A 56,021-nucleotide genomic window follows, 5' to 3' on the forward strand; every position below is an offset into this window, starting at 1 on the left:
CCGTACCGATCGAGCCCAGTATCGCCATGCCCAGCGCGCCGCCGAACTCCGCGCCCGTCTCGAGGAGGGAGGACGCGGCGCCCGCCCTGTCCACCGGGGCCGCGCTCAGGCCGAGGTCCATCATCTGGGACATCACGACGACGATCCCGGCCGCCAGGACACCCGCCCCGGCCAGCACCAGCCACAGTGAGTCCGTGCCGACCAGGGCCAGGAGCCCGTATCCGCAGGCCGCCGTGAGGAAGCCGCCGGCCACCACATGGGCGCGCTGCACGCCCCGCTGGACCAGGGCGCTGGCGATTGGTGCGGCGACGCCGACCAGGACCGTCGGCAGCAGGCCCCAGAGCGCGGCCTCCAGGGAGCTCTTGCCGAGCACCGATTGGAGGTACTGCGTGGTGAAGTACGCCGAGCCCATCATCGCGAACGCCGAGAGCAGGTTCAGGAAGACGGCCGGGCCGAAGCCCCGACCCCGGAACAGCGCGGGGGAGATGAGCGGTGAGGCTGTCGTGCGCTGGCGCCGGCCGAAGATGTACGCGAAGAACAGGCCGACGGCGACCGAGAGGACGTACTCGGTGTGCCAGCCCTCCGACGGGATCTCCTTCAGGCCGTAGACCACGGGGAGGACGGCCGCCATCGACAGGGGGACGCTGAGGAGATCGAAGCGGCCGGGGTTGGGATTCTTCGACTCCGGGAGCAGTACCGGGCCCAGGACCAGCAGCAACGCCATCGCGGGCAGGTTGACAAGGAAGACCGAGCCCCACCAGAAGTACTCGACCAGCAGGCCGCTCATCACCGAGCCGAGAGCTACGCCGCCGGTCATCACACCGGACCACATGCCGATCGCCTTGGCGCGCCGGCCGGGGTCGCGGAACATCGTGCGGATCAGGGCCATCGTCGACGGCATCAGGGTCGCCCCGCCGATACCGAGGACCGCGCGGGCCGCGATCAGGGTCTCCGCGCTGTTCGCGTAGGCGGCAAGCAGCGAGCCCGCGCCGAAGGCCGCGGCGCCGACGAGGAGGAGCCTGCGTCGGCCGATGCGGTCGCCGAGCGAGCCCATCGTCATCAGCAGACCGGCCAGGACGAAGCCGTAGATGTCGAAGATCCACAGTTGCTGGGTTCCGGTCGGCTCCAGGTCCGAGCTGATCGCGGGGACCGCGAAGTAGAGGACGGACACGTCCATCGAGACCAGCAGCAGCGGCAGCATCAGCACGCCGAACGCGGTCCATTCACGGCGGCCGGCACGGGCGCCGGGCCCGGGGTAAACGGTCGTGCTCGTGGGTTCCGTCGAGTTCGTCATGCCGAGGAATGTACGGCTGTATTAAACGATTGTCTAGAACGGCTGTGTAATTCGTACGTCTAGGACGGGTGTATGGATCGCGGGTAGGGTGGACCCATGGGACACCGTGAGGATCTGCTCGAAGGCGCCAAGCGCTGCCTGCTGGAGAAGGGCTTCGTGCGCACGACGGCGCGCGACATCGTCAAGGAGTCGGGGACCAACCTGGCGTCGATCGGCTACCACTACGGCTCGAAGGACAAGCTCCTCGCGGAGGCGTACGTCTCCCTGGTGGAGGGACTCTCCGACGATTTCAGCCCCGCCATGGGGACGGCCGGCGACACCGAACCCGGCTCGCTCGACCGGTTCCAGGAGGTGTGGGCGAACATCATCGGCACCATGCGGCAGCCGGGATCACTGTGGCGCCTGAGCATGGAGATCGTGGCCCTGGGGGATCAACTGCCGACCGTCCGCGACCACTTGGCGCAGGCTCAGCGCGACGCGAAGCGCGGCGTCATCCCGCTGTTCCTCGGGGGCCGAGAGGAGGACGTGCCGGAGGGGGACGTCGACTCCGTCGGCCAGTTCTACAACACCCTGATGACCGGGCTCATCTGCCAGTACGTCTTCGACCCGACGACGGCACCGACCGCGGACCAGCTCACCGAGGGTCTGCGGCGGGTCATGGGGGCGGCGCGCTAGACGTGCCGCCCTGCGGGGTGTGGTACGCGGCGGTCGCGATCTCGACGAACGAGCGGATCAAGGGCCGGATCAAGGGGTTCGTGTCGCCCTCGTTCCAGGCCGCCACCACACGGCTCGGCGGCATGTCGGTCAGCGGCACCACGACGAGCCCCTCCGCCGCCCGGTGGTCCAGGACGGTCATGCCGACCGTGCCGTTCCACAGAACGGCCTGTCGGCATTCCTGGACAGCGCGTACCACCGGACCCTCGCGGGGTTCGCCGCCGTTCCAGTACGACTGCCAGCGCGGGTCGGTGCCCGTCGGGAACACGAACCAGCGACGGTCTGCCAGGTCGGCCAGCTTCAGCCGGTCGCGGCGGGCCAGCGGATCATCGGCACGCAGCAGCGCTCCCACCGGGTCGGCGCGCAACTCGTGCACGGTCAGACCCTTCTCGTCGAACGGCCCGCGTGTGAGGGCGATGTCGACCAGACCCGCGTGCAGTCCGCAGGTGGGGTCGGTCAGGTCGCTCTCGCGGATGCGGACCTCGACACCCGGGTGCCGCCGCCGGTAGGCGTCGGCCAGCCGGGCCGCGCCGGGATCGGTACTGTCGCCCAGCATGCCGACGGTGATGGTGGTGGCCCCGGCCGCCGCCGCCACGCGTACGCGTGTCCGCTCGGCTCGGTCGAGCAGGGCGCGTGCCTCGTCGAGCAGGACCGCCCCCGCGGCGGTAAGCGTGACTCCGGCGGACGACCGGTCGAGCAGCCTGGCGCCGACCTCGGTCTCCAGCTGCTTCATCGCCCGGCTCAGGGGCGGCTGGCTCATGTGCAGCCGGGTGGCTGCCCGGCCGAAGTGGAGTTCCTCGGCGACCGCCACGAAGTAGCGCAGCGTGCGTAGCTCCATGCTGCGACGATACCGAGCCGGTATCGAGGCCGCCGAACGGGTCTTGGACAGCCGTGGTGCCCCGACAGTGGAATCGGAGCATGACAGTTGCGTATGGGATCGCCGCCGGCCTGCTGGCCCTCTTCTATCTCTACTCCGGCGGGGTCAAGGTGGTCCGAAGCCGGGAACAGCTCCGACCGATGATGGCCTGGGTCGACAGCATGCCGATGCCGGCCGTGAGGGCTATCGGAGCTGTCGAACTGCTCGGAGCGCTGGGCCTGGTCCTCCCGCCGCTGACCGGTGTCGCGCCCTGGCTGGCCCTGGCCGCCGCCATCGGGGTCGTGACCCTGCAGATCGGCGCGACCAGGGTGCATCTGCGCCGCGGAGAGCGCGACATCGCCCTCAACCTCGTCCTCCTCGCCACCGGCGCCGTGACCGTCTGGCTGGCGACGACCTGGCTGTGACCAGCGAGGGAACGACCCTCTAGAGCCGCGCGCCCTTCAGCGCCATGTGCAGCAGCAGCCGGTCCTCGCCGTCGTCCAGGTCCAGGCCCGTCAGTTGCTCGACCCGGGACAGGCGGTAGTACAGCGTCTGGCGGTGGATGCCCAGCTCCGCAGCCGTGCGGCCCGCCTGGCCCGCGCGGTCGAGGTAGACCTCGGCGGTGCGGGCCAGTTCCTGGTGGGCGGGGGAGAGCAGGGTGCGTACGGCGGGGTCCTGGGCGAGGTCCGGGGGCAGCGCCGTGAGGAGGCGGTACGGGCCGATGGCGCCCCACTCCGCGACCGGGCCCAGGTGCGGCTGGGCCAGGGCCGCGCGGGCCGCCGCCGAGGCCTCCTGCCAGGCGGCGCCCAGCCCGGCCAGGCCGGTGCGCGGCGCGCCCACACCGGCCGCGACCGCGCCCTCCGTCTCCTTCAGCAGCCGGGACGCCGCCGCCAGCGCCGGGGCGGGTACGTCCGTCGCGCGCAGCCTGACCAGCAGGGCCAGGCTCTGGGCCGCCGCGCCCCACGGCACCGTGCACACCGCCGTCGCGTGCGGCACCGCCCGGGCCGACGGGGCGTCCTCGGGATCCGCCGACGGCCAGGGCGCCACGCACACCACCGTGTGCGGGCCCTCGCCGCGCACCCCCAGGGCCGTACGCAGCGCCGCCACCGCCATGTCCCGCTGCCAGCCGCGCTCGGCGGTCAGCACCGTCCGCAGCTCGCGGGTCAGGTCGGCGCCCGCCTGCGCGTCGTCCGCGAGCAGCGCGCCGATCCGGTCCGTCACCTCCATGGCCGCCGTGAGCTGCTCAGCAGAGGGGCCCGGATCGTCGTCCAGCAACCACACGTAACCGACGACGACACTCCTATGGCGTACGGGGAGACAGATTCGTCCCCGGTACACCCCCGCCTCCGGTGTGGGCGGGATACGGACCGGGCCGGTCGCCCGGGTGATGCCGAAGCCCTCGAACCACGCGCGTACCGCCGCTGTCGAGCGGCGGGTCAGGATCGAGCGGGTGCGGACGGGGTCCAGCGCCGACGGGTCCAGCTCGCCCTCGTCGTAAGCGCCGAAGGCGAGCAGCTCGAAGTCGCGGTTCTCCAGCGTCGCGGGGGCGCCGAGAAGCTCCGAGATGTCGTCCACCAGTTCCTGATAGTCCCCGTGGTGGTCGCCGCTCGCCTGGCTCATACGGGCATTCTCGCGCATTCTCCGGCCGCCTTCAGACATCTGTATGAGATCTGGGGCACGGATGCGTGACAGCTGTCGATGGCCCACGATCGGAGGGATCCTTAGGTTTCACGGTGGTTCTCCGTTTACCGGCCTTTTGTGGAGGTGCCCCGTGCTGGGTCCCGTGATTCTCGCCGCCTCGCGCAGCGACCGGATGCGCCGGCTGATCTCGGCCGCCCCGGTGACCAGGCCGGTCGTCGACCGCTTCATCCCCGGCGAGACCGTCGACGACGTCGTGCCGATCGTCCAGGACCTCACCGACCGGGGCCTGGAAGTCACCCTGGACGTCGTCGGCGAGGACATCACCACCCCCGAGCAGGCCGGCGCCGCCCGGGACGCCTATCTGGAGCTGGTCGAGCGGCTCGGGGAACTGGAACTGGGCACCCGCGCCGAGATGTCCGTCAAGCTGTCGCTGTTCGGGCAGGCGCTGCCGGGCGGCCACGAGCTGGCCCTCGCCAACGTCCGGCCCGTCGTCGAGGCGGCGGCCGCGATCGGTACGACGGTCACGCTCGACGCCGAGGACCACACCACCCTCGACTCGATGTTCGCCGTCCACGAGGAGCTGCGGAAGGACTTCCCGCAGACCGGCTGCGTCATCCAGGCCTACCTGTACCGCACCGAGGCCGACGCCCGCCGCCTCGCCGAGAGCGGCAGCCGCGTACGGCTGGTGAAGGGCGCGTACAAGGAACCCGCCGAGGTCGCCTACCAGCAGAAGTCCGAGACCGACAAGGCGTACGTCCGCGTCCTGCGCATCCTGATGGAGGGCGAGGGGTACCCGATGATCGGGTCCCACGACCCGCGCCTCATCTCCATCGCCCAGGAACTCGCCCGGCGCGCGAGCCGCAAGCCCGACGAGTACGAGTTCCAGATGCTGTACGGGATCAGGAGCGACGAGCATCTGCGGCTCGCCGCGGAAGGTCACCGGATGCGCGTCTACACCGCCTACGGGACGGACTGGTACGGCTACTTCATGCGGCGGCTGGCCGAGAAGCCCGCCAACCTCCTCTTCTTCGGACGATCGATCCTCACCAAGGGCTGAGCCCGACCCCCCGCTCGCTTAAGGAGTTTCAGGACACCATGGACGCCGTCACCCAGGTCCCCACCCCCGTCAACGAGCCGGTGCACGGCTACGCCCCCGGATCGCCCGAGCGGGCCCGCCTCGAGGTCAAGCTCAAGGAGCTGGCCGAGAACCCCGTCGACCTGCCGATGACCATCGGCGGTGTGCGGCGGATGGGCGGCGGCGAGACCTTCCAGGTCGTGCAGCCGCACAACCACAAGGCCGTGCTGGGCACCTACCGCAACGCCACCCGGCAGGACGCCCAGGACGCGATCGACGCGGCCCTCGCCGCCGCGCCCGCCTGGCGCGCGATGTCGTTCGACGACCGGGCCGCGATCATCCTGCGCGCCGCCGAACTGCTGGCCGGCCCCTGGCGCGAGACCCTCGCCGCCTCCACCATGCTCGGCCAGTCGAAGACCGCCCAGCAGGCGGAGATCGACTGTCCGTGCGAGCTCGTCGACTTCTGGCGCTTCAACGTCAAGTACGCGCGTGACCTTCTCGCCGAGCAGCCGCCCGCCAACTCCCCGGGCGTCTGGAACCGTCTCGACCACCGCCCCCTCGAAGGCTTCGTCTACGCGATCACCCCGTTCAACTTCACGGCGATCGCGGGCAATCTGCCCACCGCGCCCGCCCTCATGGGCAACGTGGTGGTGTGGAAGCCGTCGCCCACGCAGACCCACGCCGCCGTCCTCCTCATGCGGCTGCTGGAGGAGGCCGGGCTCCCCAAGGGCGTCATCAACCTCGTCACCGGTGACGGCATCGAGGTCTCCGAGGTCGCCCTGGAACACCGCAACCTCGCCGGGATCCACTTCACGGGGTCCACGAAGACCTTCCAGCACCTGTGGAAGACGGTCGGCGCCAACATCGAGAAGTACCGCTCGTATCCGCGGCTCGTCGGCGAGACCGGCGGCAAGGACTTCGTCGTCGCCCACCCGAGCGCCGACCGGGCGGTCCTCAAGACGGCCCTCACCCGCGGTGCCTTCGAGTACCAGGGGCAGAAGTGCAGCGCGACCTCCCGCGCCTACATCCCGGCGTCCATCTGGAACGATGGTTTCCGCGAGGAGTTCGCCGCCGAGGTCGACCGCCTGACCATGGGTGACGTCACCGACCTCGGCAACTTCATCGGCGCGGTCATCGACGAGCGGGCCTTCGCCAAGAACAAGGCCGCCATCGACCGCGCGAACTCCGACCCGACGTGCACGATCGTGGCGGGCGGCTCGTACGACGACTCGGTCGGCTATTTCGTCCGCCCGACGGTCGTGGAGTGCACGGACCCGGCGAACCCGGTCTTCACCACCGAGTACTTCGGCCCGTTCCTCGCCGTGTACGTCTACGACGACAGCTCGGCCGACAAGTACGACACGATGCTGACCCAGATGGAGTCCGTGTCCGACTACGCGCTGACCGGCTCGGTCATCTCCGGTGACCGCGCGGCGGCCGCGTACACGATGGAGAAGCTGCGCTACGCGGCCGGCAACTTCTACATCAACGACAAGTCGACCGGCGCGGTCGTCGGACAGCAGCCGTTCGGCGGGGGGCGCGCGTCCGGCACCAACGACAAGGCGGGCGCCCCGCAGAACCTGATGCGCTGGACGCTGACCCGCGCCATCAAGGAGACCCTGGTCGCCCCGACCGACTACACCTACCCGCACATGGGCTGACGGCCACGGGTGGATGACGCCGGGCCCGCACCCACACGGGCCCGGCGTCCGCTTTTACCCCTTCGCGCAGTTCGTACGGCCCGGCTGCCAGCGGCAGGCGAGCGCGGCGAAGCCGCCGTCCGCGACCACCGGTACGGCCAGGGTCGCGTCGCCCCGTACGGTCCGAGCCTCGCGCACCAGACCCGAGGGGCCGTCCGTCACCGTCTCCACCAGCCAGCGGCCGGCACCAAGCCGCAGTGGTACGTCCGCGGTTCGGGCCGCGCCCGCGAACGTGCCGCCGATGAACCAGCGGCCGTCCGCCGCGCGTCGGGCGAGTACGGCGGAGCGGCCCGGGTCACCGGTCAGCAGCCGGGTCTCCTCCCAGCGTCCCGGCAGCTGCTCCAGGTAACGGCGGGCCTCGGGCCGGGCCTCGTACGACTCCGGGGTTCCGGCGAGGTTCTGGATGCCCGACTCGTACAGCACCGTCAGGCCCAACTCACCCGCGTCGGAAGCCACGTTGGGGCGCGCCGGACGGTGGAAGGCACCCGGGGTGAAGTCCATCGAGCCGATCACGTTACGGGTGAAGGGGAGCGAGGCGAGCTGCTCGGCGGTGTTGTTGCGCTTCTCCTCGCCGCCCACGCCCTCCATCGTCATGACCTGCGGCCAGGTGCGCTGCATGCCCTTGGGGATCGTCGAACCATGGAAGTTGACGAGGAGGTGATGGCGGGCGGTCGCCTCCAGGACCTCGTCGTACCAGCGCATCCGGTCCTGCGACTCCGAGTCCATGAAGTCGATCTTCACGCCCCTGACGCCCCAACTGGCCAATGTGCCGAGCCACTTCTCGCGTTCCGCCGGGTCCGTGAGCAGGGTGTAGTGCAGCCAGACCTGGACACCGACGTTCTTCGCCGCCGCGTGACGGACCAGCTCCGGCATCCAGTTGTTCGTCTGCCAGTCGGGGTCGATGACGTCCCATTCCCCGGGCTTGTAGTACCAGCCCGCGTCGACGACCTCGTACGGCCAGCCCCGCTCGGCCGCGTAGTCGACGTAGGCCTTCTGCGCCGCCAGGCTCTGCCCCGCCGTCTTGCCGCCCGCGAGCCAGGTCCACAGGGCGGGGCCCGGCCTGATCCAGGACGTGTCCCGGACCCGGGAGGGCGTGGCGAGGTCGTCGACGAGGGTCGACTCCGTGACGGTGGCCAGATCGCCGGTGACGATCGTGCGCCAGGGGGTGGTCAGGGTGCCGGTCGTGGTCCGCACCGGCTCGTCGTTCCAGAGGCTCACCTTGTACGTCGGTGAGTTCGCCTCGTGCGTCAAGTGGGCGCCCGAGTAAGCGCCGTTGAGATCCGACTCGGCGATGAGCGCGTAACCGCCGGGAGTGTCGAAGAGGGCCTGCATCGAGTAGCCGCCCGCCGGGGCGGTCGCCGCCGACTCGTAGCGTTTGAAGGGGAGTTCGTTGTCGGCCCGGTAGGCGTTGACGACGGCGGTGGTGTCCGGGGGGAGGGTGAAGGCGGAGGCCTCACGCAGGACGTCGCCGGTGGTGCGCGGCAGGGTGTAGCGGTAGGCGACGCCGTCCGGGGCCACCCGGACCAGCAGATCGAGGCGGGCGCCGTCGGCCGTACGGAAGCGGAAGCGGGACTCGGTCATCCGGGCAACGCGCTTGCGGGACTTGCCCGTTGTCGAGGTGTACCGCTCGGTGACCGTGCGGGTGGAGCGGCCCGACAACTCCAACCCCCTTGATAAGTCGGCCTGTTCGGTGACCAGGCCCAAGGGGGAGGGGGCGAGGACCTGTTCACCCGCGCGGCTCACCGCGAGGGTCGGCCGCCCATCGGCCGGGTCCAGTGCGACAACGGCCGTGGGGGAGCCGGGCGGGGCCTTCACCTCCCAGGCCGCAGCCGCCGTCCCCGTATGCCCTGTCGCGGCCTCGGCGGGCAGTGCTGTCACCGCGGTGGCGAGCAGGGCGGAGGCGAGTGTCAGCGCGATCGACATAGAAGTACCCCTCCAGTCGTCATTCAGCGTCATTCATCCGATGACTGTGAGGCTGGTGGGTGGAAATAGGGCTGTCAAGGTGTAGTGCAGCGCCATCTGTATGCCGTAGGTCGGATCAATCGAGCTTCGGCCATTCGTAGGCCATTCGGAATACTGGAACCATGGCTCCCACGCTGCGCACCGCCCACACCGCTGACCTCACCGCCGCCGAACACGCCGCCGCACGCGGCCTCTTGGACGTAGCCTTCGACGGCGACTTCTCCGACGAGGACTGGGACCACGCGCGCGGCGGCATCCACGCCCTCGTCCACGACGACACCGGGCTCCTCGCCCACGGCTCGGTCGTCATGCGCCGCGTGCTGCACCGGGACCGCTGGCTGCGCGTCGGCTATGTGGAAGCGGTCGCCGTCCGCACCGACGCCCGCCGCCACGGCCTCGGCGGGCAGGTGATGGACGCGCTGGAGCGGTATGTCGACGGCGGCTACGACTTCGGCGCGCTGTCCGCGAGCGCGGCCGGCTCCGCCCTCTACACGGCCAGGGGCTGGCAGCGCTGGCAGGGACGGATCAGCGCCCTCGGAACGGCGGGAGTGGTCCGTCTTCCGGACGAGGAGGGCCACGTTTTCGTGCGCCCCGCCGCTGTCGCTTCCCTCGACCCCTCGGACGGGCTGATCTTCGACTGGCGCGATGGCGACGTGATGTGAAAAGGCCAGGTCAGCGGGGTGTGACCCAATCCACCGTCTCAGATAGTAGGAAGTCCGAGTAATTGTGGAGACAGATGCCCTGTCCTCACCTAGCTTTGTAGAAGCCGAACGTGTCGCTGGACCAAGCGAATGACGGTCGTGAGCCGGTACCCGTCGCAGGCAACCCCTGCGGTACCGCCGCTCCCCGTCCGACCCGGCGTCTCCCCCTGCCGTACTCCCTGCTTCCCTGAAGGAGTCGATCTCCCATGGCCGAGACGACCGTCCGCCGCCGAGTCCGCCACGTCTCCCCGACGAGCGAGTCCGACCGCAAGAACGCCGCCGCAGCCCTCCAGCGCGCCCTCGACCGCCGCGACAACGGCGGCCAGACCGGTCACTGAAGGCGTCACCGAGGGCGGCTTGCTAAGGGCGCCGCACCTCGAAGTGGTCGATGCGCTCCCCGCTCTGCGCCAGCGCGGACACCACGAGCCGGGGAGCGGTGCCCGGCGCGCCCGCCTTCGCCTCCACCGAGAGGAACGAGTAGCCGGTGTAGCGCACGCGTGACCATTCCACGGTGTCCTCGTGCCGCTCGCCCGACTTCGTCCAGAAGTAGCTGTCCACCGACTCCCGGTCGGCCACCTTCCCCTCGAAGCTGTCCTTCACCCCGTACGGGAACCCGTACAGGCTCTGGCCCGCGCCGCCCGCGGTGACGTACACGGTGCCGTCCCGCGTCGGGTCGGTCGACGCGCCGACCGGTACCCGCCGGCCCACGCGGCCGCCCCTGAGGGCGTCCGTCCGCTCGTACACATGGTTGTGGCCGTTGATCACCAGATCCACCTGGTGCTTGTCGAAGAGCGGCAGCCAGGCGTCCCGCACCCCGCCGTCGGAGGCGTGGGTTGACGTCGAGTACGTGCAGTGGTGGAAGAAGACCACGATGAAGTCGATCGCGTCCGACGCGCGCAGCTCGGCGAGCCGCCGGTCCAGCCACGCCGTCTGGCGACCGTCGGAGTGGCCGAGGTTCGCGGGGATCTCGTACGACACGTCGTTCGCGTCGAGCGCCACGACCCCGACATTGCCGTACGTGAACGAGTAGGCGCCCGGGGTGCGTCGGGCGTCGAAGCCGTTGTCCGGGAGCGACCAGCGGGCCGACTGGCCGCCGTACCCGTTGGGCGAGTACCAGGCCTCCATGTCGTGGTTGCCGGTCGTCACCATCCACGGCACCGACTTCGCGACCGTCTCCGTCTGCTTCAGGAACAGGTCCCAGGCGGCCGGGTCGTAGCTGTCCGACTTCTCGCCGTGGCCGGTGACGTCCGCGTAGCAGATGTCGCCCGCGTGGAGATGGAAGGCGGGGTTCCGGGCAACGAGCACACGGTCGTTGGCGAGCGCGTCGGGTGTGACGCCCTGGTCGCCGAAGGCCGTGAACACGAAGCTCGCGGGAGCGGTCGCGGGCGCCGTGCGGAAGGTGTGGAGCGTCGCGGCATGCGCGCGCGAGGCCGGGTCGAAGCCCTCGTGGCCGACTCCGTAGTAGTACGTCGTCCCGGGCCGCAGCCCGTCGAGGGCCGCGTGCACGTAGTACTGGTCCAGGTCGAGGCGTACGCCCGTCAGGCCCGGCGTGTGCAGGGGACGCAGCTCGGCGTCGACGCGCCGGCTCAGGTTCCCGGGCGTCGGTCCGACCCGCACGTACGGCTTCCGTACCGCGAACGGGACCTGCCAGGAGATCCGCATCTGCGTCTTCGGGTCGGCGCCGAAGGCCAGATGGCGGCCGAAGGGGGTCACGGCGGAGCCGGGGACCTTGCTGGTCGCGGGATTCGCCGTACCCGTGCTCGACGAACAGCCCGTGACCAGGCCGCCGCCGGCCAGCGCGCCCGCCGTCACCAGCGCGCGGCGCCGGGTGAACCGGGTGCGCAGATACTCGTACTGCTCCGCCATGCTCATCCGGCGGGCCAGCTGGGGCGGAATGCCGACGTCGGGGGTGTCCGGATGACTGTTCATGGAGGGGAACCTCCCAGGAATCGCCGACGTCCGCCATACGCGCAGGTGAACGCCGGTCGAAGAACGGTCGCCGACGGTCCGCTCCTCGCGGCCGGGACACGGCGTCCGTATCGCGGACATGGAGTGTCATCCCATGGGACCCGGAGTACGGTGCCGTTATGTCTCGCAGCATCAATCTCGCAGTGATTCCCGGTGACGGCATCGGCCAAGAGGTCGTGGCCCAGGGGCTGAAGGTGCTCTCCGCCGTCCTTCCGCAGGATGTGAAGCTGGAGACCAAGGAGTTCGACTTCGGCGCCCGGCGCTACCACGCCACCGGTGAGACCCTCACCGACGCGGACCTGGACGCCCTCAAGAAGCACGACGCGATCCTGCTCGGTGCGATCGGCGACCCGAGCGTGCCGTCCGGTGTCCTCGAGCGCGGCTTCCTGCTGAAGCTCCGCTTCGCCTTCGACCACCACGTCAACCTGCGTCCGTCGAAGCTCCTCCCGGGTGTCGCCACCCCGCTCGCCGGCCAGCCGGAGATCGACTTCGTGGTCGTCCGTGAGGGCACCGAGGGCCCGTACACCGGCAACGGCGGAACCATCCGCAAGGGCACCGAGCACGAGGTCGCCACCGAGGTCTCGGTGAACACGGCGTTCGGTGTCGAGCGTGTCGTGCGTGACGCCTTCGCGCGTGCTCAGGCCCGCCCGCGCAAGAAGCTGACGCTGGTCCACAAGAACAACGTGCTGACCTTCGCGGGTCACCTGTGGACGAACATCTTCAACAAGGTGGCCGAGGAGTTCCCCGAGGTCACCACGGACTACATCCACGTGGACGCGGCGACGATCTACCTCGTCACCGACCCCGCCCGCTTCGACGTGATCGTCACCGACAACCTGTTCGGCGACATCATCACCGACCTCGCCGCGGCCGTCTCCGGCGGCATCGGCGTCGCCGCGAGCGGGAACATCAACCCGTCCGGCGAGTTCCCGTCCATGTTCGAGCCCGTCCACGGCTCGGCCCCGGACATCGCGGGCCAGGGCAAGGCCGACCCGAGCGCCACCGTCCTGTCCGTCGCCCTGCTGCTGCGCCACCTCGGCTACGAGACCGAGGCCGCCCGTATCGAGGACGCCGTCACCGCCGACCTCGCGGAGCGCGGCACCACGACCCGTACGACAGAAGAGATCGGCGACGCCCTCGCCGTACGAGTAGCCGGCTGACCCGCGGCGCTCACTCGAAAACCAGTACCTTTCGAAGCCGCCGGATCGCATCCGCACCCGGCGGCTTCTCTTATGTCCCCGCCGGGTGTCACCATCATCCCCTGGGTCGCTTTCACGCCCTTTTCGTCCATGGCCCCCTTCACGCGATAATCGAACGCGGAGCCGCGGACGAAGGCAATGCTCGGACGTCCTCATATCGACCACCCGTGGTCGAGGGCGTGGGGCGCGGCCCGTCACACACAAAACCGGTGAAGGACAACCACTCATGACGACGCCCACGATCGAGCTCAAGCCCTCGGCCTCGCCACTTTCCGGCGCGGAGCGCGAGGCGATCCTGGCCAACCCCGGCTTCGGCCGCCACTTCACCGACCACATGGTGACGATCCGGTGGACCGAGGGCCGCGGCTGGCACGACGGCCAGCTCGTCCCGTACGGCCCGCTCTCGATCGACCCGGCCAACATGACCCTGCACTACGCGCAGGAGATCTTCGAGGGACTCAAGGCCTACCGCCGTCCCGACGGCTCCGTCGCCACCTTCCGCCCGGAGCGCAACGCCAAGCGCTTCCAGCACTCCGCCCGGCGCCTCGCGATGCCCGAGCTGCCCGTCGAGACGTTCATCGAGGCCATCGACCTGCTTGTCCGGCAGGACAGCGACTGGGTGCCCGCGCACGGTGGCGAGGAGTCCCTCTACCTGCGCCCCTTCATGATCGCCACCGAGGTCGGCCTCGGCGTCAAGCCGGCCAACGAGTACCTCTTCCTGGTGATCGCCTCTCCCGCCGGCGCCTATTTCCCCGGTGGCGTCAAGCCCGTCTCCATCTGGCTCTCCGAGGACCGCGTCCGCGCCGTCCCCGGCGGCATGGGCGACGCCAAGACCGGCGGCAACTACGCGGCCTCCCTGCTCGCCCAGGCCGAGGCCGCCGAGCACGGCTGCGCCCAGGTCTGCTACCTCGACGCCGTCGAGCACAAGTGGATCGAGGAACTCGGCGGTATGAACCTGTACTTCGTGTACGGGGACCGGATCGTCACCCCCTCCCTCACCGGCTCCATCCTGGAGGGCGTCACCCGCGACTCCCTCCTCACCGTCGCCCGCGACCTCGGCTACACCGCCGAGGAGGGCCGCATCTCCATCGACCAGTGGCAGCGTGACGCCGAGAACGGCAGCCTGACGGAGGTGTTTGCCTGTGGCACGGCGGCGGTGATCACTCCTGTCGGTACGGTCAAGCGGCCGGGTGTGGAGTGGCAGCACGTTGAGGGCGAGCCCGGTGAGGTGACGCTGCGGTTGCGTGAGGCGCTTCTTGACATTCAGCGGGGGACGGCGGAGGACCGCCACAACTGGATGCATCAGCTCGGCTGAGGGCTTGACGGGGTCGGGGATCTTTGGCTGCGGGCCGGTGGGGGCTGGTCGCGCAGTTCCCCGCGCCCCTAAAAAACGGGCGCGTTTCATTCGTTCTGGTGAAAATGGGTGTCGGTGGGTAACTGGCGTTTTACTGTGGGTGGTTGAGGGGGAACTGCCTAACACGGGGGAACAGCCATGTATGCCTACCGGAACGCGCCTCGTCACGCTGCCGCTCTGGTGATCGCCGTCGTTGCGTCGGCGGCGCTCACCGTGCCCGTCGCCGGGGCCGCGGTCAGGGTGCCGTATACCGAGGCGGTCAGTGTCACCCCCGCCGGGAAAGCGGGGAACGGGCCCACGCGTGTGTCCGTCATCAGTCGCAACGGCCGTCATCTCGCGCTCACTTCGGACGCCGAGGACCTGGACCCCAACGTGGCGCACAGCGGTATGTACGTACGCGACGCGCGCACCGGCAAGCTCCGCTTCGCGGGATTCGGGGGGCTGGTGGCGGTCCTCAACGACGGCCGATACGTGTACGTCCAGTACGCGCCGTCCGCCGAGGACACCGACGTGTGGATCGACAGGGTCGGCACGAGCGGGCGGGTGGGCTTCGGGATCGAGATTCCCGACGGATTCACGGGACAGCCCTCCGAGGTCTCCGTCAGCCCCAACGGACGCTACGCGGTCTACACGCTCCAGGAGACCGCCCAGAGCTACAGCAGCGTCGTCTTCCTGCGCGACCGCGTCGCCGGTACCACCCAGCGGATCAGCCACCCCAAGCCGACCTGGGAGGCGCGCAACGCCTTCCAGCCGACGGTCAGCGACGACGGGCGTCGCGTCGTCTACCAGTACAACTACATGAACGGCCCGCGCGGCGACGACTGGGGCGACGTCTGGATGTACGACCGCAGCACCCGCAAGCACACCCAGATCGACCGCTCCCACGACGGCTCGGCGACCGAGAAGGAGTCCCTGAACCCGTCCATCAGCGGCAACGGCCGTACGGTCGTCTTCGAGTCCCGTGACACCCACCTGGTCCCCGGCGACACCGACGCCAGCTGGAACGTGTTCGTGCACGACCTCCGCACCGGCAAGAACCGGCGTGTCCACGGCACCCAGGGCGGCCCCGGCGAGGTCTACACCCGGGACGCCGCGATCAGCGCCGACGGCCGCCATCTCACCTTCACCTCGGAGGTGACGGAACCCGGCAGCCAGTACGGCAAGGAGTACCCCGTCTATCTGCGGGACCTGAAGAGGGGCACCACCACCCTGGTCACGCCCGACACCCACGGCGGCACCGCGACCGCCGAGATCCTGCCGGGCCGGATCGCCGACGGCGCCCGCCGTATCGTCTTCCAGTCGTCCGACCCGACCCTGATCCCGAAGGGCGACACCAACGACGGCGCCGACGCGTTCGTACGGCACGTGCGGTGATCAGCCCAGTGCTCGCATCCTGAGACGGAGGGTGAGCACGGGGGCGGTGTGTGCCAGACTGCCCCCGTGCTCTCGTTCGCCACGATTATTGGCAGCAGGCGCGCCGGTCCGCAGTGACCGCTTCGTACGACCAGGTACGAGCGGCCATCGTCGTCTTCGACCCGCGCGCAGACCTCTCGCACCCGCGAGGGGTTTTTCGCTTTTCTGGCCCACCTTCAGCCGGAGAAGGAGCGTGAGGGATCATTGGGGGACGGTGGAACCGGTCATTCCGGTACAGACCGAGATCGACATCCTCAGGAGCCTTGAGATCATGACGGAAACCAGCGAGCTCGACGACTCGTTCCACGTCTTCGACACCACCCTGCGCGACGGCGCCCAGCGCGAGGGCATCAACCTCACCGTCGCCGACAAGCTGGCGATCGCACGGCACCTGGACGACTTCGGCGTCGGCTTCATCGAGGGCGGCTGGCCGGGCGCCAACCCGCGCGACACCGAGTTCTTCGCCCGCGCCCAGCAGGAGATCGACTTCAAGCACGCCCAGCTGGTGGCCTTCGGCGCCACCCGCAGGGCCGGTGGCAGCGCAGCCGAGGACCCGCAGGTCAAGGCTCTCCTGGACTCCGGCGCGCCCGTCATCACCCTGGTCGCCAAGTCCCACGACCGGCACGTCGAACTGGCGCTGCGCACGACCCTCGACGAGAACCTGGAGATGGTCCGCGACACCGTCGCCCACCTGCGTTCCCAGGGCCGCCGCGTCTTCGTCGACTGCGAGCACTTCTTCGACGGCTACCGCGCGAACCCCGAGTACGCCAAGGACGTCGTCCGGGCCGCGTCCGAGGCCGGCGCCGATGTCGTCATCCTCTGCGACACCAACGGCGGCATGCTCCCGGCCCAGGTCCAGGCGGTCGTCGCCACGGTCCTCGCCGACACCGGCGCTCGCCTGGGCATCCACACCCAGGACGACACGGGCTGCGCGGTCGCCAACACCCTTGCCGCCGTCGACGCGGGCGCGACCCACGTCCAGTGCACGGCGAACGGCTACGGCGAGCGCGTCGGCAACGCCAACCTGTTCCCCGTCGTGGCGGCCCTGGAGCTGAAGTACGGCAAGAAGGTCCTGCCCGAGGGCGCGCTGCGCGAGATGACCCGTATCTCCCACGCCATCGCCGAGGTCGTCAACCTCACGCCGTCCACGCATCAGCCGTACGTGGGTGTCTCCGCCTTCGCCCACAAGGCGGGCCTGCACGCCTCGGCCATCAAGGTCGACCCCGACCTCTACCAGCACATCGACCCCGAGCAGGTCGGCAACACCATGCGGATGCTGGTCTCCGACATGGCGGGCCGCGCCTCGATCGAGCTCAAGGGCAAGGAACTCGGCATCGACCTGGGCGACGACCGCGAGCTGGTCGGCCGGGTCGTCGCGCGGGTGAAGGAGCGCGAGCTCAAGGGCTACACCTTCGAGGCGGCCGACGCGTCCTTCGAGCTGCTGCTGCGCGCGGAGGCCGAGGGCAGGGCCCGTACCTACTTCGAGGTCGAGTCCTGGCGCGCGATCGTCGAGGACCGCCCCGACGGCAGCCACGCCAACGAGGCCACGGTCAAGCTCTTCGCCAAGGGCGAGCGGATCGTCGCGACGGCGGAGGGCAACGGCCCGGTCAACGCCCTCGACCGCGCACTGAAGGTGGCCCTGGAGAAGATCTACCCCCAGCTCGCCAAGCTGGAGCTGGTCGACTACAAGGTCCGCATCCTCGAGGGCAAGCACGGTACGCAGTCCACGACCCGGGTCCTCATCTCCACCTCGGACGGCAAGGGCGAGTGGTCGACGGTCGGCGTCGCCGACAACGTCATCGCGGCGTCGTGGGAGGCCCTGGCGGACGCCTACACGTACGGGCTGCTGCGAGCGGGCGTACAGCCCGCGAAGTAGGGAGACCCGGCCAGGGCTCCGGGGCCGAGTGACGCGAGGCCTGTTCGGGCGCTTGACGGTCGCATGTGGCGCTTGTTGACTCGCGGCGTGTTCCAAGCCGTGAGTCCACGCCAGGTGTTCAGGTGGGCTCAAGGATCCAAGGACTCCAGGTCTCCGAGAGCCGAGGGAAGGTCCATGCGACGAACCGCCCTGCTCGTCTGTGCCACGTTACTCACCGGGCTGTTGCCCCTGGCCGCCGCGGGCACGGCGGCCGGGGCCGACGACCCCGCCCCCGTCCCGGTGGACCGCTTCGAGGGTGAGGTCCCCTTCGCCTCACCGCCCGCCGACGGCATCTTCACCTGGGGCGGCGACAGCGACGACCCGCCCCGGCTCGCCCTCACCGAACGGGCGGACGCCCCCGAGGGCGCCAAGGTCCTGACCGGCACCTACGACATCAGCGGCTACGGCGGCTTCACTCACGACTTCGCCTTCGCCGAGCCCGCCCACGACTGGTCGGCGAGCAAGGGCATCCGCTTCTGGTGGGAGGGCCGGAACAACGGCAGGAAGGTCAACTTCGAGCTGAAGGACGGCGGCGCCAACGGCGAGGCCTCCGAACTCTGGACGACCTCCTTCACCGACGACTTCACCGGCTGGAAGCAGATCGAGCTCCCCTTCACCGGCTTCGTGTACCGCACGGACTACCAGCCGGTCGGCGGCATCGACCAGATCCTCGGCCTCACCGAGACCTGGGGGTACGCGCTCACCCTCCCCGTCGGGATCAGCGACCGATTCGCCATGGACGGCGTGGAGTTGTACGGCAGGGCGGACCCCGCACTGCGCGCGTCCGTCACCACCGGCTCCGCCGTGTACCCCGTGAAGGAGGGCGGCACGGCGAAGGTCGGCGTCACCCTCGGCACGACCGGTTCCGCCCCGCTCACCGACCCCGTCACGGTCACCTACGAGACGACGACCGGCGGTACGGCGTCGGACGGCGCCGACTACCGGCCCGTCCACGGCGAGTTCACCTTCCCGGCGGGCACCGCCTCCGGCACCACCCGCACGATTGAGGTCCCCACCCGCAAGGACAGATCGGCGGAACCGGCGGAGACGATCCCCCTGAAACTGACGGTCACCGGAGCCAAGGCCCCCGCCGAGAACCCGCAGATCGTCATCGACGCCCACGGACTCCCGTATCTGAACGCCAAGTTGCCGGTGAGGCAGCGAGTCGCCGACCTCCTCTCCCGGATGTCCCTGGCGGAGAAGGCCGGCCAGATGACCCAGGCCGAGCGCGGCGCGGTCACGGCGACGCCCGGTGACATCGCGTCCTACGCTCTGGGCTCGCTGCTCTCCGGCGGCGGCTCGACACCCACGCCCAACACCCCGGCGGCCTGGGCGAAGATGATCGACGGCTACCAACTCCGGGCGCGGGCAACGCGGTTCCAGATCCCGTTGATCTACGGCGTGGACGCGGTGCACGGCCACAACAACCTCGTCGGCGCCACGATCCTGCCGCACAACATCGGCATCGGAGCCGGTCGCGATCCCCAACTCGCCTACCAGGCAGGGAAGGTGACAGCGGCCGAGGTCAGGGCGACCGGCATCCCCTGGGACTTCGCGCCCTGTCTCTGCGTGGCCCGTGACGAACGCTGGGGGCGCACATACGAGTCGTTCGGCGAGGACCCGGCGCTCGTCGAGTCGATGGAGACGGTGATCCAGGGCCTCCAAGGGCGCGCGAACGGCACGGAGTTGAAGCGGAACGACAAGGTCCTCGCCACGGCCAAGCACTTCGTAGGAGACGGCGGCACAACATACGGCTCCTCCACCACCGGCTCGTACACCATCGACCAGGGCGTCACCGAGGTCACCCGTAAGCAACTCGAGGCGGTCCACCTGGCCCCGTACCAGGACGCCGTGGACCGGGGTGTCGGCTCGGTCATGCCGTCCTACTCCTCCCTCGACATCGCGGGCGACGGCCAGGGGCCGGTGAAGATGCACGCCCGCGCCGACATGATCAACGGTGTGCTGAAGGGCCGTATGGGCTTCGACGGCTTCGTCATCAGCGACTGGCAGGCCATCGACCAGATCCCCGGCGACTACGCCTCCGACGTCCGTACGTCCGTCAACGCGGGCCTCGACATGATCATGGTCCCGTACGCCTACCAGGACTTCCGCACCACCCTCGCCGCCGAGGCGAACGCCGGCCGGATCAGCGGCAAGCGGATCGACGACGCGGTCTCCCGCATCCTCACCCAGAAGTTCAAGCTCGGCCTCTTCGAGAAGCCGTACGCCGACACCAGCGGCGCGGCGGACATCGGCTCAGCCGAACACCGGTCGGTGGGAAGGGAGTTGGCGGCGAAGTCACAGGTGCTGCTGAAGAACGCGCACAGCGTCCTGCCGCTCGCCGGGTCCCAGAAGGTGTACGTCGCCGGGTCCAACGCCGACGACATCGGCAACCAGACCGGCGGCTGGACCGTCACCTGGCAGGGCTCCTCCGGGAACATCACGAAGGGCACGACGATCCTGGAGGGCATGCGCAAGGCGGGCGGCGACATCACCTACTCCAAGGACGCCTCCGCCCCGCTGGCCGGACATGACGTGGGCGTCGTGGTCGTCGGGGAGACCCCGTACGCCGAGGGCATGGGCGACGTGGGCAACGGCAACGACCTGGAGCTGAGCGACGCCGACAAGGCGGCGGTCGACCGGGTGTGCGCGGCGATGAAGTGCGCGGTACTGGTGGTCGCCGGGCGCCCCCAGCTCATCGGCGACCGGCTCGGTGACATCGACGCTCTCGTCGCCTCCTGGCTGCCGGGCACCGAGGGCGACGGCGTCGCCGACGTGCTCTACGGCAAGCGGGCGTTCACCGGCCAACTCCCGCTCACCTGGCCGAAGTCCGAGGCCCAGTTGCCGATCAACGTGGGCGACACGACGTACGATCCGCAGTTCCCGTACGGCTGGGGCCTCACGACGAGAACCAGGATCCCGGAGGGCGGCGAGAAGACCCTGAAGGCGCTGTCGGTCGCGGCCGGTGCGGCGCAGAAGGCCCACGACGCCAGGGCGGGACGCGCACTCGTCACCAGGGCGCGACTGCTGGTCCAGGAGAGGATCGGCCAGGGGATCACGCCGGCGACCGCCAAACCCTTCGCCGACGCCGACCACCTGCTGCTGACCGGCCGGTACGGCGCGGCCGTGGAGAAACTGAGGGCCGCGTACCGGGCGGCCTGAGACAAGGGCGGCAACGGAGAATTCGGATGGTGGAGGCCTCACCGGCAAACCATCACCGTCTCCGTTTCCGCCCTCCTTCGGGTAGCTTCGAAGATATGAAGGCCGTGCTGGTCCGTCGTGTCGTACGCCTGCTGCTGATGCCCTTCGCCGTGACATTCGCGGCCCTGATCCTGCTGGCATCCGCGCCCGGCGCGCATGCGGCCACCGACCTCTCCAAAGTCGCCGAAGCACTCCGCGCGAGCCCGGTGTACGTGGACCCGGCCGCCTCCGACCTGCTGTCCGCGTCCGACGCCGACGCGCTCGCCGCCAAGATCGAGGACGCCGACAAACCCGTGCTCGTGGCCGTCCTCCCGGCCGACTATCCGACCCAGAACCTCTTCACGAACCTCCGCACGGAGACAGGCGTCACGGGCCTGTACGCCGTACGTCTCGGCGACCGCTTCGACGCGCGGGCCGACAGCGGTGTGCTCGGTCAGTCGGCGGTCGCCAACCTCGTCACGGCGGTCGGGAGCGCGGGCGACACGAAGGCCCAGCTCAACGACTTCGTCGACGCCGCTCTGCGCGGCGACGTCGGCGGTTCCGCGCCTGCCACGTGGAGTGGCTCGGGCGGTGGCGGTGGCGTGGACACGGGGGCGCTGATCACCGCCGGCGCGGTGCTGGCGGCGGGCGGCGCCGGCGCGTACGCACTGGTCCGGCGCAACCGGCGGCGGCACGAGGAGGAGCGGCGGGCCGCGCTCGCCAAGCTGACGGTCGTCGTCGACGAGGACATCACCGCGTTCGGCGAGGAACTCGACCGGCTCGACTTCCACCCCGCCGAGGCGGGCGCCGACGACGCGATGCGCGCGGACTACGAACGGGCGCTGGACTCGTACGAGAAGGCGAAGTCGCTGATGGCGGCCACGCGGCGCCCGGAGGAAGTGCGCGCGGTGACCCAGACACTGGAGGACGGCCGGTTCTCCCTGGCCCAGCTGGCCGCGCGCCGCGAGGGCCGCCCGCTGCCCGAACGCCGAGGCCCCTGCTTCTTCGACCCGCGCCACGGCCCCTCGGTCACCGACGCGACCTGGACCCCGGCGGGCGGCACACCGCGCGAGGTCCCGGTCTGCGCCGCAGACCAGGCCCGTATGGCCGACGGCCACGACCCGGCGTACCGCGAGGTGGAGACCGCCTCCGGCCCCCGCCCCTACTGGGACGCGGGCCCGGCGTACGGCCCCTGGGCAGGCGGCTACTTCGGCGGCGGCATCCTCCCCGGCCTCCTGGTCGGCACGATGCTGGGCAGCATGATGGCCACCCCGTCCTACGCGGCGGACTACGGCGCCGGCTACGGCGGCTCCGAGGGCGGCGACCTGTCAGGCGCGGACTTCGATCCCGGAGACTTCGGCGGCGGCTTCGGCGGAGGAGACTTCGGGGGAGGCGGGGACTTCGGAGGCGGGGACTTCGGAGGCGGGTTCTGAGTTTTCAGCCCCCTCCGGCGTTTGAGGAGCGGGGGTTCGGGGGCGGAGCCCCCGAGGATGGGACGGGTAGGGGCGGCGGGGGCGAACCACCCTCGGCGGCCACACGCACGAACCCGGCGCTGAGAGCGCCGGGCCCATGGACGTCGTACGGACTGCGGTGAAGACGCGCGTCAGAGCGTCGCCGCCGCCGAGGCAATGGCCGAGGCGAAGGTCGAAACCTCGGAGTACACACCAGGCGCGTTGCGCTGAGCGCACCCGTCACCCCAACTCACGATACCCACCTGAATGAACGCCCCGGCGTTGTCCTTACGGAACATCGGCCCCCCGGAGTCACCCTGACAGGTGTCGACCCCGCCCGCCGCGAACCCGGCACAGATCTCCTCCCCGGCAACGAGCCCGTTGTAGAGCCCGCCGAACGCCTTGCAGGTGGCGTCGCTGATGAACGGCACCGTGGCCTTGAGCATGTACCGCTGCTGAGCGCCATTCTCCCGGGCCGCACCCCACCCGGCGACGGTGAAGTCACCGGTGTTGTACTGCGTGGTCGTCGCGATCTTCAGCGTCGGCAGGTTGATCGGCTGGGCGAGCTTGATGAGCGCCCAGTCCTTGCCGGTGCCGTTGTACCCGGGGGCCTGAAGCACCCGAGTCGACCTGACCTGGACGCGGCCGGAGGTGGACTGGAGGTCCACGACACCGGCGGTGGCCGTGATGCTGGTGTTGGCGCCGGAGCCGTTCACACAGTGCGCGGCGGTGAGGACGATCTGCTGCGTGTAGAGCGCGCCGCCACAGCCCATGGAGAGCCGGACCATGAACGGGAACTCGCCCTGCGCGGCACGGGTGCCTCCGACGACGGGCGCGGGGGCGGCCTGCGCGGAGGAGAGGGGCTGAAGGCTGATGATCGCGAGCGCGGCGGCGCCGGCGGCCGCGGCTCTCTTGAGCGCGGTGATGAGCTTCTTCAACGTGATGCCTTCCGTGGGGGGTGGACATACGCAGAGATGTCAGGCTCATGCCAAACAAACAGAAAGAACTCCTGCGCTGAATGGCATGAGCCGGTCAAAATCTGTTGAAGGATTATGGGAACGCTGTGAGCGCGGCCACAAGGGGCGAAATCAGGCCGTCGGCATCGAGCCAGACGTGCTACGCGCCGGCGTCGGGCAGCCGCAACCACTCCGCCCAGGACAGATCACGCCCGATGAACCGAGGCCGTACGAAGGGCCAGTCGTCGGCGATCCACTGAGGCACGAGAGCGTCGAGAGCCCGCTCCACCTCGCCCCCCACGGCACTGTCGACCACCCACCAGGACACCTCGGCGTCGGCGCCGGCCTTCTCGGGCGGATCGATGTATACGCACCCGAGTTCGGCGGTCTCGCCCTCGTCGAGGAGGACGTAGTTGAAGGACTCGTGGGCGTCGATCTCGGCGGCGTGCCGCTCCAGATCGGCGAGATTGGCCTCGTAGGTGATGGTGGCGGCCGGCCACCCCCAGGCCTCCCCGAAGATGCCCCAGAGCCGCTCGCGCGACCCCATGACGGTCGGATAGTCGAGCGCGGCATCGGCCCCACGAATCGGCCGCAGGTGATACCCACCGGGTACGTCGACGTGCAGGGGGTGGGCGAAGTCGCGGGGGAGCCAGGTCATGATCGGAGGCTAGCTCCCCGGTGGGAACCTCGCATCGGGTTTTCGCGGGGGAGTGGTCAAGGGGCCGTCATCGGTCGTGTCCCGTTTCCCGGCGGCGCCCTGAAACCGTGTCAGCCGTGTCTCGCCCCGGCACTCCTCGCGGGCCGCGTGAACGATCCGCGCGCCGCCCGCGAGGAGATTTCCGGTCCCGCCGTGACTACGGGATCGTGACGCGGTAGACACCGTCGGCGACGTCGGCGTTCGAGGGGGTGACGGTCACGCCGCCGAGGGACTGCGTCCGGGCTCCCCACTGCGGGATGTACGCGTCACAGTTGCCGCTCTCCCAGGCGGAGACGCGGTAGGCGGTGCCTGCGGCGACCTGGTAGGTGGTGGCGTAGATGATCCGGGGCGAGGCGCCGGAGGGCGAGCCGTTGTTTATGCACGTGACGGTGGTGCCGTCGTCGATCTGGAGGCTGCCGAAAGCCACGACGGACATGCCTGCCCCTCGGGCGAAGACCGGTACGTCGGCGGTGAGTGTGGCCGTGGGGGCGGCAGCTTCCGCCATCGACGCCGCTGACGCCGTGGGCGCCGCGGCGAGCGCGGCGGCACAGGCGACGGCGAGCAGGGCGGTCAGGCCGGCGGACCGGGCCGTGCGGAGGGTGCGGCTGTGGGGGTGTGTGGGGCGCATGACGTCTCCAACTGGCGAGAGGATGTCCCGATCTGGATGACTTGGCGAATGCCTGTGGGGGGGGCAACTTGAACTATCAAGCAGACCCTGTTGCGCTTGGCATGAACTGTCAAGCGTGTGGGACGGTTTCCGGCCTGATTGACTCCCACCACGCCCGTGTGACCCTCACTCCCGGCAGTACAAGTCCGCCAGACACGTCCGCCCGCCCGGTCGAGAACTGACCAGGCGGGCGGTTCGTTTCCACTCCGTGGATGCCGGCGGCTCGGCACGTGTCGTGTCACGCGTTCCTGATGGCCGAGATGTCGAAGTTCAGCTTGATCTTGTCGGACACCAGGACCCCGCCCGTCTCCAGCGCCGCGTTCCACGTCAGGCCCCACTCCGAGCGGAGGATCTCCGCCTTGCCCTCGAAGCCCACGCGCTCGTTGCCGAAGGGGTCCTTCGCCGCGCCGTTGAACTCCAGGTCGATGGAGATCTGCTTGATGGTGCCGAGGATCTCCAGGTCACCGGTGATGCGGTAGTCCTCGCCGCCCAGGGACTCCGCCTTGGTGGAGCGGAAGGTCATCGTCGGGAACTCGTCCGTGCGGAAGAAGTCGGCGCTCTTCAGGTGGCCGTCGCGGCCGGCGGACCCCGTGTCGATGCTGTCCATCTTGATGTCGAGGGACGCCGTCGAGGCCGAGGGGTCGGTGCCGTCCAGGTGGAGGGTGCCCTCGAACTCCTTGAAGCTGCCCTTGACGTTCGTCACCATGGCGTGCCGGGCGACGAAGCCGATCGTCGTGTGGGACGGGTCGATCGTGTAGTCGCCGGTGAGCGCGGCGAGCTCGGGGGCCACGGCGGTCGTCACGGACGAGGTGGCGGTGTCGCCGTAAGCGGTGTTCTTGCGGCCGAAGATGCTCATGGCGTGGCTCCTTGGGGACGAGGTACCGAAGTCGTTGAACGTTGAATCAGTTCGACAAGGGCCACCGTAGACCCATCCTGTTCAATATTCAACTGTGTCGGTGGAGTGTGGGCGACGTTACTCCGAGTGGTGTAGTCCAGTCGGGTAGATTGTGGGCGCCGATGCGACGCCTTTGTGTGACCCCTACAACCCGTACGCCCCCTGAGCAGTCGGGTCGGCTGCATCCCGGCGTTGTTCTGTTCAGGGGTACCAGGAAAACGCGCCGGAGACTGTACGGAGTCGACGGGCCGGTTTTCTTGCTCGGCTTCGTATGGTCGCTACATGACCGTTTTGGATGAGGCGCAGGGTGAGCTCGCGGGCGAGCCGACGGTGGAACCGACGGACGCACGCGGGCGCGTGGCCGAGCTGCACGAGATCCGTGCGCAGGCCCTGGCCGGCCCCAGCGAGAAGGCCACCGCGGCGCAGCACGCCAAGGGCAAGCTGACCGCCCGGGAGCGCATCGAGCTGCTCCTCGACGAGGGCTCTTTCAACGAGGTCGAGCAGTTGCGCCGGCACCGGGCGACCGGGTTCGGTCTGGAGGCGAAGCGGCCGTTCACGGACGGCGTCATCACCGGCTGGGGCACGGTGGAAGGCCGTACGGTCTTCGTGTACGCCCATGACTTTCGTATCTTCGGTGGCGCGCTGGGTGAGGCCCACGCCACGAAGATCCACAAGATCATGGACATGGCCATCGCGGCCGGGGCCCCGCTGGTGTCGCTCAACGACGGCGCCGGCGCCCGTATCCAGGAGGGCGTCAGTGCCCTCGCCGGGTACGGCGGCATCTTCCAGCGCAACACCAAGGCCTCCGGCGTCATCCCGCAGATCAGCGTGATGCTCGGCCCGTGTGCGGGCGGCGCGGCCTACTCGCCCGCCCTCACCGACTTCGTCTTCATGGTCCGCGAGACCTCGCAGATGTTCATCACCGGTCCGGACGTCGTCAAGGCGGTCACCGGCGAGGAGATCACCCAGAACGGCCTCGGCGGCGCCGACGTGCACGCCGAGACCAGCGGCGTGGCGCACTTCGCGTACGACGACGAGGAGACCTGCATCGCCGAGGTCCGCTACCTCCTCGCGATGCTCCCGCAGAACAACCGCGAGAACCCGCCGCGCGTCGCGTCCGAGGACCCCGCCGACCGGCGCAGCGACGTCCTGCTGGACCTCGTACCGGCCGACGGCAACCGGCCGTACGACATGGCCAAGGTCATCGAGGAGATCGTCGACGACGGCGACTACCTCGAGATCCACGAGCGTTGGGCCCGCAACATCATCTGCGCGCTCGGCCGCCTCGACGGCCAGGTCGTCGGCATCGTCGCCAACCAGCCGCAGAGTCTCGCCGGGGTCCTGGACATCGAGGCGTCGGAAAAAGCTGCACGATTTGTCCAGATGTGCGACGCTTTTAACATCCCGATCGTCACGCTGCTGGATGTCCCCGGCTTCCTGCCGGGCGTCGACCAGGAGCACGGCGGAATCATCCGGCACGGCGCGAAGCTGCTCTACGCCTACTGCAACGCGACCGTCCCGAGGATCTCGCTGATCCTGCGCAAGGCGTACGGAGGCGCGTACATCGTCATGGACAGCCAGTCCATCGGCGCTGACCTCACCTACGCCTGGCCGACGAACGAGATCGCCGTGATGGGCGCCGAAGGTGCCGCCAACGTCATCTTCCGCCGCCAGATCGCGGATGCCGAGGACTCCGAGGCGATGAGGGCTCGGATGGTCAAGGAGTACAAGTCCGAGCTGATGCACCCCTACTACGCCGCCGAGCGCGGTCTGGTCGACGACGTCATCGACCCGGCCGAGACGCGCTCGGTGCTCATCAGGTCGCTCGCGATGCTGCACACCAAGCACGCCGACCTGCCCTCGCGAAAGCACGGCAACCCCCCGCAGTGATCCCACTCGGTAACCCAGCGGATCCTTCGCGGTCCCCCCGCGGAAACCTCTCTCACGGAGACTGTGACCTATGAACACCTCTGACATTCGCGTCGAGAAGGGCCATGCCGAGCCCGAGGAAGTCGCCGCCATCACGGCCATCCTCCTGGCCCGCGCGGCAGCGGCCCCGGCGGCTCCCGCGGCCCACCGCCGCCCCAAGGCCGGCTGGCGCCGCCTGGAGCGCGAGGGCGGCTTCCGCGCCCCGCACAGCTGGCACTGAGCCTGGGTTTTGAAACGGCCCCCCTTCCGTGATGCGGGAGGGGGGCCGTTTCGTATGTGTGTCGGCTGCGGGCCGTGGGGGCTTGTCGCGCGCAGTTCCCCGCGCCCCTGAAAAGGCGGGGCTGCTCTCAGGGGCGCGGGGAACTGCGCGACAAGCCGAAGGGCTGCCGCAGACGGCGTACAACCGTCCGAGGCAGCCCATTGGCCGCACGACAACTACCGCAAGCGAGCCATCAACGCGTGCTCCACCAGAGTGATGAGCGCCGACTTCGCATCCGCCCGATGCCGGGCGTCCGTCGTGATGATCGGAGTATCCGGCCCGATCTGCAGAGCCTCCCGGACCTCGTCCGGGTTGTACGGCTGGTTGCCGTCGAACCCGTTCAGGGCGATGACGAACGGAAGCCCCGAGTTCTCGAAGTAATCGACAGCGGGGAAACAGTCGGCAAGGCGCCTCGTGTCAACGAGGACGATCGCCCCGATCGCACCGCGCACCAGGTCGTCCCACATGAACCAGAACCGGTCCTGGCCGGGCGTACCGAAGAGGTACAGGATCAGGTCCTGGTCCAGGGTGATACGGCCGAAGTCCATGGCGACGGTCGTCGTCGTCTTGTCCCCGGTGTGCGTAAGGTCGTCGATCCCCGCGGACGCGGACGTCATCACGGCCTCGGTACGCAGCGGATTGATCTCCGAGACGGCCCCGACGAACGTGGTCTTACCCACGCCGAAGCCGCCCGCCACCACGATTTTCGCGGACGTGGTGGAGCGGGAAGGCCCTCCGCTAGAGCTTGCGAAGTCCACTGAGCACCCTTTCGAGCAAAGTCACGTCTGGCTGGCCGCCGGCGCTCTCGTCGCCGCCGGGCTGATGAATGGCGACCAGGCCTGCCTCCGCCAAGTCGGCGACGAGGATCCTGGCCACGCCGAGAGGGATGGTCAGCAACGCCGAGATCTCGGCCACCGACTTGATCTCTCGGCAGAGGTTGCAGATTCGCTGATGCTCGGGCAACTGGCCCTGCATCTGGTGCGGCTGCGCAGTGGTGTGCACCAGCGCCTCGATGGCGAGCTGGTAGCGCGGGCGGGTCCGGCCGCCGGTCATGGCGTACGGACGCACCAGAGGGTTGTTCGACCCCCCTGCGGGGGAAGGCTCCGAGGAGCGGCGCTGCGGCTGCACGGGCTGGATGCGGGGCGACGGCGGCTGGTCGTACGGCGACGGCCCGGGACCCTGCGGGTGCTGGGGCGCGTACGGCTGCTGCCGACGGTGGCTGGGTGCGGAGGGGAAGTTGTACCGGTTCTGGTCACCCTGGCCCTGACCCTGGCCAGGGCCGTACGACCAATTGCCCGAGGGCGAACCGCCTGGGGGTGTTGCCACTTTCTTCTCCTCCTCCGACTGTGCCGGGCACCGCATCACTGTGGAGCCGCGTCCGAAACCTACCGCCCCGAGACGCCAAAACGCACTGTCTGACTGTTAGTTGAGAAGGCTCCCTTGGAGCTCCGCACGCAGATCGGGTGTCAGGACCGTGCCGGCACGGTCGACCAGAAGCGCCATCTCGTACCCAATGAGACCGATGTCGGCCTCCGGATGTGCAAGCACCGCGAGGGACGAACCGTCGGACACGGACATGATGAACAGGAATCCCCGCTCCATCTCCACAACCGTCTGGTTCACGCTGCCGCCCTCGAAGATGCGCGAGGCACCCGCGGTGAGAGAGGTCAGACCGGAGGCGACAGCGGCGAGCTGGTCCGCACGGTCTCGCGGAAAGCCTTCGGACATCGCCAGAAGGAGTCCGTCGGCGGAGACCACCACCGTGTGCGACACCCCGGGGGTGTTGTCCACGAAGTTGGTGATCAACCAGTTAAGGTTCTGCGCCGCCTGGCTCATCGGGCTCACACTAACGCTCCTGGTTGTAGGTGCTGTCAGGCCCACCGTGGTGATTCCTGGTGGCCTGGCCGTTCGTCTCACTGCCTGCGGTGCGTCCTCGTTGGACACCCCGGCGCAGGTTGCTCAACCTGCCCCGGATGTCCTCGGGGGCGCGGGAGACCGACGGGCCGCCCTGGGGAGTCGCTTCCGCGGCACCCTCGATCAGGTTGGCCTTCGGTACCCGACGCGGCAGGCCGGAGGAGGTAACCCCGCCCGCCTTGGGCTTGCGGAGCTGTGAGGCCTGCTGCCAGCGCTCGTCGTTCGCCGAGCGCCAGTCGTCGGGACCGGTTCCGTTGCCGTTCGCGGTGCCGTTGTGCTCCGCGGGTGCCGGTGCCGGAGTCTCCTGGCCCACGTGCTGACGGGTGGTGCCGTTGCTGGTGCCGCTCGCGGTGGATCCGCGGCGGGGGAGCCCGGCATCGGTCAGCGTGTGGGCGGCGGAAGGCGCCGGTCCCGGACGCTCGAAGCCTACGTGATTCCGCTCACTCACGTCAGCGGCCTGCGCGGATTCCGAATCCGGAGCGTACTCGGAGTGGTGCCCGTTCTGGTAACCGTCCGGCTGCGGCCAGTCGTCCTGGTAGCGCCGCTCCTCGAAGGCCGAGAAGCCCTCCGGGGCGGAGGCGTGGGCCGGCGCGGGCTCCTCCTGGGCGGGCTCCGCGTACGCGGGCTCCGGGTAGCCGCCGTTGCCGTTGCCGTTGCCGTTCGAGGACGGGTAGCCGTTGGCCGCCGGGTAGTCGCTGCCGACCGCCGGGAAGTCGTCCGTCTGCGGGTAGCCGTTGCTCCCGTTGAAGTACGGCTCCTCGTACGACGGCTGCTGCCGCTCCTCGTAGGCCGTCTGCTGGTCGAAGCCCGCGAAGGGCTCCTCCAGGGCCGGGCTCTGGCCGTTCGGCGCGGCCGTGAAGTCGTCGCCGTACGCGGGGGCCTCGATGGCCTCGTGCGGGGCCGACTCGGGGTGCGTCTGGGCCTCCAGCTGCGCCCGGCGCTCCTCACGCATCAGGGAGCGGCCCACCGGGTCCAGCTCACGGATGTCGTCGGGGACCTCGGTGTAGCGGCTGTCGTCGAAGCCGAGCTCGGCCGCCGTACGCATCGGCTGCACCTGGGCGGGCTGGAAGTTCTCGCCGACGTAGTTCTGCTGCTCGGGGATGATCTGCGAGACGGTGAACTCGTCGCGCTGCATCTGCTGCTCGCCACCGCCACCGTGGGTGATGGCGTCCGGGAGCATGACCAGCGAGGTCGTACCGGCCTGCTCGCCCGAGGGACGGAGCTGGACGCGGATGCCGTGCCGGTCGGACAGCCGGCCGACCACGAACAGGCCCATGCGCTGGGAGATCGCGGCGTCCACGGTCGGCGGGTTGGCCAGCTTGTGGTTGATGTCCGCGAAGTCCTCGGCGGTGAGGCCGATGCCCTTGTCGTGGATCTCGACCATGACCCGGCCGTCGGGGAGACGGGTCGCCGTCACCCGGACCTTGGTCTGCGGGGACGAGAACGTCGTGGCGTTCTCCAGCAGCTCCGCCAGCAGGTGGACGAGGTCGGTGACCGCACGGCCGTGGATCTCGGCCTCCGGTACGCCCGACAGCTCGACGCGCTCGTACTGCTCCACCTCGGAGGAGGCGGCGCGCAGGACGTCGACCAGCGGGACCGGCTGGTCCCAGCGGCGACCGGGCTCCTCGCCGGCGAGGACGAGGAGGTTCTCGCCGTTGCGGCGCATACGGGTCGCGAGGTGGTCCAGACGGAAGAGGTTCTCCAGCTGGTCCGGGTCGGCCTCGTTGTTCTCCAGGTCGGTGATCAGGGTCAGCTGGCCCTCGATCAGGGACTGGTTGCGGCGCGAGAGGTTGGTGAAGATCGCGTTGATGTTGCCCCGCAGCAGGGCCTGCTCGGCGGCCAGCCGGACCGCCTCGCGGTGGACCTGGTCGAAGGCGCGGGCGACCTCGCCGATCTCGTCCGTGGTGTTGATGGGGATGGCGGCGACGCGGGTGTCGACGCGACCGGGGTCGGTGCGCGAGAGCTGGTCGACCAGCATCGGCAGGCGCTGCTCGGCGATACCGAAGGCCGCGTTGCGCAGCTGGCGCATCGAGCGGCTCATCTGGCGGGCCACCATGCCGGCCAGGATGAACGCGGCGAGCAGCGCGACCACGACGGCCGCACCCACGATGATCGCGTCCTGCTTGGCGTCGTCGGAGATCGAGGCGGCCTCGTTCACCGCGCTCTGGGAGAGCCCCGACTCCAGCTTCAGGTACATGTTGTATTTGAGGGTGTTGACCGCCCACCAGTTCTGCGTGGTGATGCCCTTGGCCGCGAGCTCGGCGCGGGCGTCGCTGTCCGTCGAGGGGAGCGCGGCGATAGCCGCGAGCATCGCGTTCGGGTCGGACGGCGGCGGGACGTACGTCGCGCCCTTGGCCGCGGCGGCCTGGGCGGCCTGCTCGGCCATCTCCTTGCCCTGAGCCGTGGCCTGGGCGGACGCGTCCTCCAGCTTCTTGGCGTCCTCGGGGGTACCGCCACCGATGTACTCCGCGATGGCGATCTTCTCGAGGTACGCGTACGAGGTGAGGGCGATGCGCTGGCGCTGGAAGCTGCTCTGGCCGGGACCGGGGTTGACCAGCAGGTGAATGCCGATGGCCCGCTCGAGCGACGCCGCGGCCTTGGTGAGGGAGAGCGCGTACACGATCCGGCCGTAGGCGGTCGAGTAGGTCTTGTTGCCCGTACCCAGGCCCAGCTCGTTGGAGAACTCCATCAGGCTGTGGGTGAGGAGGGTGTAGCTCTCCTCGGAGTCCACGCCCTGGCGCTTGGAGGTGTAGGCGGTCTCCCGGACCGTCGCCAGCTGGGGCTCGACGTCACGGAACAGCTTCAGGCGGCGCTCGAGGCTCGCCCGCTGCGGGATGTTCCGCGAGGCGACGTCGAACGCCTCGGCGGCCTTGTCGGTGACCGCGCGGGCCTTGACGACCGTGGGGTCGTCCTCGCCGTCGCCCGCGAGCAGGGGCTCAGCGGTGATGTCGCGCTCCTGGAAGAGGGCGTCACCGTAGACCAGGGCGGCCTGCACGAGACGCGCGGTCTTCTCCGCGTCCTCGGCCTGCTGCCAGGTGTCGATCGAGCTCTTCACCTGGAAGCCGCCCATGATCAGGCCGACCACCACGGGTATGAGCAGGATCGCGTTCAGCCTGGTCGGCACGCGCCAGTTGCGCGGGGAGAAACGGCTGCCGCTCGGAGCGGGTGGCGCCATCGGCTCCGAGCCGGGCGCAGCGGCGGACGCCGCTCCGCGCGGCGGCGGGGTGAAGTTGCCCCGGGCCGACGGCTCGGGACCGTTCTTGCTTCGCCTCACTCGACCAACAACCTCTCGGCGGAAGGCACCAACGTTGTGCCGCAGTGTCTCAGAGCCCGGTAAGTCAAGACCCCTCTACAGGGGTACGTCTTTGACTATTAGGCAGTTCAGGCATTCCAGCACGTAGGCCTTCGCTCTTCCAAACGTCGGAATGCGAAGATCCATAGCGATGTAAGCCCCAGATAAAACGGTCATAAAGAACGAGCCCCGTCAAAAGACGGGGCTTATGTGAGCGCAGCGAGACCAGGTGACCGCGACGCGTGGCCATACCACCAGATATCTCTGTCGAAACGTTATGAAGACCGGGGCCGACCGTGTCAAAGGCCACAGCCGGCTCCGGTGTATCTACGACAACTGGCGTACGGCATCGCGGATTTGGCTACCTCAGGCGCGCCATGAGGGCGTGCTCGACCAGCGTGATCAGCGCACTCTTGGCATCCGAGCGGTGCCGGGCGTCCGTCGTGATGATCGGGGCGTCCGGGCCGATCTGGAGCGCCTCGCGCACTTCTTCGGGGTTGTACGGCTGGTGCCCGTCGAAGCCGTTGAGGGCGATGACGAACGGCAGGCCGCTGTTCTCGAAGTAGTCGACCGCGGGGAAACAGTCCGCGAGCCGGCGGGTGTCGACCAGGACCACGGCGCCGATCGCGCCGCGCACCAGGTCGTCCCACATGAACCAGAACCGGTCCTGGCCCGGCGTACCGAAGAGGTACAGGATCAGGTCCTGGTCCAGGGTGATACGGCCGAAGTCCATGGCCACCGTGGTGGTGGTCTTGTCCCCGGTGTGCGTGAGGTCGTCGATACCCGCGGAGGCCGATGTCATCACGGCCTCGGTACGCAGCGGGTTGATCTCCGAGACGGCACCCACGAACGTGGTCTTGCCCACGCCGAAGCCACCCGCGACCACGATCTTCGCGGAGGTGGTGGCCCGGCCCCCGTCAGAGCTTGCGAAGTCCACTGAGCACCCTTTCGAGCAGTGTCACCGCTGGTGCACCGCCGTTGTTCTCGTCGCCGCCCGGCTGGTGGATGGCGACCAGTCCGGCCTCGGCGAGGTCCGCGACGAGGATGCGGGCCACACCGAGCGGCATGGCGAGGAGCGCCGACACCTCTGCCACCGACTTGACCTCACGGCACAGGTGGCAGATGCGCTGGTGCTCGGGCAGCAGTCCCATCAGCTGGGCCGGATCGGCCGTCGTGCTGATCAGCGCCTCGATGGCGAGCTGGTAGCGCGGCCGGGTCCGGCCGCCGGTCATGGCGTACGGCCTTACCAGCGGCTGGTCGCCCTCGTCCTCGTACGTATGAGCGTACGGATCATGAGAGGCGGTGGGCGGGGTCATGAGTCCTCCGGGCGGGACAGCGTCGGTCAGTCGTGCCGTCTGACAGGGCCGGTGGGGGAGATGTGGCGGCCGGACGGTGTTTTGGTGAGACGGGTGGATCCGGAACGGTCAGTGGAGCAGACTGCCCTGTAGTTCGGCGCGCAGATCCGGGGTGAGCACGGCGCCCGCCCGGTCGACCAGGAGCGCCATCTCGTAGCCGACGAGGCCGATGTCGCAGTCCGGGTGGGAGAGGACCGCGAGCGACGATCCGTCCGAGACGGACATGAGGAAGAGGAACCCGCGCTCCATCTCGACGACCGTCTGGGCCACCGTCCCGCCCTCGAAGATGCGCGAGGCACCCGCGGTGAGCGAGGTGAGCCCGGACGCGACCGCGGCGAGCTGGTCGGCGCGGTCCCGCGGGAAGCCTTCCGACATCGCCAGAAGGAGACCGTCGGCGGACACGACGACGGTGTGGGACACACCGGGGGTGTTGTCCACGAAGTTGGTTATCAACCAGTTGAGGTTCTGTGCCGCCTGGCTCATCTGGCTCAACTATCGCTCCTGCTGGTGAGTGGGGCTGGGGAAGCTGCCCGTCTGGTCGGAGCCGGTACCGGCCTGCCGACCCTGGGCGATGCCCCTACGGAGGTTGGTCAGCCGGCCGCGCACGTCATCGGGCGCACGCGAGACCGCCGGACCGCTTTGGTGCTGTTGCTGCTGAGCCGTACCCGGTACGAGGTTCGCACGCGGGACCCGGCGCGGAAGGCCGGAAGTAGTGACGCCACCGGCGGCCGGCTGGCGGACCCGCTCGGCCTGCCGGACCAGCTCGTCGTTCGGCGAGGTGCGCCAGGAGCCGGTCGAGGCCGGCGCGGCCGCCGGACGCGGGGGAGTGGCCGCGGCGGACGGCTGCGAGGGCGCCGAACCGTTGCTGCTGCCATTGCCGCTGCTGCTGGTGCCGTTGGTTTGCGGCCGGCCGTTCTGCGGCTGGCCCTGCTGACCCTGCCCGTGGAACCAGTTGGTCTCCAGGGTGTCGTACAGCGGGGTCCGTCCGTCACCGGGGCCGCTCGCCGGCGGCAGGGCCTCCGGCTGCGGCGGGCGCGGCGGGACCGGCGGCCGGGAGCCGCCGAAGTCCGCGGGGCCACGGCCGGCGCCCGGCTGCGGGCGCTCGAACTGGCCGGTGGACGACGGGTCCTGCTGACGGCGCGGCACCGGGCCCCGGTTGTCGAAACCGGAGGGCGCGGGGAACTGGCCGGTCGAGCCGGAGTCGTACCCGGTCGGCGCCGGGAACTGGCCCGTCGAGCTGTTGTCGTACGACGGCGGAGTGAACTGCCCTGTGTTCTGCGGGCCGGGCTGGCCGCCGGGCGGCGTGCCGAAGACGTCCGAGCGGACGTACGACCCGTTCTGCTGGCCGCCCATGTCGCCGGAGCCGTTGTAGCCGGGCAACGGGAACTGGCCGGTGTCCGAAGGGCCGCCGGGACGCGGGGCGTTGTAGTCGGGGCGGGCGAACTCGGAGGTGGCCGCCGGATTCTGCAGATCGTCGATGCGGGGGATCGCCGGCATCTCGGAGGTCGCGGCCGGACCGCCCCGGTCGTCGATGCGCGGCATCCGTGAGGTGGCGTCCGGCTCCTCGTGACCGCGCGGGGTGTCCAGCGAGGCACGCGGCACCGGAGGCTGCGCGTTCTCGTCGCTCCAGCTCGGCCGCGACGGCGCGTTGCCGCCGGGCAGCTCGGGACGCGTACCGCCCCGCGGCGGGAGCTGCGGACGGCGCCCGCCGCCCTGACCCTCCCCGCGCTGCGGGGGTACGGGGGCACGGGAGCCGCCGAAGGCGTCCTGGCGACCGTTGGTGTTGCCGAAGGCGTCCTGGCCCTGGCGTCCGCCCTGACCGTCGCCGAAGCCGCCGGCCGCCTGGAGGCCCTGCGGGGCACCCGGCGCCTGACCGCCGAAGCCGCCCGCGCCGGCCCCGGCCGGAGCCGGCCTGCCGCCCTGCTGAGGAGCGCCCGGACCCTGCGGTCCACGCGGGGCCGCACCCGGGCGACCGCCCGCGTCCCGGCCGGGCAGCGCGGCGCGCGCACCCTGGCCGGAGCCGACCTGACCACGCGGCGCCGCACCGGCGCCGAGGAGCCCGCCACCGGCGGGAGCGCCCTGGCCACCGCCCCGGCGGGCCGCGGCCACACCGGCGGCGGCCTGCGCGGCGGCGGGACCGCCCACGGGGGCACCGCCCTGACCGGGCTTGCCCGGAGCGGGCTTCTTGCCGCCCTGGGCGACATCGACGGGGAGCATGACCAGCGCGGTCGTACCACCGGAGTCGGAGGGTCGCAGCTGGATACGGATGCCGTGGCGCTGCGAGAGGCGGCCGACCACGAACAGACCCATGCGGCGGGAGACCGACACGTCCACGGTGGGCGGCGCGGCGAGCCGCTCGTTGATCGCCGCGAGGTCCTCGGGGGAGAGGCCGATGCCGGTGTCGTGGATCTCGATCAGCACGCGGCCGTCGGGCAGCGCGTGACCGGTGACCTTGACCTTGGTCTGCGGGGAGGAGAACGACGTGGCGTTCTCGAGCAGCTCGGCGAGCAGGTGCACGAGGTCGTTGACGACCCGGCCGGCGACCTCGGTGGTCGGGACCGAGGAGAGCTCGATGCGCTCGTACTGCTCCACCTCGGAGGCCGCGGCGCGCAGCACGTCGACCAGCGGGACCGGACGGGTCCAGCGGCGGCCGGGCTCCTCACCGGCGAGGACGAGAAGGTTCTCGCCGTTCCGGCGCATACGGGTCGCGAGGTGGTCGAGCTTGAAAAGGGAGGACAGCTGGTCCGGGTCGGCCTCGCGGGACTCCAGTTCGGAGATGAGCGACAGCTGACGCTGGATGAGGCCCTGGGAGCGGCGCGAGAGGTTGGTGAACATCGCGTTGACGTTGCCTCGCAGGAGGGCCTGCTCGGCGGCCAGTCGGACGGCCTCGCGGTGCACGTCGTCGAAGGCCGCGGCCACCTGGCCGATCTCGTCCCGGGAGTGCACACCGACCGACTCGACGGAGGTGTCGACGTCCTGCGGGTCGGACTCGGACAGCTGCTTGACCAGCTCGGGCAGCCGGTCCTGGGCGACCTTGGTCGCGGTGTCCTGGAGCCGGCGCAGCGAGCGGATCATGGAGCGGGCCACGACGAAGGCGCCGACCAGCGATACACCGAGCACGAGCAGGATCAGCGCACCCGAGATGATCGCTTCCTGCTCGGCGTCCTGGCGCAGCGCACGAGCCTTCTGCTCCATCTCGTTGAGCAGCGTCAGCTCGATGGTCTTCATCTGCTGGATCTTCGCCGAGTCGTCGTCGACCCAGTCCTTGTAGGTGCGCTTCTGCAGCGTCTGGAGGCCGTCCCTGCTCTGCAGGATGCGCTTGGCGTAGAGGTCGGCCGCCGTGATCGTCGGGCTGCCGTCGTCGATCGGCTTGAGGAGATCCTCGGCGCCGTCGCCGTAGATGCTCTTGAAGCTCTCGAGCTCGGAGTCCTGGCTGTTCAGGGCCGACTCGGCGTAGAGCCGGTCGTTCTCCGTGAGCCTGCCGGACTTCGCGGGGTCCTCGGGCAGTGCGGCGGCGATGACCGCACGCTGGATGGACGCGTATTCCTTGGCCGACGAGAAGGCGGCCAGCGAGCGGGTACGCGTGATCATCTCGGGGTTGCTGGTCGCCTCGGCCATGTCCTGGGAGAGGTCGAGCAGCTGGGTGACGAGCCGGTGGTAGGCCTCGACCGTCTGCGTGGAGTTGTCCGGGTCGTCGTAGGCCTTGCTGCGGATGTCGCTGAGGTTGCTCAGCTCGCTGACCAGACCCACCAGGCTGTCACGGACACCGCTGAGGGTGCCCTTCTTGCTGGCGGCGTCGATCTCCTCGGAGCCGTCGATGAAGTTGGCGAGGGCCCGGTCGGTCTTGTCCCGTACGCCCTTGACGCCCAGGTCGTTGGCCGACGCGCCGTGCGCGAGGGGGCCGGCCGACTGGTCGCGCTCTTCCTGGAGCGCGGCGGAGAGCTCGGTCGCCTGCTTGGTGATGTCGGTCAGCAGCCGCATGTTGTCGAGCTGCTGGATGTCGTCCATGTTGTCGCTGATGCGCAGGGCACCGAGCGAGGTCGCCGCGACCACGGGGAGGGCGAGCAGCGAGACGAGGCGGGTCGAGATTCGCCAGTTGCGCAGAGCTATTCGCGTGCCGGGGCCGCTGGGACCCTTGGCGGGCTTCACGGGCGGCGGGGCGGCCGCGGGCCCACCGGTGGCGCCCTTCTGGCCGGGTCCGCCGGGCACACCACTGCCAGGGCGCGTCGACCGCTCGCCGTTGTCGCCGGTCAGAGCTGGCTGGCCCGGGGTCTGGGCGTGCTGGGGGGAGGAACCGTTACCGGTTCCGTTGTGTGGCTCCGGCTCCGCCGAAGCGCTGCCATCCCTCTTGAAACGTCCCTGCACTAGCGTCGCAACCTCTGGACCAGGCGTCCTTCCGCGTGAACGGACGGACGGTGTCGGCGTATAAGGGGCGCCCTGAAATGCGCCCCCCATGGTGGTCGTGAGTAACCCGGCGCGGTTCCCCCTAACGTGCCGCCGCTCGGCGCTGCTTCGCGCCCCCTGTGCGCCGGCTCGATTCCCGCGGCGGTCCGTGGAATTCCAGCACAGTGCCGGATCTCCAACAAGGCCAATGGGTCACGGTGTGACGACGATGACACCTCGTGAGTGCTCAGTCACGAGGTGTAGAAGGCGATTCCGTACATACCGGGCGAATTTCGATGCGTCGCGGGGGTGTGGGCGGTGTCCAGGTCGCCATGATCAGGAGCGGAATGCGGGCTTCAGTGAGGCAATGTCCGTTTCATGGAGGGAGGGTAGAGGTCGGAATTGACCGTTTTGCCCATGGATTCGTGAGGAAACTCACACGCCGTTCAAGGGGTCTCCGTGACTTCCCCAGGGAATCGCATGTTTAGCCTGACGCTTTACAGGGATGGCGAATCCGACAACCCGCGCGCGGACAGCGGCTTCCAGCCGCGCCGAGTGCCCGGACACGACAGGGTCGAGGACTACAACAGTGAAGACGACGACGATGTTCCGCAACATCGCAAACCCGCGGCGCACGACGCTGGCGCACCTGACGGACGCCGACGAGCTGACGCCCGTCGAGCAGCCGGAGCACTCCGTAGACCTCCCCACCCAGACCGCCAACCCCCGCCGCACCATCCTCATGGACGCCCCGGTCGCGGCCTCCGTCGCGGAGTAGTACGCACGAGTCCGCCCGGTTGCTCAGGGCGGACCCCGCGAATGTCTGTGTGTCAAGGGCGCCCGTGCCCCTCGTACCCGGTTCTCCGCCGTACGAAGGTCACGGGCGCCCTCGCTTATTGCGCGAGGCGCCCGCCCGCGGCGCGTTAGCCTGGACCGTCAGACTCCAGCCGGACCAGCAGAGGGGCGCAGGAATCCCGTGCGCATCGCCAGATTCTCCATCGACGGGAACGTCGCCTTCGGCGCGGTCGAGGGTGACAAGCCGGACGAACTAGTCCTCGACATCATCAAGGGCATCCCGTTCGCCGACTTCGAGCTCTCCGGCACGAAGGTCCCCCTCGACAAGGTCCGGCTGCTGCCGCCGGTGCTCCCCAACAAGGTCGTCGCCTACGGCCGCAACTACGCGGAGCACGCGAAGGAACTCGGCAACGAGGTGCCCGACGCCCCGTTCGCCTTCTTCAAGCCGTCCACCTCGGTGATCGGCTCCGGCGACGACATCCAGTACCCCTCCTTCTCCGAGGAACTGCACCACGAGGCCGAACTCGCCGTGGTCATCGGCCGGATGTGCCGCGAGGTCCCGCGCGAGCGCGTCAAGGACGTCATCCTCGGCTACACCTGCGCCAACGACATCACCGCGCGGGACGTACAGAAGCGCGAGAAGCAGTGGGCGCGGGCCAAGGGCTTCGACACCAGCTGCCCCCTCGGCCCCTGGGTGGAGACGGACCTCGACCCGTCCGACCTGACGATCCAGCTCACGGTCAACGGCGAGCAACGCCAACTCGGCCGCACCAGCGAGATGATCCACTCCATCGAGGATCTGATCGTCAACATCACCGAGGCCATGACGCTGCTCCCCGGCGACGTGATCCTCACGGGCACCCCGGCAGGCGTCGGACCGCTCACCGTCGGCGACGAGGTCGCCGTCACCATCGAAGGCATCGGCACTCTCACCAACAAGGTTGTCAAGCGTGGCTAGCGCACCCGCCCCCGCCGTCCGAGTACGGTTCTGCCCGTCGCCCACCGGTAACCCCCACGTGGGCCTGGTCCGTACGGCCCTGTTCAACTGGGCCTACGCCCGCCACACCGGCGGCACGTTCGTCTTCCGCATCGAGGACACCGACGCGGCCCGCGACTCCGAGGAGTCGTACGAGCAGCTGCTGGCCTCGCTGCGCTGGCTCGGCTTCGACTGGGACGAGGGCCCGGAGGTGGGCGGTCCGCACGCGCCGTACCGCCAGTCGCAGCGCATGGACATCTACAAGGACGTCGCGGCCAGGCTCCTGAAGGCCGGCCACGCGTACTACTGCTACTGCTCCACCGAGGAACTGGACACCCGCCGCGACGCAGCCCGCGCCGCCGGCCGGCCCTCCGGCTACGACGGCCACTGCCGCGAGCTGACCGACGAGCAGGTGTCCGCGTACACCGCCGAGGGCCGTACGCCGATCGTCCGCTTCCGGATGCCCGACGAGACGATCACCTTCACGGACCTGGTCCGCGGCGAACTGACCTTCACCCCGGAGAACGTCCCGGACTACGGGATCGTCCGAGCCAACGGCGCACCCCTGTACACGCTGGTCAACCCGGTCGACGACGCGCTGATGGAGATCACGCACGTCCTGCGCGGCGAGGACCTCCTGTCGTCGACACCGAGGCAGATCGCCCTCTACAAGGCGCTGACCGAACTGGGCATCGCGAAGTCCGTACCGGACTTCGGGCACCTGCCGTACGTGATGGGCGAGGGCAACAAGAAGCTCTCGAAGCGCGACCCCGAGTCGAGCCTGAACCTCTACCGGGAGCGCGGCTTCCTTCCGGAGGGCCTGCTCAACTACCTCTCCCTGCTGGGCTGGTCCCTCTCGGCCGACCAGGACATCTTCACCATCGACGAGATGGTCGCCGCCTTCGACGTGTCGGACGTCAACCCCAACCCGGCCCGCTTCGACCTCAAGAAGTGCGAGGCGATCAACGCCGACCACATCCGCCTCCTCGACGTGAAGGACTTCACACGGCGCTGCGCGCCCTGGCTGCAGGCCCCCTTCGCGCCCTGGGCGCCGGAGGACTTCGACGAGACGAAGTGGCAGGCGATCGCGCCGCACGCCCAGACCCGCCTCAAGGTCCTCTCGGAGATCACGGACAACGTCGACTTCCTGTTCCTGCCCGAGCCCGCCTCCGACGAGGCGTCCTGGGCGAAGGCGATGAAGGAGGGCAGCGACGCCCTGCTGATCACGGCGAGGGAGAAGCTGGAGGCCGCCGACTGGTCCTCCGCCGAGTCCCTGAAGGAGGCCGTCCTGGCCGCCGGCGAGGCCCACGGCCTCAAGCTCGGCAAGGCCCAGGCCCCGGTCCGCGTGGCCGTCACCGGCCGCACGATCGGCCTGCCCCTCTTCGAGTCCCTGGAGATCCTGGGCAAGGAGAAGACACTGGCACGGATCGACGCGGCCCTGACCCGTCTGGCGGCGTGACCCCGGAACACATGTGAGGGGCGGCACCCGGAATCCCGGGTGCCGCCACTCACGCGTTCGCCTCAGACGGCGTCGTTCTCGTCGACGAGATAGGCGCTCTCCTCGAAGATTTCCACGGCGACGACGACCATGACGGCCGCCGCCACCACGTACTGCAACATCACACCAGGGGCCACGTACGCCTTCCGCAGGTGTTCGTCAGGGCCGAGCTGCGCCGTCGATGCCTTGTGGAAGGGATCGCGGGCCAGTATCCGAACGGCCCTGTCGAGCCGGGACCGGCGTTCTGCGGGCAGGTCGTCGAGCGTCGCACGGGCCTCGACGGTGAACTGGGCGCGGTACTCGTTCATGCCCTGAGTGTTCCAGCCCGCGCTACCGTCCCTGTCATGACGATCCGAGCCGTCGTCTGGGACATCGACGACACCCTCTTCGACTACACCACGGCAGATCGCACCGGCATGCGCGAGCAGCTCGTGGCCGAGGGGCTGCTCGACGGGTACGGGACCGTCGAGGAGGCCCTGGTGCGGTGGCGGGAGGTCACCGACCGGCAGTGGGCACGGTTCGCGGCGGGGGAGACCGACTTCCAGGGGCAGCGCCGGGAGCGGGTGCGCGTGTTCCTGGGCGCGGAGCTCACCGACGCGGAGGCCGACGCCTGGTTCGACCGGTACATCGGGCACTACGAGGCCGCCTGGGCGCTCTTCCCGGACGTACTGCCCGTCCTCGACCTCCTCGCCGCCAGTCACCGGCACGGGGTGCTCTCCAACTCCAGCCTTCTCGTGCAGGACCGCAAGTTGCGTGTCCTCGGCGTACGCGACCGCTTCGAGTCCGTCCTGTGCGCGGCCGAGCTGGGCGTCCACAAGCCGGACGCCCAGGCCTTCCACGCGGCCTGCGAGGCCCTGGACCTGCCGCCGGGGCAGGTGGCGTACGTCGGGGATCACCCCGACATCGACGGGCGGGGTGCGGTAGACGCCGGAATGCTGTCCGTGTGGATCGACCGCGGCGGCCTCGGCGTCGTCGAACGTGCCCCCGGGGGCCCGCACCGGATCGCCTCGCTCGCCGAACTCCCCGCGCTCCTCGGCGCCGATACCCGTTTTGGAGCGCCGTCCACCTTCGGGTAATGTTCTTCCTGCGCCGCCGGAGAGCGGGCCGAAAGGGCCGGGAACCGGAGGCGCACGCTAGAACAAGAGCTCCGCAGGGGCTCGCGTTCCAGTGGCCTATGGTGTAATTGGCAGCACGACGGTTTCTGGTTCCGTTAGTCTTGGTTCGAGTCCAGGTAGGCCAGCTCGCAGATTGCTTCAAATCTGCACCCGTGGAGATCAGACTCCACACAAGCCCCCGTTGTGTAGCGGCCTAGCACGCTGCCCTCTCACGGCAGTAGCGCCGGTTCGAATCCGGTCGGGGGTACAGATCCTTCCCGGAGGGTCAGTACGGGTCGCACCCGCTGACTCTCACGCAGGATCGCTAGGGCCCCCGTTGTGTAGCGGCCTAGCACGCTGCCCTCTCACGGCAGTAGCGCCGGTTCGAATCCGGTCGGGGGTACGTTTTACTGTGAATCACCTTGGTCTATGGTGTAATTGGCAACACTACGGTTTCTGGTACCGTCATTCTTGGTTCGAGTCCAGGTAGACCAGCTCGATCTGCGGCGATGTAGTTTGAACGCTTGCAAGATCCTCGCCCCCGTTGTGTAGCGGCCTAGCACGCTGCCCTCTCACGGCAGTAGCGCCGGTTCGAATCCGGTCGGGGGTACGTCAGTGCAGATGGCCCTCCGCTTCGGCGGGGGGCCACTTTGCATTTGCGGCAGTACGGCCGTGCTCCTCGCCTAGAGCCCGTACCGACGTGCCGACTCCTCCTCCTGGGCCAGCCGGTGCAGTGCCGTGAGGACCGGCTCGAAGAGCACCGTCGCCGCCACCGCTGTCTCGACCCGCTCCGCCTCCGACGCGTGCATCTCCAGATAGTCCAGGTCCTGGTTCGCCACCTGGTGCATCAACTCCGCGTACGGCGCCATCAGTTCGGCGTTCCAGGGATACCCCAGCCGGATCAGCGCGGCCACTGCCACGACCAGTGAGCGGTGCACGGGGGAGAGGGGGCTCAGCTCGCGCGCGGTCTCCCAGCCGAGGCCCGTCAGCAGCCGGTCCACCTCCCGGCGGGCGGCGACCACGGCCGGGTCGGCGTCGTCCGGCTCGGGGCCCTGCGGCAGCGCCCACAGGGCCGCGCCCAGGCGGATCGTACGGCCCAGGGAGTCGTCGTCGACATGGCCGAGCACCTCACGGGCGGTGGCGACGGGTATACGGCCCACCTGGATCAGCGCGCGCACCAGTCGCAGCCGGCGCAGATGACCCTCGTCGTACTCCGCGGTCGTCGTGTTGATCTGCCGGCCGGGTGCCAACAGGCCTTCGCGCAGGTAGTACTTGATCGTCGCGGTGGACACACCGCTGCGCTCGCTCAACTCCGCCAGCCGCATGTCTTGCGCCTTTCCTCGGACGACGGCACGATCCAAGCACGCGGTGGTCGGATAGTGCCGCTAGCCAATGGGGGCCGACGGCCCGACGGGGAGGTGTCATGTTCGCGAAGCCCAACGCGGGCCGCACGACGGCGGCGGCCGAGGGGGAGGTCGTCGTCCTGCTCATCGGGACGCGCATCAACCACTTCTGGGCCGTGCATCACTGGGTGCCGGTGCTCACCGCCATGCCGCGGATGCTGCGGGAACTGAAGAAGGATCCGTCGCGTGGACTGCTCAAGTACGTCCTGCTGACGGCGTCGCCGAGGACGTACTACGTCGTCCAGTACTGGGAGTCGAGGGAAAAGCTGTACGCGTACGCCGCGGCGTCGGACATGTTCCACCACAAGGCGTGGTCGCGCCTCAACCGCAAGGAGCGGGAGGGGAAGATCCGGCAGCACGTGGGGCTGTGGCACGAGACGTATGTCGTGCCCGAGGGGTCCTACGAGTCGATCTACGCGGACATGCCCGCGTTCGGGCTGGCGGCGGCGCACGGAGTGCTGCCGCTGGAGCGGCGGGGGCGGTCCGGCAAGGAGCGGTTCGCTCACCGGTCGACGCGGTAGGGGTTCTGCGGGGGTGTGAGTGCGAGTGCTCTGTGGCTTGTCGCGCAGTTCCCCGCGCCCCGGGTGGGTGGGGCATCGCCCCTGTCATGGAAGTGCCCCCGGGAACGGCCTGCCGCGGCGTTGAGGCCGGCCGGCTCCCGGGGGCGTACGTCTCTGCTGCTCAGCCAGTGCGGCGCAGCGCCTCCGACAAGCGGGCCGCCGCGTCGATGACCGCCTGGGCGTGCATGCGGCCGGGGTGCCTGGTCAGGCGCTCGATGGGGCCGGAGACCGAGACGGCGGCCACCACGCGGTTCGACGGGCCGCGCACCGGGGCGGAGACCGACGCGACGCCCGGTTCGCGCTCGCCGATGGACTGGGCCCAGCCCCGGCGTCGTACGCCCGACAGCGCTGTCGCTGTGAAGCGGGCGCCCTGGAGGCCGCGGTGCAGGCGCTCCGGCTCCTCCCACGCCATCAGGATCTGGGCCGACGAGCCCGCCTTCATCGTGAGCGTCGAGCCGACCGGGACCGTGTCCCTGAGGCCCGAGAGGCGCTCGGCCGCGGCGACGCAGATGCGCATGTCCCCCTGGCGGCGGTAGAGCTGCGCGCTCTCGCCCGTCAGGTCGCGGAGATGCGTGAGCACCGGGCCGGCGGTCGCGAGGAGGCGGTCCTCGCCGGCTGCCGCCGCCAGTTCCGCGAGGCGCGGGCCGAGAATGAAACGGCCCTGCATGTCGCGCGCCACCATGCGGTGGTGTTCCAAGGCCACGGCGAGGCGATGTGCCGTGGGTCGTGCGAGTCCGGTCGCCGCGACCAGACCCGCGAGGGTGGCCGGACCGGACTCCAGAGCGCTCAGGACAAGGGCTGCCTTGTCCAGAACGCCGACGCCGCTACTGTTGTCCATGAAACGATACTCGCGTCTCACTCTGTGAAACGCAAGTTCATTTTCCGGTGGAACGCGCCACTCTGGAAGACACAGCGGCCCGCCGACCAACGGGCCCGGCGGCGAATGCCCGGACGAGGGGTACGGTCGGTCGCCTCCACAAGATCTCTATCTAGATGGGCCGGCGCTCACACAGGCCGGCCGGAGGGAAAGCGATGGGTAGGACACTCGCGGAGAAGGTCTGGGACGACCACGTCGTCCGGCGCGCCGAGGGCGAGCCCGACCTCCTCTTCATCGACCTGCACCTCCTGCACGAGGTGACCAGCCCGCAGGCCTTCGACGGTCTGCGCCAGAACGGCCGTAAGGTGCGACGCCTCGACCTCACCATCGCGACCGAGGACCACAACACCCCGACCCTCGACATCGACAAGCCCATCGCCGACCCGGTCTCCCGGGTCCAGCTGGAGACGCTGCGCAAGAACTGCGCCGACTTCGGCGTGCGGCTGCACCCGCTGGGCGACGTCGAGCAGGGCGTCGTCCACGTGGTGGGACCACAGCTGGGGCTGACCCAGCCGGGCACCACCGTCGTCTGCGGCGACTCCCACACCTCCACGCACGGCGCCTTCGGCGCGCTGGCCTTCGGTATCGGCACCTCGCAGGTCGAGCATGTGCTGGCCACCCAGACGCTGCCGCTGGCCCGCCCCAGGACCATGGCCATCACGGTCGACGGCGAGCTGCCCGAGGGCGTCACCGCCAAGGACCTGATCCTCGCGATCATCGCGAAGATCGGTACGGGCGGCGGCCAGGGCTACATCCTGGAGTACCGCGGTTCCGCCATCGAGAAGCTCTCGATGGAGGCCCGGATGACCATCTGCAACATGTCGATCGAGGCCGGCGCCCGCGCGGGCATGATCGCTCCCGACGAGACCACCTTCGAGTACCTCAAGGGCCGCCCGCACGCGCCCGAGGGCGCGGACTGGGACGCGGCGGTCGAGTACTGGAAGACGCTCCGCACCGACGAGGACGCGGAATTCGACGCCGAGGTCGTCATCGACGGCGCCGCGCTGTCGCCGTTCGTCACCTGGGGCACCAACCCCGGTCAGGGCGCGCCGCTTTCGGCAGACGTCCCCGACCCTGCTTCGTACGAAGACGCTTCGGAGCGCCTCGCCGCCGAAAAGGCCCTGGAGTACATGGGGTTGGAGGCCGGGCAGGCGCTCCGCTCCATCAAGGTGGACACCGTCTTCGTAGGTTCCTGCACCAACGGCCGGATCGAGGACCTGCGTGCCGTCGCCGAGATCGTCGGGGGCCGCAAAGTCGCCGACGGCGTACGGATGCTGGTCGTCCCGGGCTCGGTGCGGGTCGGTCTGCAGGCCGTCTCCGAGGGGCTGGACGTGGTCTTCAAGGAGGCCGGCGCCGAATGGCGGCACGCGGGCTGCTCGATGTGCCTGGGCATGAACCCCGACCAGCTGGCCCCCGGTGAGCGCTCCGCGTCCACCTCCAACCGCAACTTCGAGGGCAGGCAGGGCAAGGGCGGCCGTACGCACCTGGTGTCGCCGCAGGTCGCCGCCGCGACGGCCGTACTGGGCCACCTGGCCTCCCCGGCCGACCTGTCCGACGCCGACACCCGTACGCCCGCTGGAGTCTGATCAGCCATGGAAGCATTCACCACGCACACCGGCCGGGCCGTCCCGCTGCGCCGCAGCAACGTCGACACCGACCAGATCATCCCTGCTCACTGGCTCAAGAAGGTCACGCGGGACGGGTTCGAGGACGGGCTGTTCGAGGCCTGGCGCAAGGACGAGAACTTCGTCCTCAACCGGCCCGAGCGCAAGGGCGCGACGGTTCTGGTCGCCGGCCCCGACTTCGGTACGGGCTCCTCGCGCGAGCACGCCGTCTGGGCGCTGCAGAACTACGGTTTCAAGGCCGTGATCTCGTCGCGCTTCGCCGACATCTTCCGCGGCAACTCGCTCAAGAACGGCCTGCTCACGGTGGTTCTGGAGCAGGAGATCGTGAACGCGCTGCAGGAGCTGACGGAGAACGACCCCGAGGCCGAGATCACCGTCGACCTGGAGGCCCGCGAGGTGCGCGCCGAGGGCATCACCGCCTCCTTCGACCTCGACGAGAACGCCCGTTGGCGGCTGCTGAACGGCCTGGACGACATCTCCATCACCCTGCAGAACGAGGACGACATCTCGGCGTACGAGGCGAAGCGTCCCTCGTACAAGCCGTGGACGCTCAAGGTCTGAGCCCGAAGGCCCTTCGCAAGTAGGGTTTCGGCCACTGCAACACCCCCTCTGTACCCCCGATCGCCACGATTGGGGGTACAGCTGTGTCTGCCTTCGGACCCGTTCGCACCCCCGGTCGGGAACTCTCAACTTCCCACGTTAGAAAGGGTGTTGATGGGGTACCCGCGTCTTGACAGCGCGGCCGCGAACTGAACACGGAAGGCCGTTTGAGGCAGCAGTTGCCCCCTGCGCAGGCGACAACTCGCCCCAGATGGCACAATCTGTGCATGGAACACGACGGCCAACTCGAGCTCTACACGGCGGTCGCGGCCCAACTCAAGGAAGCGCACACAAGAGTGCGCGCACTGCAAGTCCCGGAGGGCGTACGGATGGCGCTGACCCGGAAGCTGCTGGTCATTACGGCCGCGGCCAAGCACGATCTCGCCGATGCGACAAGGCGGCTGGAACGCTTCGCGGCGGACCTCGACGAGGGTCGATTCCCCGACGAGGACCGCTGAGGAACTCCGTGACAGCCCGAGTTCGTTGCGGCACAAGGGTGATTAGCCCGTTTCGTGTTTGATTTGCGGTATATATCTGCCTAACGTGCGAAAAAGCTTGAACACTTTCGTTCTGGCAATGTCTCCGAAGGGGAAGACGTGAACAAGGCGCAGCTCGTAGAAGCCATTGCGGACAAGGTCGGTGGCCGCCAGCAGGCCGCCGATGCCGTCGACGCGGTCCTGGACGCCATCGTCCGCGCGACCGTCAGCGGGGACAGGGTCTCGGTCACGGGCTTCGGTTCGTTCGAGAAGGTCGACCGCCCGGCCCGTTACGCCCGCAACCCGCAGACGGGCGAGCGGGTTCGGGTCAAGAAGACCTCGGTCCCCCGCTTCCGTGCGGGCCAGGGCTTCAAGGACCTGGTGAGCGGCTCGAAGAAGCTCCCGCGTGGCGGCGAGGTCGCGGTCAAGAAGGCCCCCAAGGGCAGCCTGAGCGGCGGCGGCGCTGCCGCGACGGTCAAGAAGGCCGCGGCGAAGAAGGCCACCACCGCCAAGAAGGCGACGGCGAAGCGGACGACCGCCACGGCCAAGAAGGCGGCGCCGGCGAAGAAGACGACCGCGACGAAGACCACGGCCAAGAAGACCACCGCGAAGACCGCGGCGGCCAAGAAGACCACGGCCACGGCGAAGAAGACCGCCGCCAAGAAGGCCCCGGCGGCCAAGAAGGCGACGGCGACCAAGGCTCCGGCCCGCAAGTCGGCGGCCCGTACCACCACCGCCAAGAAGGCCGCCACCGCCCGCACCAAGTAGGGCGCAAGGGCACAACGCGCCGGGCCGGACTCCCCGAGGGAGTCCGGCCCGCGGCGTGTCCGGCCCGTTCGCTACGTGCTCAGAAGGTCTGCAGGGTGACGAGCGTGATCCGCAGGGCCTCCCCGGCTCCGGCCCCGGCCCCGCTGCCCTCGACCTCGATGCGCACCCGCTGCCCGGGCCGCAGCAGCCTCAGCCCGCCCGCGTCGAACGCCGGCGCGTCGAAGGGAACGGGGGTGCCGTCGTCGAGCAGCACACTGCCGCTGCGTGTCCCGGCGTCGTACGTGTACGCGGTCGCCTGCATGTCGGCAGCCTACTGGCCAGCGAGCAGCAGACCCTCGACGGCGGTCGCCGTCCGCGCCCCCACCCCCAGGGCGAGCGCCGCCCGCAGATCGTCGCCGGTGTCCACGTCCTGGCGTACGGAATTCACCGAGGCGAGTCCGAGTTCCACGGCGCCCGAGTCGCGGTGGCGGTTTCGGGAATGCGGGCCGAAATGCGGAAGCAATTCCTGACCGGGGCGGGCGGTCAGCAGAGTGGTGCCCACGGTGGCCGCGTCCGCGAGGAAAGCGCGCGGGAATCCGGCGGCGGCATCCAGGACGAGGGCCAGCTCCAGGGGGCGCAGCGCCGGCAGATCGGCGTTCAGGGCCGCGACAGCACTGTCCGGCCGCCTCGCCCGCACGGCCGTCGCCGCGTGCGCCAGAGCGGCGTTCAGGCCGCCCAGGGGCTCGTCGGGGACGATCGCCGCGCCCAGCGCGGCCAGTTCGCGGGCCGCCAGGTCGTCGTTCGTGACGACTGCCACATCACGGACCGCCGGGCAGGCGAGCACCGCCGCCACCGTGTCCTGTGCGAAGGCCAGCGCGAGACCGGGGCGGAGTCCGTCGTGCGCGGTGTCCGCGAGCCTGCTCTTGGCCCGCGCGAGGGGCTTGAGGGGTATGACCACTGTCCACTGCACGCGCGTTCCGCCCCTCCCTCGCCACTGCGGCTGCTCGTCCGGCGCTCGCCCGGTCACCCCCATTGTCACCTGGCTGTCATCAAAGCCCATCGGGTGGTGTCGGTGCCGGGGCGTACGGTGTTCTCGACAGACCGGAAGCCCGGGGCGACACTTGTGCGGCCCCCGGGCGGACCGGCAGAGGTCCTGGTCCAGGCCTTAGAGGAAGGTGTCCGCGTGCCCCGCCGCAGAATCGGCTTCTGGTACCGCCTTGCTGCGGTCATCTGCAAACCGCCGCTGGTGGTTCTGATCAAGCGGGACTGGCGCGGAATGGAGAATATTCCGGCGACGGGCGGATTTATCACCGCGGTGAACCACAATTCGCACGTCGATCCCTTCGCCTACGCGCACTACCAGTACAACAGCGGACGTGTTCCGCGCTTTCTGGCGAAGAGCGGGCTTTTCAAGAAGGGGTTCAGCGGTCTCATGATGCGGAACACCGGACAGATCCCGGTCTACCGCGAGACCACCGACGCGCTGAGCGCGTTCCGGGCCGCGATCGACGCCGTGGAGCGCGGTGAATGTGTCGTGTTCTACCCCGAGGGCACCATCACCCGCGACCCGGACCAGTGGCCCATGACCGGCAAGACCGGCGCCGCCCGGGTCGCCCTGCAGACCAAGTGCCCGGTGATCCCGGTGGCCCAGTGGGGCGCCAACGAACTCCTCCCGCCGTACGCGAAGAAGCCCAACATCCTTCCTCGCAAGACCCACCACGTCCTCGCGGGCCCGCCCGTGGACCTGACGCGGTTCTACGACAAGGAGATGAGCCCCGACCTCCTGAGGGAGGCGACGGAGGTCATCATGGCCGCGGTCACCCGCCAGCTGGAGGAACTCCGCGGCGCGAAGGCCCCGAAGACTCCGTACGATCCGCGCCAGGAGCGGATCGAGCAGCGGCGTCGCACGGCGGCGGAAGAGGCGCAGGACGCGCTGGACGCGCAGGCGGCGGCACAAGAGGCGGCCGCAGCGGCAGAAGCAGTGGAAGCAGTGCAGGCACGGGAAGTTCAGGAAGAAGGGCAGGGCAAGTGAGCGAGCCGGTCAAGGCGGCGGTGTTCAGCGCGGGATCGTGGGGGACCGCCTTCGGCATGGTGCTCGCGGACGCCGGCTGCGAGGTGACCCTGTGGGCCAGACGCCCCGAACTCGCCGAGGCGATCAACTCCACGCGGACGAACCCGGACTACTTCCCGGGCGTCGAACTCCCGGAGAACCTCCGCGCCACCACGGACCCCGCCGAGGCCGCCCGCGACGCCGACTTCACGATACTCAGCATCCCCTCGCAGACCCTGCGCGGGAATCTCGCCGAGTGGACACCCCTGCTCGCCCCCGACACGGTCCTCGTCTCCCTCATGAAGGGCGTCGAACTCGGATCGGCGATGCGGATGAGCGAGGTCATCGACGACGTCGCCAAGGTGGGCCAGGACCGGATCGCGGTCGTCACGGGCCCCAACCTCGCCCGGGAGATCGCCGCCCGCATGCCGGCCGCGGCGGTGGTCGCGTGCACGGACGACGCCGTGGCCCAGCGCCTCCAGACCGTCTGCCACACCCCGTACTTCCGCCCGTACACCAACACCGACGTCGTCGGCTGTGAACTGGGCGGCGCCGTGAAGAACGTGATCGGTCTGGCCGTCGGTATCGCCGACGGCATGGGTCTCGGCGACAACACGAAGGGCTCGCTCATCACGCGCGGCCTCGCCGAGACCGCCCGCCTCGGCCTCGCGATGGGCGCCGATCCGCTCACCTTCGCGGGACTCGCGGGCCTGGGCGACCTGGTGGCGACCTGCTCCTCGCCTCTCTCCCGCAACCACACCTTCGGCACCAACCTCGGGAAGGGGATGACCCTCGAGGAGACCATCGCGGTCACCAAGCAGACCGCCGAGGGCGTCAAGTCCTGCGAGAGCGTGCTGGATCTGGCCCGCCGGCACGGCGTCGACATGCCGATCACCGAAACGGTCGTCGGCATCGTGCACGAGGGCAAGCCGCCCGTCGTGGCCCTCAAGGAACTGATGTCGCGCAGCGCCAAGCCCGAACGACGCTGACAACAGGGGTATGCGGGCGCTGACTCAGCGCCCTACCACCGGGTACCCTCAACCCGATATGAGCACCGAGAACCTCCCCCAGAGCCCCGAGCAGCCGTCCCGCAAGCCGCGCGTGGCCGTCGTATTCGGCGGTCGCAGCTCCGAACACGGGATCTCCGTGGTCACCGCCGGCGCCGTGCTGCGTGCCATCGACCGGACGAAGTACGACGTCCTGCCGATCGGCATCACCCAGGACGGCCGCTGGGCGCTCACCGCGGACGAACCGGAACGCATGGCGATCGTCGACCGCAAGGCGCCGAACGTCGACCAGCTCGCCGAGTCGGACGAGGGCGGTGTGGTGCTCTCCGTCGATCCCGCCAACCGCGAAGTCGTCTACAGCGAACCGGGATCGGTGCCCAAGGCGCTCGGCGAGGTGGACGTCGTCTTCCCCGTCCTGCACGGCCCCTACGGCGAGGACGGCACCCTCCAGGGCCTGCTGGAGCTCTCCGGTGTCCCGTACGTCGGCGCGGGCGTGCTCGCCTCGGCCGTCGGCCAGGACAAGGAGTACATGAAGCGCGTGTTCACCTCGTTCGGGCTCAAGGTGGGGCCGTACGTGGTGATCCGGCCGCGTGAGTGGGAGCGCGACGAGCCGTCGGCCCGCAAGAAGATCATCGACTTCGCCGGCGAGCACGGCTGGCCGCTGTTCGTGAAGCCCGCGCGCGCGGGATCCTCGTTCGGCATCACCAAGGTCGACGAGCTGGGCGGCCTCGACGAGGCGATCGCCGAGGCCCAGCGCCACGACCCGAAGATCATCGTCGAGGCCGCGCTGCGCGGGCGCGAGATCGAGTGCGGGGTGCTGGAGTTCGAGGACGGCCCGCGTGCCTCCGTACCCGCGGAGATCCCGCCCGTGCAGTCGCACGCGTTCTACGACTTCGAGGCCAAGTACATCGACTCGGCCGACGGCATCGTCCCGGCCCCCCTCACCGAGGACCAGACGGCGGAGGTCCGCCGCCTCGCGGTCGAGGCCTTCGACGCGGCGTCCTGCGAGGGCCTGGTCCGCGCGGACTTCTTCCTCACGGAGGAGGGCGAGTTCGTCATCAACGAGATCAACACGATGCCGGGCTTCACCCCGATCTCCATGTACCCGAGGATGTGGGAAGCGACGGGCGTCGGCTACCCCGAGCTGGTGGACAGGCTGGTACAGGCGGCGCTGCGCCGTTCAACAGGGTTGCGGTGAGATTCCCAGGGGCGCGGGGAACTGCGCGACAAGCCACAACGCACCGGCACCCGACAACGCAACAAAGCCCCTACGGCGCTTAGTTGGCAATCCCTTCAGGAACCGTCTTCTTGATAGCGGCAGCCAGATCAACCAGCGCCCCCGACGTGTCCCGCCCAGACGGAACCGTCAGCTCCACATAGGCGAGCCGCGACGAGGTGGTGAAGCGGGAGGACCCGTCGTCCTCCTGCTCCATCAGCCACCCGACCCCGTTCACCTCCCCGCCGACCGCCTTCGGATCGGACCCCAGGGCGACCTTGGGGTCCGTCATCTTGCGCGGCCGTACGACACCGCAGCGCAGTATGATCGCCGGGCTGCCCCAGCCCGCGGTCAGTGCGGACCGGGGCTCGGGGTCGTCGCGGCTCAGGCCGTCCACCTTCGCCGGCAGCGCCCTGTCCAGGTTCCGGCACAGCTTCGTGGTCTTCCCGTCCGGCACGGGAACCGTGACTCGGGCGCTGTCGTCTGCTGAGGAGCAGCCCGTGACGACGATCAACAGGGCGAGCACGGGCAGCGCGAACGGCCGGGGACGGAAGAAGTTCACCGGCACAGGGTAGACGGGGGCTACAGGTGCACCACCGGGCAGGTCAGAGTGCGGGTGATGCCGTCCACTTGCTGGACTTTCGCCACCACCATGCGGCCGAGGTCGTCCACGGTGTCGGCCTGCGCGCGCACGATCACGTCGTACGGTCCTGTCACGTCCTCGGCCTGGGTCACCCCCGGGATCTTGCTGATCGTCTCGGCGACGGTCGACGCTTTGCCGACCTCCGTCTGGATCAGGATGTACGCCTGTACCACGGAACCTCCAGGGCGGCCACGAGGATCATGTGGGGAAAAGGAACGCCACGGTATCGCGTCGCCGCGCGCCTAGGGGAGACCCTCGGCGACCGCGGCACCCGCACCGGGGTGCGTACGCAGCACAGGTTGACGGTCACCTCGACCGTACAGAGGCCGACGGGGCCTCGCGACCGGGCAAGGGCAGCAACGGGGACGACAGCACCAGAAGGGGACGTACGACTATGAAGGGCACTGTGGGCGAACTGGGGGAGTTCGGGCTCATCAGGGAGCTCACCTCCCGGCTCACCACCACCCCGGCGGTCCGGGTCGGCCCCGGCGACGACGCCGCCGTGGTCGCCGCGCCCGACCGCAGGGTCGTGGCGAGCACCGACATCCTCCTCGAGGGGCGGCACTTCCGCCGTGACTGGTCCACCGCGTACGACGTGGGCCGCAAGGCGGCTGCCCAGAACCTCGCGGACATCGCCGCCATGGGCGCCGTACCGACCGCGCTGCTGCTCGGCCTGGTCGTCCCCGCCGAACTCCCGGTCACCTGGCCCACCGAACTGATGGACGGCCTGCGTGACGAGTGCCAGGTCGCGGGCGCCGCGGTGGTCGGCGGCGATGTCGTACGGGGGGACACGATCGTCGTCTCGATCACCGCACTCGGTGATCTGCGCAACCACGAGCCGGTCATCCGGGGCGGCGCCCGGCCCGGTGACGTCGTCGCCGTGACGGGCTGGCTGGGCTGGTCGGCGGCCGGGCACGCGGTGCTCTCGCGCGGTTTCCGCTCGCCTCGCGCCTTCGTCGAGGCCCATCGCAGACCCGAGCCGCCGTACCATGCGGGCCCGGCGGCGGCCGGCCTCGGCGCGACCGCCATGTGCGATGTGAGCGACGGGCTGATCGCCGACCTCGGCCACATCGCGGAGGCCAGCAAGGTCCGTATCGACATCAGGTCGGGCGCGATCGACATTCCCTCCCAGATGAACGACATCGGGCAGGCCGTCGGCGTCGACGCCATGCAGTGGGTGCTCACCGGCGGCGAGGACCACGCGATCGTGGCGACCTTCCCGCCGGACGTGAAGCTGCCCGCACGCTGGAAGGTGATCGGCGAGGTCCTCAACCCCTCGGCGCTGCCCCAGGTGACGGTCGACGGGGCGCCGTGGACCAGCAAGGGCGGCTGGGACCACTTCGCGGACATCGAGTCGTGACCGCGCTGCCAAGGGTCCTCACGGTCGCGGGCTCCGACTCCGGCGGCGGCGCGGGAATCCAGGCCGACCTGAAGACGATGCTGGCGCTCGGCGTGCACGGCATGAGCGTGCTCACGGCCGTCACCGCGCAGAACTCCCTCGGCGTACAGGGCGCCTGGGAACTGCCGGTGGAGGCGGTACGGGCCCAGTACCGCAGCGTCGTCGACGACATCGGCGTGAGCGCGGTGAAGACCGGGATGCTCGCCTCGGCCGAACTGGTCGAGGCGGTCGCCGAGTTGATCTCGGCGACGGACGTTCCGACGGTCGTCGACCCGGTGGGCGTCT

At 69.6% G+C, this 56,021-nt stretch carries 53 protein-coding genes and 5 tRNA genes (2 of these 58 cut by a window edge); 33 read left to right on the forward strand and 25 right to left on the reverse strand.

From position 1 onward, the window contains the following. Positions 1 to 1,294, reverse strand: partial view of an MFS transporter gene (locus PV396_RS29005; protein ID WP_319209600.1) — the 5' portion only. It extends 248 nt beyond the left edge of the window; 1,294 of the gene's 1,542 nt are visible here — the first part of the coding sequence; its start codon is at positions 1,292 to 1,294; its stop codon lies off the left edge, out of view. Positions 1,295 to 1,390: 96 nt separating this feature from the next. On the opposite strand from PV396_RS29005, the gene PV396_RS29010 reads away from it, so the two are divergent. Beyond that, positions 1,391 to 1,969, forward strand: a complete 579-nt coding sequence (locus PV396_RS29010) for a TetR/AcrR family transcriptional regulator (protein WP_319209603.1) — start codon at positions 1,391 to 1,393, stop codon at positions 1,967 to 1,969. On the opposite strand, the gene PV396_RS29015 is transcribed toward PV396_RS29010, so the two are convergent. Beyond that, entirely contained in the window at positions 1,950 to 2,846 is an 897-nt protein-coding gene (locus PV396_RS29015) for a LysR family transcriptional regulator (RefSeq protein ID WP_319209604.1), read from the reverse strand. The two genes, PV396_RS29010 and PV396_RS29015, sit on opposite strands and share 20 nt — an antisense overlap. Positions 2,847 to 2,926: 80 nt before the next feature. On the opposite strand from PV396_RS29015, the gene PV396_RS29020 reads away from it, so the two are divergent. Further along, positions 2,927 to 3,289 (forward strand): DoxX family protein, encoded by a 363-nt coding sequence (locus tag PV396_RS29020; protein WP_319209607.1) that lies wholly within the window; start codon positions 2,927 to 2,929, stop codon positions 3,287 to 3,289. Between the two features lie 19 nt (positions 3,290 to 3,308). On the opposite strand, the gene PV396_RS29025 is transcribed toward PV396_RS29020, so the two are convergent. Beyond that, positions 3,309 to 4,502, reverse strand: a complete 1,194-nt coding sequence (locus tag PV396_RS29025; protein ID WP_319209610.1) for a helix-turn-helix domain-containing protein — start codon at positions 4,500 to 4,502, stop codon at positions 3,309 to 3,311. Between the two features lie 133 nt (positions 4,503 to 4,635). Between PV396_RS29025 and PV396_RS29030 the strand changes: the two genes are divergently transcribed. Both PV396_RS29030 and pruA read left to right on the forward strand, forming a co-directional pair. Next, entirely contained in the window at positions 4,636 to 5,562 is a 927-nt protein-coding gene (locus tag PV396_RS29030; protein ID WP_319209612.1) for a proline dehydrogenase family protein, read from the forward strand. 38 nt (positions 5,563 to 5,600) lie between these two features. Then, positions 5,601 to 7,241 (forward strand): L-glutamate gamma-semialdehyde dehydrogenase, encoded by a 1,641-nt coding sequence (gene pruA, locus PV396_RS29035; RefSeq protein ID WP_319209614.1) that lies wholly within the window; start codon positions 5,601 to 5,603, stop codon positions 7,239 to 7,241. 54 nt (positions 7,242 to 7,295) lie between these two features. Here pruA and PV396_RS29040 read toward each other — a convergent pair whose 3' ends face one another. Then, entirely contained in the window at positions 7,296 to 9,203 is a 1,908-nt protein-coding gene (locus PV396_RS29040; protein ID WP_319209617.1) for a glycoside hydrolase family 97 protein, read from the reverse strand. A gap of 161 nt (positions 9,204 to 9,364) precedes the next feature. Here PV396_RS29040 and PV396_RS29045 point away from each other — a divergent pair, with 161 nt between their 5' ends. Together PV396_RS29045 and PV396_RS29050 are read left to right on the forward strand one after the other, a co-directional pair. After that, positions 9,365 to 9,904, forward strand: coding sequence for a GNAT family N-acetyltransferase (locus tag PV396_RS29045; RefSeq protein ID WP_319209620.1), 540 nt, complete (start codon positions 9,365 to 9,367; stop codon positions 9,902 to 9,904). Between the two features lie 245 nt (positions 9,905 to 10,149). Then, positions 10,150 to 10,281 (forward strand): hypothetical protein, encoded by a 132-nt coding sequence (locus tag PV396_RS29050; protein WP_006374903.1) that lies wholly within the window; start codon positions 10,150 to 10,152, stop codon positions 10,279 to 10,281. A gap of 22 nt (positions 10,282 to 10,303) precedes the next feature. Here the strand turns inward: PV396_RS29050 and PV396_RS29055 are convergent, their stop codons facing one another. After that, entirely contained in the window at positions 10,304 to 11,872 is a 1,569-nt protein-coding gene (locus PV396_RS29055; RefSeq protein ID WP_319209623.1) for a metallophosphoesterase family protein, read from the reverse strand. Positions 11,873 to 12,030: 158 nt separating this feature from the next. Here PV396_RS29055 and PV396_RS29060 point away from each other — a divergent pair, with 158 nt between their 5' ends. Both PV396_RS29060 and PV396_RS29065 read left to right on the forward strand, forming a co-directional pair. Then, positions 12,031 to 13,071, forward strand: coding sequence for a 3-isopropylmalate dehydrogenase (locus PV396_RS29060; protein WP_319209626.1), 1,041 nt, complete (start codon positions 12,031 to 12,033; stop codon positions 13,069 to 13,071). A 265-nt stretch (positions 13,072 to 13,336) separates the two neighbouring features. Next, positions 13,337 to 14,425: a branched-chain amino acid aminotransferase gene (locus PV396_RS29065; protein WP_319209629.1), complete on the forward strand. Its 1,089-nt coding sequence runs from the start codon at positions 13,337 to 13,339 to the stop codon at positions 14,423 to 14,425. Positions 14,426 to 14,628: 203 nt separating this feature from the next. On the opposite strand, the gene PV396_RS29070 is transcribed toward PV396_RS29065, so the two are convergent. Next, positions 14,629 to 14,778, reverse strand: coding sequence for a hypothetical protein (locus PV396_RS29070; RefSeq protein WP_319209631.1), 150 nt, complete (start codon positions 14,776 to 14,778; stop codon positions 14,629 to 14,631). Here PV396_RS29070 and PV396_RS29075 point away from each other — a divergent pair. The 4 genes from PV396_RS29075 (at position 14,768) to PV396_RS29090 (ending at position 22,405) form a co-directional block, all read left to right on the forward strand. After that, a complete protein-coding gene (locus PV396_RS29075) occupies positions 14,768 to 15,838 on the forward strand; it encodes a hypothetical protein (protein ID WP_319209633.1) in 1,071 nt (356 codons plus the stop codon). The genes PV396_RS29070 and PV396_RS29075 overlap by 11 nt on opposite strands. Before the next feature lie 310 nt (positions 15,839 to 16,148). After that, positions 16,149 to 17,753, forward strand: coding sequence for a citramalate synthase (cimA, locus tag PV396_RS29080; protein ID WP_319209636.1), 1,605 nt, complete (start codon positions 16,149 to 16,151; stop codon positions 17,751 to 17,753). A 174-nt stretch (positions 17,754 to 17,927) separates the two neighbouring features. Beyond that, positions 17,928 to 20,954, forward strand: a complete 3,027-nt coding sequence (locus PV396_RS29085; protein ID WP_319209639.1) for a glycoside hydrolase family 3 protein — start codon at positions 17,928 to 17,930, stop codon at positions 20,952 to 20,954. Between the two features lie 95 nt (positions 20,955 to 21,049). Next, a complete protein-coding gene (locus PV396_RS29090; RefSeq protein WP_319209641.1) occupies positions 21,050 to 22,405 on the forward strand; it encodes a hypothetical protein in 1,356 nt (451 codons plus the stop codon). A 170-nt stretch (positions 22,406 to 22,575) separates the two neighbouring features. Here the strand turns inward: PV396_RS29090 and PV396_RS29095 are convergent, their stop codons facing one another. The 4 genes from PV396_RS29095 to PV396_RS29110 form a co-directional block, all read right to left on the reverse strand. Then, a complete protein-coding gene (locus PV396_RS29095) occupies positions 22,576 to 23,361 on the reverse strand; it encodes a serine protease (RefSeq protein ID WP_319209644.1) in 786 nt (261 codons plus the stop codon). Positions 23,362 to 23,539: 178 nt separating this feature from the next. Beyond that, on the reverse strand, positions 23,540 to 24,037 hold the full coding sequence (locus PV396_RS29100; RefSeq protein ID WP_319209647.1) for an N-acetyltransferase: 498 nt from the start codon (positions 24,035 to 24,037) through the stop codon (positions 23,540 to 23,542). 196 nt (positions 24,038 to 24,233) lie between these two features. Beyond that, positions 24,234 to 24,704, reverse strand: a complete 471-nt coding sequence (locus PV396_RS29105) for a hypothetical protein (protein ID WP_319209649.1) — start codon at positions 24,702 to 24,704, stop codon at positions 24,234 to 24,236. Positions 24,705 to 24,981: 277 nt separating this feature from the next. Next, positions 24,982 to 25,599 carry a YceI family protein gene (locus PV396_RS29110; RefSeq protein ID WP_319209652.1) on the reverse strand — a complete coding sequence of 206 codons (618 nt, stop codon included), beginning with the start codon at positions 25,597 to 25,599 and terminating at the stop codon, positions 24,982 to 24,984. Between the two features lie 321 nt (positions 25,600 to 25,920). Here PV396_RS29110 and PV396_RS29115 point away from each other — a divergent pair, with 321 nt between their 5' ends. Both PV396_RS29115 and PV396_RS29120 read left to right on the forward strand, forming a co-directional pair. Next, entirely contained in the window at positions 25,921 to 27,528 is a 1,608-nt protein-coding gene (locus PV396_RS29115) for an acyl-CoA carboxylase subunit beta (protein WP_319209654.1), read from the forward strand. A 70-nt stretch (positions 27,529 to 27,598) separates the two neighbouring features. Continuing rightward, positions 27,599 to 27,787 carry an acyl-CoA carboxylase subunit epsilon gene (locus tag PV396_RS29120; protein WP_319209656.1) on the forward strand — a complete coding sequence of 63 codons (189 nt, stop codon included), beginning with the start codon at positions 27,599 to 27,601 and terminating at the stop codon, positions 27,785 to 27,787. Between the two features lie 215 nt (positions 27,788 to 28,002). On the opposite strand, the gene PV396_RS29125 is transcribed toward PV396_RS29120, so the two are convergent. From PV396_RS29125 to PV396_RS29160, 8 genes are all read right to left on the reverse strand, one after another. Beyond that, positions 28,003 to 28,584 carry a GTP-binding protein gene (locus tag PV396_RS29125; protein ID WP_026248371.1) on the reverse strand — a complete coding sequence of 194 codons (582 nt, stop codon included), beginning with the start codon at positions 28,582 to 28,584 and terminating at the stop codon, positions 28,003 to 28,005. Beyond that, positions 28,565 to 29,152 (reverse strand): DUF742 domain-containing protein, encoded by a 588-nt coding sequence (locus tag PV396_RS29130; protein WP_319209657.1) that lies wholly within the window; start codon positions 29,150 to 29,152, stop codon positions 28,565 to 28,567. Before PV396_RS29130 ends, PV396_RS29125 begins: the two co-directional genes overlap by 20 nt. Positions 29,153 to 29,248: 96 nt before the next feature. Next, positions 29,249 to 29,662, reverse strand: coding sequence for a roadblock/LC7 domain-containing protein (locus PV396_RS29135; RefSeq protein ID WP_005479603.1), 414 nt, complete (start codon positions 29,660 to 29,662; stop codon positions 29,249 to 29,251). Between the two features lie 10 nt (positions 29,663 to 29,672). Further along, positions 29,673 to 33,014 carry a nitrate- and nitrite sensing domain-containing protein gene (locus PV396_RS29140; RefSeq protein ID WP_319209661.1) on the reverse strand — a complete coding sequence of 1,114 codons (3,342 nt, stop codon included), beginning with the start codon at positions 33,012 to 33,014 and terminating at the stop codon, positions 29,673 to 29,675. A gap of 379 nt (positions 33,015 to 33,393) precedes the next feature. Further along, positions 33,394 to 33,969, reverse strand: coding sequence for a GTP-binding protein (locus PV396_RS29145; RefSeq protein WP_006375318.1), 576 nt, complete (start codon positions 33,967 to 33,969; stop codon positions 33,394 to 33,396). After that, positions 33,950 to 34,348: a DUF742 domain-containing protein gene (locus PV396_RS29150; RefSeq protein ID WP_006375303.1), complete on the reverse strand. Its 399-nt coding sequence runs from the start codon at positions 34,346 to 34,348 to the stop codon at positions 33,950 to 33,952. The genes PV396_RS29145 and PV396_RS29150 overlap by 20 nt, the downstream gene beginning before the upstream one ends. 108 nt (positions 34,349 to 34,456) lie before the next feature. Then, positions 34,457 to 34,870, reverse strand: a complete 414-nt coding sequence (locus tag PV396_RS29155) for a roadblock/LC7 domain-containing protein (RefSeq protein WP_044471908.1) — start codon at positions 34,868 to 34,870, stop codon at positions 34,457 to 34,459. Positions 34,871 to 34,879: 9 nt separating this feature from the next. Further along, entirely contained in the window at positions 34,880 to 38,752 is a 3,873-nt protein-coding gene (locus tag PV396_RS29160) for a nitrate- and nitrite sensing domain-containing protein (protein WP_319209666.1), read from the reverse strand. Between the two features lie 607 nt (positions 38,753 to 39,359). On the opposite strand from PV396_RS29160, the gene PV396_RS29165 reads away from it, so the two are divergent. The 3 genes from PV396_RS29165 (at position 39,360) to gltX (ending at position 42,000) form a co-directional block, all read left to right on the forward strand. Further along, on the forward strand, positions 39,360 to 39,548 hold the full coding sequence (locus tag PV396_RS29165; RefSeq protein WP_006379594.1) for a hypothetical protein: 189 nt from the start codon (positions 39,360 to 39,362) through the stop codon (positions 39,546 to 39,548). Between the two features lie 198 nt (positions 39,549 to 39,746). Further along, positions 39,747 to 40,523 carry a fumarylacetoacetate hydrolase family protein gene (locus PV396_RS29170; protein WP_319209669.1) on the forward strand — a complete coding sequence of 259 codons (777 nt, stop codon included), beginning with the start codon at positions 39,747 to 39,749 and terminating at the stop codon, positions 40,521 to 40,523. Beyond that, the gene (gene gltX, locus PV396_RS29175; protein ID WP_319209672.1) at positions 40,516 to 42,000 is read left to right on the forward strand and encodes a glutamate--tRNA ligase; all 1,485 of its coding nucleotides are present in this window, start codon (positions 40,516 to 40,518) and stop codon (positions 41,998 to 42,000) included. The genes PV396_RS29170 and gltX overlap by 8 nt, the downstream gene beginning before the upstream one ends. Positions 42,001 to 42,062: 62 nt before the next feature. Here the strand turns inward: gltX and PV396_RS29180 are convergent, their stop codons facing one another. Further along, positions 42,063 to 42,347 (reverse strand): hypothetical protein, encoded by a 285-nt coding sequence (locus tag PV396_RS29180; RefSeq protein WP_319209675.1) that lies wholly within the window; start codon positions 42,345 to 42,347, stop codon positions 42,063 to 42,065. A gap of 36 nt (positions 42,348 to 42,383) precedes the next feature. On the opposite strand from PV396_RS29180, the gene PV396_RS29185 reads away from it, so the two are divergent. The 6 genes from PV396_RS29185 to PV396_RS29210 all read left to right on the forward strand — a co-directional run bounded on the left by PV396_RS29185 (position 42,384) and on the right by PV396_RS29210 (position 43,743). Further along, the gene (locus PV396_RS29185; protein WP_319209677.1) at positions 42,384 to 43,115 is read left to right on the forward strand and encodes an HAD family hydrolase; all 732 of its coding nucleotides are present in this window, start codon (positions 42,384 to 42,386) and stop codon (positions 43,113 to 43,115) included. 92 nt (positions 43,116 to 43,207) lie between these two features. After that, positions 43,208 to 43,279: transfer RNA gene (locus PV396_RS29190), tRNA-Gln, on the forward strand. 49 nt (positions 43,280 to 43,328) lie between these two features. After that, a tRNA-Glu gene (locus PV396_RS29195) sits at positions 43,329 to 43,401 on the forward strand. Positions 43,402 to 43,463: 62 nt separating this feature from the next. Beyond that, positions 43,464 to 43,536 (forward strand) — tRNA-Glu (locus tag PV396_RS29200). Between the two features lie 20 nt (positions 43,537 to 43,556). Further along, positions 43,557 to 43,628 (forward strand) — tRNA-Gln (locus PV396_RS29205). Positions 43,629 to 43,670: 42 nt separating this feature from the next. Next, positions 43,671 to 43,743 (forward strand) — tRNA-Glu (locus tag PV396_RS29210). A gap of 73 nt (positions 43,744 to 43,816) precedes the next feature. Here the strand turns inward: PV396_RS29210 and PV396_RS29215 are convergent. Beyond that, positions 43,817 to 44,458 carry a MerR family transcriptional regulator gene (locus PV396_RS29215; protein WP_319209680.1) on the reverse strand — a complete coding sequence of 214 codons (642 nt, stop codon included), beginning with the start codon at positions 44,456 to 44,458 and terminating at the stop codon, positions 43,817 to 43,819. A gap of 98 nt (positions 44,459 to 44,556) precedes the next feature. Here PV396_RS29215 and PV396_RS29220 point away from each other — a divergent pair, with 98 nt between their 5' ends. Continuing rightward, complete coding sequence (locus PV396_RS29220; protein WP_319209682.1) at positions 44,557 to 45,057, forward strand: DUF4188 domain-containing protein; 501 nt, start codon at positions 44,557 to 44,559, stop codon at positions 45,055 to 45,057. Between the two features lie 160 nt (positions 45,058 to 45,217). Here the strand turns inward: PV396_RS29220 and ndgR are convergent, their stop codons facing one another. After that, entirely contained in the window at positions 45,218 to 45,934 is a 717-nt protein-coding gene (gene ndgR / locus PV396_RS29225) for an IclR family transcriptional regulator NdgR (protein WP_210588063.1), read from the reverse strand. A 194-nt stretch (positions 45,935 to 46,128) separates the two neighbouring features. Here ndgR and leuC point away from each other — a divergent pair, with 194 nt between their 5' ends. From leuC to PV396_RS29245, 4 genes are all read left to right on the forward strand, one after another. Next, positions 46,129 to 47,559 (forward strand): 3-isopropylmalate dehydratase large subunit, encoded by a 1,431-nt coding sequence (leuC, locus tag PV396_RS29230; RefSeq protein WP_319209687.1) that lies wholly within the window; start codon positions 46,129 to 46,131, stop codon positions 47,557 to 47,559. Positions 47,560 to 47,565: 6 nt separating this feature from the next. Continuing rightward, positions 47,566 to 48,159 (forward strand): 3-isopropylmalate dehydratase small subunit, encoded by a 594-nt coding sequence (gene leuD / locus PV396_RS29235; RefSeq protein ID WP_319209690.1) that lies wholly within the window; start codon positions 47,566 to 47,568, stop codon positions 48,157 to 48,159. A gap of 266 nt (positions 48,160 to 48,425) precedes the next feature. Continuing rightward, on the forward strand, positions 48,426 to 48,656 hold the full coding sequence (locus PV396_RS29240; RefSeq protein ID WP_319209693.1) for a hypothetical protein: 231 nt from the start codon (positions 48,426 to 48,428) through the stop codon (positions 48,654 to 48,656). A 138-nt stretch (positions 48,657 to 48,794) separates the two neighbouring features. After that, positions 48,795 to 49,442: an HU family DNA-binding protein gene (locus PV396_RS29245; RefSeq protein WP_319209695.1), complete on the forward strand. Its 648-nt coding sequence runs from the start codon at positions 48,795 to 48,797 to the stop codon at positions 49,440 to 49,442. Positions 49,443 to 49,521: 79 nt separating this feature from the next. On the opposite strand, the gene PV396_RS29250 is transcribed toward PV396_RS29245, so the two are convergent. Together PV396_RS29250 and cofC are read right to left on the reverse strand one after the other, a co-directional pair. Beyond that, positions 49,522 to 49,743 (reverse strand): hypothetical protein, encoded by a 222-nt coding sequence (locus tag PV396_RS29250; protein WP_319209698.1) that lies wholly within the window; start codon positions 49,741 to 49,743, stop codon positions 49,522 to 49,524. 9 nt (positions 49,744 to 49,752) lie between these two features. Further along, positions 49,753 to 50,391, reverse strand: coding sequence for a 2-phospho-L-lactate guanylyltransferase (gene cofC / locus PV396_RS29255; RefSeq protein ID WP_319209701.1), 639 nt, complete (start codon positions 50,389 to 50,391; stop codon positions 49,753 to 49,755). Between the two features lie 213 nt (positions 50,392 to 50,604). On the opposite strand from cofC, the gene PV396_RS29260 reads away from it, so the two are divergent. From PV396_RS29260 to PV396_RS29270, 3 genes are read left to right on the forward strand one after another with little or no spacing between them, the layout of a single operon-like run. Next, complete coding sequence (locus tag PV396_RS29260; RefSeq protein WP_319209704.1) at positions 50,605 to 51,453, forward strand: lysophospholipid acyltransferase family protein; 849 nt, start codon at positions 50,605 to 50,607, stop codon at positions 51,451 to 51,453. Beyond that, entirely contained in the window at positions 51,450 to 52,460 is a 1,011-nt protein-coding gene (locus PV396_RS29265) for an NAD(P)H-dependent glycerol-3-phosphate dehydrogenase (RefSeq protein ID WP_319209707.1), read from the forward strand. The genes PV396_RS29260 and PV396_RS29265 overlap by 4 nt, the downstream gene beginning before the upstream one ends. Positions 52,461 to 52,518: 58 nt before the next feature. Then, entirely contained in the window at positions 52,519 to 53,676 is a 1,158-nt protein-coding gene (locus tag PV396_RS29270) for a D-alanine--D-alanine ligase family protein (protein WP_319209710.1), read from the forward strand. 79 nt (positions 53,677 to 53,755) lie between these two features. On the opposite strand, the gene PV396_RS29275 is transcribed toward PV396_RS29270, so the two are convergent. Both PV396_RS29275 and PV396_RS29280 read right to left on the reverse strand, forming a co-directional pair. Then, positions 53,756 to 54,256: a DUF3515 domain-containing protein gene (locus PV396_RS29275; protein WP_319209714.1), complete on the reverse strand. Its 501-nt coding sequence runs from the start codon at positions 54,254 to 54,256 to the stop codon at positions 53,756 to 53,758. A 20-nt stretch (positions 54,257 to 54,276) separates the two neighbouring features. Continuing rightward, on the reverse strand, positions 54,277 to 54,510 hold the full coding sequence (locus tag PV396_RS29280) for an Lrp/AsnC family transcriptional regulator (RefSeq protein WP_006376792.1): 234 nt from the start codon (positions 54,508 to 54,510) through the stop codon (positions 54,277 to 54,279). A 221-nt stretch (positions 54,511 to 54,731) separates the two neighbouring features. On the opposite strand from PV396_RS29280, the gene PV396_RS29285 reads away from it, so the two are divergent. Continuing rightward, entirely contained in the window at positions 54,732 to 55,697 is a 966-nt protein-coding gene (locus PV396_RS29285) for a thiamine-phosphate kinase (protein ID WP_319209716.1), read from the forward strand. Continuing rightward, on the forward strand, positions 55,694 to 56,021 hold the 5' portion of the coding sequence (gene thiD, locus PV396_RS29290; RefSeq protein WP_319209719.1) for a bifunctional hydroxymethylpyrimidine kinase/phosphomethylpyrimidine kinase. The gene runs 464 nt beyond the window's last position; the window shows 328 of its 792 coding nt (coding positions 1-328); the start codon lies at positions 55,694 to 55,696; its stop codon lies off the right edge, out of view. The genes PV396_RS29285 and thiD overlap by 4 nt, the downstream gene beginning before the upstream one ends.

This window comes from Streptomyces sp. ME02-8801-2C (assembly GCF_033793965.1).
In the GTDB taxonomy this organism is placed as follows: Bacteria; Actinomycetota; Actinomycetes; order Streptomycetales; family Streptomycetaceae; genus Streptomyces.

What these genes read in the sequence shown, in the direction of transcription:
- PV396_RS29215 (WP_319209680.1), bottom strand. Translation starts at nt 44,458, where the DNA reads ATGCGGCTGGCGGAGTTGAGCGAGCGCAGCGGTGTGTCCACCGCGACG.
- PV396_RS29110 (WP_319209652.1), bottom strand. Translation starts at nt 25,599, where the DNA reads ATGAGCATCTTCGGCCGCAAGAACACCGCTTACGGCGACACCGCCACC.
- PV396_RS29150 (WP_006375303.1), bottom strand. Translation starts at nt 34,348, where the DNA reads ATGACCCCGCCCACCGCCTCTCATGATCCGTACGCTCATACGTACGAG.
- PV396_RS29070 (WP_319209631.1), bottom strand. Translation starts at nt 14,778, where the DNA reads ATGACGGACACACGCGTGGGCCCGTTCCCCGCTTTCCCGGCGGGGGTG.
- PV396_RS29025 (WP_319209610.1), bottom strand. Translation starts at nt 4,502, where the DNA reads ATGCGCGAGAATGCCCGTATGAGCCAGGCGAGCGGCGACCACCACGGG.
- PV396_RS29155 (WP_044471908.1), bottom strand. Translation starts at nt 34,870, where the DNA reads ATGAGCCAGGCGGCACAGAACCTCAACTGGTTGATAACCAACTTCGTG.
- PV396_RS29055 (WP_319209623.1), bottom strand. Translation starts at nt 11,872, where the DNA reads ATGAACAGTCATCCGGACACCCCCGACGTCGGCATTCCGCCCCAGCTG.
- PV396_RS29060 (WP_319209626.1), top strand. Translation starts at nt 12,031, where the DNA reads ATGTCTCGCAGCATCAATCTCGCAGTGATTCCCGGTGACGGCATCGGC.
- PV396_RS29105 (WP_319209649.1), bottom strand. Translation starts at nt 24,704, where the DNA reads ATGCGCCCCACACACCCCCACAGCCGCACCCTCCGCACGGCCCGGTCC.
- ndgR (WP_210588063.1), bottom strand. Translation starts at nt 45,934, where the DNA reads ATGGACAACAGTAGCGGCGTCGGCGTTCTGGACAAGGCAGCCCTTGTC.
- PV396_RS29045 (WP_319209620.1), top strand. Translation starts at nt 9,365, where the DNA reads ATGGCTCCCACGCTGCGCACCGCCCACACCGCTGACCTCACCGCCGCC.
- PV396_RS29090 (WP_319209641.1), top strand. Translation starts at nt 21,050, where the DNA reads ATGAAGGCCGTGCTGGTCCGTCGTGTCGTACGCCTGCTGCTGATGCCC.
- cimA (WP_319209636.1), top strand. Translation starts at nt 16,149, where the DNA reads ATGACGGAAACCAGCGAGCTCGACGACTCGTTCCACGTCTTCGACACC.
- PV396_RS29220 (WP_319209682.1), top strand. Translation starts at nt 44,557, where the DNA reads ATGTTCGCGAAGCCCAACGCGGGCCGCACGACGGCGGCGGCCGAGGGG.
- PV396_RS29115 (WP_319209654.1), top strand. Translation starts at nt 25,921, where the DNA reads ATGACCGTTTTGGATGAGGCGCAGGGTGAGCTCGCGGGCGAGCCGACG.
- PV396_RS29040 (WP_319209617.1), bottom strand. Translation starts at nt 9,203, where the DNA reads ATGTCGATCGCGCTGACACTCGCCTCCGCCCTGCTCGCCACCGCGGTG.
- PV396_RS29085 (WP_319209639.1), top strand. Translation starts at nt 17,928, where the DNA reads ATGCGACGAACCGCCCTGCTCGTCTGTGCCACGTTACTCACCGGGCTG.
- PV396_RS29120 (WP_319209656.1), top strand. Translation starts at nt 27,599, where the DNA reads ATGAACACCTCTGACATTCGCGTCGAGAAGGGCCATGCCGAGCCCGAG.
- PV396_RS29100 (WP_319209647.1), bottom strand. Translation starts at nt 24,037, where the DNA reads ATGACCTGGCTCCCCCGCGACTTCGCCCACCCCCTGCACGTCGACGTA.
- leuD (WP_319209690.1), top strand. Translation starts at nt 47,566, where the DNA reads ATGGAAGCATTCACCACGCACACCGGCCGGGCCGTCCCGCTGCGCCGC.
- PV396_RS29270 (WP_319209710.1), top strand. Translation starts at nt 52,519, where the DNA reads ATGAGCACCGAGAACCTCCCCCAGAGCCCCGAGCAGCCGTCCCGCAAG.
- PV396_RS29020 (WP_319209607.1), top strand. Translation starts at nt 2,927, where the DNA reads ATGACAGTTGCGTATGGGATCGCCGCCGGCCTGCTGGCCCTCTTCTAT.
- PV396_RS29010 (WP_319209603.1), top strand. Translation starts at nt 1,391, where the DNA reads ATGGGACACCGTGAGGATCTGCTCGAAGGCGCCAAGCGCTGCCTGCTG.
- PV396_RS29135 (WP_005479603.1), bottom strand. Translation starts at nt 29,662, where the DNA reads ATGAGCCAGGCGGCGCAGAACCTTAACTGGTTGATCACCAACTTCGTG.
- leuC (WP_319209687.1), top strand. Translation starts at nt 46,129, where the DNA reads ATGGGTAGGACACTCGCGGAGAAGGTCTGGGACGACCACGTCGTCCGG.
- PV396_RS29285 (WP_319209716.1), top strand. Translation starts at nt 54,732, where the DNA reads ATGAAGGGCACTGTGGGCGAACTGGGGGAGTTCGGGCTCATCAGGGAG.
- PV396_RS29180 (WP_319209675.1), bottom strand. Translation starts at nt 42,347, where the DNA reads ATGAACGAGTACCGCGCCCAGTTCACCGTCGAGGCCCGTGCGACGCTC.
- PV396_RS29185 (WP_319209677.1), top strand. Translation starts at nt 42,384, where the DNA reads ATGACGATCCGAGCCGTCGTCTGGGACATCGACGACACCCTCTTCGAC.
- PV396_RS29240 (WP_319209693.1), top strand. Translation starts at nt 48,426, where the DNA reads ATGGAACACGACGGCCAACTCGAGCTCTACACGGCGGTCGCGGCCCAA.
- PV396_RS29065 (WP_319209629.1), top strand. Translation starts at nt 13,337, where the DNA reads ATGACGACGCCCACGATCGAGCTCAAGCCCTCGGCCTCGCCACTTTCC.
- PV396_RS29250 (WP_319209698.1), bottom strand. Translation starts at nt 49,743, where the DNA reads ATGCAGGCGACCGCGTACACGTACGACGCCGGGACACGCAGCGGCAGT.
- PV396_RS29015 (WP_319209604.1), bottom strand. Translation starts at nt 2,846, where the DNA reads ATGGAGCTACGCACGCTGCGCTACTTCGTGGCGGTCGCCGAGGAACTC.
- pruA (WP_319209614.1), top strand. Translation starts at nt 5,601, where the DNA reads ATGGACGCCGTCACCCAGGTCCCCACCCCCGTCAACGAGCCGGTGCAC.
- PV396_RS29050 (WP_006374903.1), top strand. Translation starts at nt 10,150, where the DNA reads ATGGCCGAGACGACCGTCCGCCGCCGAGTCCGCCACGTCTCCCCGACG.